This window comes from Actinacidiphila sp. bgisy160 (genome assembly GCF_057707815.1).
In genome coordinates this window covers 111,532-166,354 of record NZ_JBYIQW010000009.1, presented here as the reverse complement: position 1 = coordinate 166,354, position 54,823 = coordinate 111,532, and the positions used below count along the sequence as shown (strand labels likewise).

Below are 54,823 nucleotides of genomic sequence, written 5' to 3'. Positions count from 1 at the left end.
TTTGCCCAGGTAGAGGTGGATCCACTGAACTGGACGACCAGTGACGGGATGTACAGGAGCGATGACGCGAAGATGACGGGAATCACACCCGCCTGGTTCACCTTCAGCGGGATGTAGGTGGAGGTTCCACCGTACGAACGACGCCCGATCATGCGCTTCGCGTACTGCACGGGGATGCGGCGCTGCGCCTGCTCGACGAAGACGACGAGGGCGACCATCGCCAGACCCACCAGGATGACGGCCCCGAACTCGACCCAGCCGTCCGCGATGTTCCCGGACTTCTTGATCGCCCAGAGGGCGCCGGGGAAGCCGGCCGCGATCGACAGGAACATCAGGATCGACATGCCGTTGCCGATGCCGCGGTCGGTGATGAGCTCACCCAGCCACATGATGAGGGCGGTGCCCGCGGTCATCGTGATGACCATCGTGATCGTGGTGAAGATCGACTGGTCCGGGACGATGTTGAAGCGGTCGGGACACTGCTGGAAGAGGCTGCCGGAGCGGGCGGTGGCCACCAGACCGGTGCCCTGCAGGATCGCGAGCGCCACGGTGAGGTAGCGCGTGTACTGCGTGATCTTCGTCTGGCCGGCCTGGCCCTCCTTCTTGAGGGCTTCCAGGCGCGGGATGACCACGGTGAGCAGCTGCAGGATGATGCTCGCGGTGATGTACGGCATGATGCCGAGCGCGAAGATCGTGAGCTGCAGAAGCGCGCCGCCGCTGAAGAGGTTCACCAGGCCGAAGAGGCCCTGATTCCCGCCGACCGCCTTGATGCAGGAGTTGACCACCTGGTAGTCGACCCCAGGGATCGGGATGTGCGCCCCCAGCCGGAACAGCACCATGATGCCCAGCGTGAACAGCAGCTTCTTGCGCAGGTCGGGCGTCCTGAACGCCCGGGCGAACGCGGTGAGCACGGTGCCTCCTGCGCCTCCCGCGTCTTCGGCGGGAGGTGACGGTGTTGAAAGCTACGAATGGTGGAACTGCAAAACGTTTGGGCTTGCCTGACCCGCTTCAGTGCACAGGCCCCGCAAGACTAGCCCGGCCCACCTTACCGGCGGGCATCCGTCCCCGGAATGACCAACCGGGGATGCCCCGCACGAAAGTGCGGAACATCCCCGGATGGATGTGGCATCACTCTCAGACGAGCTCGGTGACCGAGCCGCCCGCAGCGGTGATCTTCTCCTTGGCGGAGCCGGAGACCGCGTCGACGGTCACCTGCAGCGCCACGGAGACCTCGCCGGTGCCCAGCACCTTGACGAGCTGGTTCTTCCGCACGGCACCCTTGGCGACCAGGTCGGCCACCGTGACCTCGCCACCCTCGGGGTAGAGCGCGGCCAGCTTGTCCAGGTTCACGACCTGGAACTCGGTGCGGAACGGGTTCTTGAAGCCCTTCAGCTTCGGAAGACGCATGTGGAGGGGCATCTGCCCACCCTCGAAGCGCTCCGGAACCTGGTAGCGGGCCTTCGTGCCCTTGGTACCACGACCGGCCGTCTTGCCCTTGGAGGCCTCACCGCGACCGACACGGGTCTTGGCGGTCTTGGCGCCCGGGGCCGGACGGAGGTTGTGGACCTTCAGCGGAGACTGCTCTCCCATGTCAGTCGACCTCCTCGACCGTGACGAGGTGGCGGACGGTGTGGACCATGCCGCGGATCTCCGGGCGGTCCTCCTTGACCACGACGTCGTTCAGCCGCTTCAGGCCGAGCGAACGCAGGGTGTCACGGTGGTTCTGCTTGCTGCCGATGTAGGACTTGACCTGCGTGACCTTGAGGCGAGCCATTACGCACCCACCCCTGCACGCGCCCGGAGCAGAGCAGCCGGGGCCACGTCCTCGAGCGGCAGACCACGACGGGCGGCGATCTCCTCGGGGCGCTGCAGGCCCTTCAGCGCCTCCACCGTGGCGTGCACGATGTTGATCGCGTTGTCGGAGCCGAGCGACTTCGACAGCACGTCGTGAATGCCGGCGCACTCCAGGACGGCGCGCACCGGACCACCGGCGATCACACCCGTACCGGGGGAAGCAGGCTTGAGCAGGACGACGCCCGCGGCCTTCTCGCCCTGGATGGGGTGCGGGATGGTGCCCTGGATACGGGGGACCTTGAAGAAGTGCTTCTTGGCCTCCTCAACGCCCTTGGCGATGGCGGCCGGCACCTCCTTGGCCTTGCCGTAGCCGACACCCACGGTGCCGTCACCGTCGCCCACCACGACCAGCGCGGTGAAGCTGAAGCGACGACCACCCTTCACAACCTTGGCGACGCGGTTGATCGCGACAACGCGCTCAACGTACGCGGTCTTCTCGGCGGCAGCTGCGCCGCCGTCACGGCCCTTCCGGTCCCGCCGCTCGCCGCCACCGGCACCGCCACCGCGGCGCTGGGGTCCAGCCATTGGATTTACCTCTCTCTGTTTCCGCTAGCTACGGAACCGGCTCAGAAACCGAGCCCGGCTTCGCGGGCGGCGTCGGCCAGGGCAGCGATGCGACCGGCGTACCGGTTGCCACCGCGGTCGAACACAACGGTCCCGACACCGGCCGCCTTGGCCCGCTCGGCGACCAGCTGGCCGACCTTCTTCGCCTGCTCGGTCTTGTCGCCCTCGGCACCCCGGATCGAGGTGTCCAGGTGCGACGCCGAGGCCAGGGTGTGGCCCTTGAGGTCGTCGATGACCTGCGCCGTGATGCCCCGGTTGGAACGGGTCACGACCAGGCGCGGACGCTCCTCGGTGCCCGAGATCCGCTTGCGGACGCGGATGTGGCGACGCTTCTTGGCAGCGCCCTTGTAAGCGTCGCCCTTGGCGATCTTCACGCCGTATGCCATGGCTTACTTACCAGCCTTTCCGACCTTGCGGCGGATGACTTCGCCCTCGTACTTGACGCCCTTGGCCTTGTACGGGTCGGGCTTCCGCAGCTTGCGGATGTTCGCGGCGACCTCGCCGACCTTCTGCTTGTCGATGCCCTCGACCGAGAACTTGGTGGGGCTCTCGACCTTGAAGGAGATGCCCTCGGGGGCCTCGACGAGGATCGGGTGGCTGTAGCCCAGGGCGAACTCCAGGTTGGAGCCCTTCGCCTGGACGCGGTAGCCGACACCGCTGATCTCGAGCTTCTTCACGTAGCCCGCGGTCACGCCGGTGATCATGTTCGCCACCAGCGTGCGGGACAGGCCGTGCAGGGCCTTGTTCTGACGCTCGTCGTTCGGACGCGACACCTGCAAGGTGCCGTCCTCGCTCTTGACGATGTCGATCGGCGCGGCAACGGTGTGGGTCAGGGAACCCTTGGGGCCCTTCACCGAGACCGTCCGGCCATCGATGGTGACGTCCACGCCGGCGGGAACCGGGATGGGCAGCCGTCCAATACGCGACATGGCTATACCTCCGTTTCCCGACTACCAGACGTAGGCGAGGACTTCCCCACCCACGCCCTTCTTGTTGGCCTGCTTGTCGGTGAGGAGCCCGTGGGAGGTGGAGATGATCGCCACACCCAGGCCGCCGAGCACCTTCGGCAGGTTGGTGGACTTTGCGTAGACCCGCAGACCGGGCTTGCTGATGCGCTTGATGCCGGCGATCGAGCGCTCGCGGTTCGGACCGAACTTCAGGTCGATGGTGAGGTTCTTGCCGACCTCGGCGTCCTCGACCTTCCAGCCCTGGATGTAACCCTCCTGCTGGAGGATCTCCGCGATGTGCGACTTGATCTTGCTGAACGGCATGGTGACCTCGTCGTGGTACGCGGAGTTCGCGTTCCGCAGACGCGTCAGCATGTCTGCGATCGGGTCAGTCATGGTCATGTGATGGCCTTAGGCCTCTCTCGCCGGGGTTTCCTATATGCGCCATCCCTCTCCCCCATGAGGCTGGGGACGGGTGCGGCGCGGGGACCTACGGCGTAGTAAGACGGTCATGGGCGGCGGGCGCCCAACCCTTCTACCTTACGGTACTCAGGGCCGGGCTCCCGCCACTCATCTGCTTACCGAGAGCCCTGGTGGTTACCAGGAACTCTTGGTCACGCCCGGCAGTTCACCGCGGTGCGCCATCTCGCGAAGGCACACGCGGCACAGGCCGAACTTGCGGTACACGGAGTGCGGACGGCCGCAGCGCTGGCAGCGCGTGTAGGAACGCACGCCGAACTTGGGCTTGCGGGCGGCCTTCGCGATAAGAGCCTTCTTCGCCACGGCTCACGCCTCCTTGAACGGGAAGCCGAGGTGACGAAGGAGCGCGCGGCCCTCAGCGTCGTTGGTCGCCGTGGTCACCACGGTGATGTCCATACCCCGGGTGCGGTCGATCTTGTCCTGGTCGATCTCGTGGAACATGACCTGCTCCGTGAGACCGAAGGTGTAGTTGCCTCGGCCGTCGAACTGCTTCGGCGACAGACCGCGGAAGTCGCGGATGCGCGGGAGCGCGAGCGACAGCAGACGGTCCAGGAACTCCCACATGCGGTCACCGCGCAGGGTGACGTGGGCGCCGATCGGCTGACCCTCACGCAGCTTGAACTGCGCGATGGACTTCCGGGCCTTGGTGACGGCCGGCTTCTGGCCGGTGATCGTGGTGAGGTCGCGGATCGCGCCCTCGATCAGCTTGGAGTCGCGGGCGGCGTCGCCCACACCCATGTTGACCACGATCTTGGTGAGACCGGGGATCTGCATGACGTTCTCGTACTGGAACTCGTCACGCATCTTGCCCGCGATCTCCTCGCGGTAGCGCGCCTTCAGACGAGGCGAAGTGGTGGTAGTCATCAGATGTCCTCACCAGTCCGCTTGGCAACGCGGATCTTGTTGCCCTCGTCGTCGAAGCGGTAGCCGACGCGGGTCACGACCTTCTTGCCGTCCTTCTCAACGACCAGCTGGACGTTGGAGACGTGGACGGGCGCCTCGGTCGTGATGATGCCGCCGGTCTTCGAACCGCGAGCGGTCTGGCCGGCCTTGGTGTGCTTCTTGACCCGGTTGACACCCTCGACCAGGACACGGTCCTCGGCGGGGTAGGCCGCGATGACCTTGCCCTGCTTGCCCTTGTCCTTACCGGTGATGACCTGGACCAGGTCGCCCTTCTTGATCTTCATCGGTTACAGCACCTCCGGCGCGAGAGAGATGATCTTCATGAACTTCTTCTCGCGCAACTCCCGGCCCACGGGGCCGAAGATACGGGTGCCGCGGGGGTCACCGTCGTTCTTGAGGATGACGGCCGCGTTCTCGTCGAAGCGGATGTACGAACCGTCGGGACGGCGGCGCTCCTTGACGGTGCGCACGACGACCGCCTTGACGACGTCGCCCTTCTTCACGTTGCCACCGGGGATCGCGTCCTTGACGGTGGCGACGATGACGTCACCGATTCCCGCGTAGCGGCGACCGGAGCCACCGAGCACACGGATGCAAAGGATCTCCTTCGCGCCCGTGTTGTCGGCGACACGCAGTCGCGACTCCTGCTGGATCACGTCTATCTCCTGATCGTCTGCCGGTTCCCGCAGGGTCCTTGCGGATCACCCTGCGAGCCTGGCGGAACCGTCCTGCGGGGAACCCCCCGCAGGAATTACGTGCCGGCCGGGGCCGGACCGCGCGAACGGGTCACGCGGTCCGGCCGGCCGAGCGGTCTTACTTGGCCTTCTCGAGGATCTCGACGACGCGCCAGCGCTTGCTCGCGGACAGCGGCCGGGTCTCCATGAGGAGGACGCGGTCGCCGACGCCCGCGGCGTTCTGCTCGTCGTGCGCCTTGAGCTTGTTGGTACGGCGGATGACCTTGCCGTACAGGGCGTGCTTCACACGGTCCTCGACGGCGACCACGACGGTCTTGTCCATCTTGTCGCTGACCACGAGACCCTCACGGGTCTTGCGGAAGCCGCGCTGCTCGCTGCTCTCAGTCACATTCTTCTCGCTCATCAGGCGTTCTCCACCGTCTCGATGCCGAGCTCACGCTCACGCATGAGGGTGTAGATCCGGGCGATGTCCTTGCGGACAACCTTCAGCCGGGAGTTGTTCTCGAGCTGTCCGGTGGCCGCCTGGAAGCGGAGGTTGAACAGCTCCTCCTTGGCCTCACGCAGCTTGGCGACGAGCTCCTCGTCACCCAGCTGGCGCAGCTCGGTCGCCTTGGTACCGGCCGCCATTACAGCTCACCTGCCTCGCGCCGGACGATCCGGCACTTCATCGGAAGCTTGTGGGCGGCTCGGGTGAGCGCCTCACGCGCAACCTTCTCGTTCGGGAAGGACAGCTCGAACATCACCCGACCGGGCTTGACGTTCGCGACCCACCACTCCGGGGAGCCCTTACCGGAACCCATGCGGGTTTCGGCCGGCTTCTTCGTGAGCGGGCGGTCCGGGTAGATGTTGATCCAGACCTTGCCGCCACGGCGGATGTGACGGGTGATGGCGATACGAGCGGACTCGATCTGCCGGTTCGTCACGTACGCGGGGGTGACGGCCTGGATGCCGTACTCACCGAACGCCAGCTCGGTGCCACCCTTGGCCATGCCATCACGCTTCGGGTGGTGCTGCTTACGGTGCTTGACCCGACGGGGGATCAGCATGGGGGTCAGGCCTCCGTTCCGGTGGTCTCCGCAGCCGGAGCCTCAGCGGTGGTCACCTCGGCCTTGGGGGCCTGGGCGTCACCCTGGGGACGACGGCCACGGCCGCCGCGCTCGCCACCGCGGCGCTGCGGACGGTCATTGCCACCGCCACGGGCCGGGCGGTTGCCGGCGCGGGCGGCGGCGTTCTCGGCGCGGACCTCGGCGATGTTCTTGACGTCGCCCTTGTAGATCCACACCTTCACGCCGATACGGCCGAAGGTCGTACGGGCCTCGAAGAAGCCGTAGTCGACGTTGGCGCGCAGCGTGTGCAGCGGAACGCGGCCCTCGCGGTAGAACTCCGAGCGGGACATCTCGGCGCCGCCGAGACGGCCACCGCACTGGATCTTGATGCCCTTGGCGCCGGCCTTCATCGTGCTCTGCATGCTCTTGCGCATCGCACGACGGAAGGAGACGCGGGAGGACAGCTGCTCGGCGACGGCCTGGGCCACCAGCTGAGCGTCCGTCTCCGGGTTCTTGACCTCGAGGATGTTCAGCTGGACCTGCTTGCCGGTCAGCTTCTCCAGGTCGCCGCGGATACGGTCGGCCTCCGCGCCGCGGCGGCCGATGACGATGCCCGGCCGGGCGGTGTGGATGTCGACGCGGACGCGGTCGCGGGTGCGCTCGATCTCCACCTTGGAGATGCCGGCCCGCTCCATGCCCTGCGTCATCATCCGGCGGATGGCGACGTCTTCCTTGACGTAGTCCTTGTACAGCTTGTCGGCGTACCAACGGGACTTGAAGTCCGTGGTGATGCCGAGCCGGAACCCGTGCGGGTTAACCTTCTGGCCCATTACCGGGTCCCTTCCTTGCTGCTGACGACCACGGTGATGTGGCTGGTCCGCTTGCGGATCCGGTAGGCGCGGCCCTGGGCGCGCGGACGGAACCGCTTCAGGGTCGGGCCCTCGTCGACGTACGCCTCACTGATGTACAGCGACTCGGCGTCGGTGTGGTCGTAGTTGTGCGCGGCGTTGGCAATGGCGCTGTCGAGCACCTTGCCCACCGGCACGCTCGCGGCCTGCGGGGCGAAACGCAGGACCGCCTGAGCCTCCGTGGCGCTCATGCCACGGATGAGGTCCACCACGCGGCGGGCCTTCATGGGCGTGACGCGGATGTACCGCGCCTGGGCCCTGGCTTCCATGGTTGTCCCTTCGGTGTCTGTCTGTGTCGTCACTGTTCCGCTCCGCAGGTCAGCGACGACGCGACTTGCGGTCGTCCTTCTCGTGGCCGCGGAAGGTGCGGGTCGGCGCGAACTCGCCGAGCTTGTGGCCGACCATCGACTCGGTGACAAACACCGGGACGTGCTTACGGCCGTCGTGCACCGCGATCGTGTGGCCCAGCATCGCCGGGATGATCATCGAGCGGCGGGACCAGGTCTTGATGACGTTGTGGGTACCGGCCTCGTTCTGAGCGTCCACCTTCTTGATCAGGTGGTCGTCGACGAAGGGCCCCTTCTTGAGACTGCGCGGCATCTAAACCCGCTCCTAGCGCTTCTTGTTCGTCTTGCGGCGGCGGACGATGTACTTGCTGCTGGCCTTCTTCGGCGAGCGAGTACGACCCTCCTTCTGACCCCACGGGCTGACCGGGTGGCGACCACCGGAGGTCTTGCCCTCACCACCACCGTGCGGGTGGTCGACAGGGTTCATGGCCACACCGCGGACGGTCGGGCGGACGCCCTTCCAGCGCATACGGCCGGCCTTGCCCCAGTTGATGTTCGACTGCTCGGCGTTGCCGACCTCGCCGATGGTGGCGCGGCAGCGGACGTCGACCATGCGGACTTCACCGGACGGCATGCGAAGGGTGGCCATGGAGCCCTCCTTCGCCAGCAGCTGCACCGAAGAGCCCGCGGAGCGGGAGATCTTCGCGCCGCCGCCGGGACGCAGCTCGATGGCGTGAACGGTGGTACCGACGGGGATGTAGCGCAGCGGCAGGTTGTTGCCGGGCTTGATGTCCGCGCCGGGGCCGTTCTCGATCCGGTCGCCCTGGTTCAGCTTGGCCGGGGCCAGGATGTAGCGCTTCTCGCCGTCCGCGTAGTGCAGGAGCGCGATGCGCGCGGTGCGGTTGGGGTCGTACTCGATGTGCGCGACCTTGGCCGGCACGCCGTCCTTGTCGTGACGACGGAAGTCGATCACGCGGTAGGCGCGCTTGTGGCCACCACCCTGGTGGCGAACGGTCACACGACCGGCGTTGTTACGGCCGCCCTTGCTGTGCAGCGGGCGGACCAGCGACTTCTCCGGCGTGGACCGCGTGATCTCGACGAAGTCGGCGACGCTGGAGCCACGACGGCCCGGGGTCGTCGGCTTGTACTTGCGGATACCCATTTCTCAGTCCTCGGAAGATTCCGGACTTCTGAACGTTCCGGCCTCCGTTAGGAGACCGGGCCGCCGAAGATGTCGATGCGGTCGCCCTCGGCGAGGGTCACGATGGCGCGCTTGGTGTCCTTGCGCTTGCCGAAACCGGTCTTGGTGCGCTTGCGCTTACCCTGACGGTTGATCGTGTTGACCCCGGTGACCTTGACCGAGAAGACCGCTTCGACGGCCTGCTTGATCTGGGTCTTGTTGGCACGCGGGTCGACGACGAACGTGTACTTGTTCTCGTCCAGCAGCGCGTAGCTCTTCTCGGAGACCACCGGCTTGACCAGGATGTCACGGTGGTCCGTGAAGGTCCGGCTGGTGATCGCGGTCTGCTCGGCCATCAGGCGTCGCTCCCTTCGGTCTCGGCGGCGCCGTTACCGATGAAGCGGTCGAAGGCGGCCTTGGTGAAGACCACGTCGTCGGAGACGAGCACGTCGTACGTGTTCAGCTGGCCGGCCTCCAGGATGTGCACCTGGGGCAGGTTGCGGGCGGAGAGCCACGCGGCCTCTTCGGCGCGGTCGGCGACGAGCAGCACGTTCTTGCGGTCGCTGATCTTGCCCAGCAGCGTCTTGGCGGCCTTCGTCGACGGGGACTCGCCCTCGACGACGCCGGTCACGACGTGGATGCGGTTGTGACGCGCCCGGTCGGTGAGGGCACCGCGCAGGGCGGCGGCCTTCATCTTCTTCGGGGTCCGCTGCGAGTAGTCACGCGGCACGGGACCGTGCACGACGCCGCCACCGGCGAACTGCGGGGCGCGGGTCGAACCCTGACGGGCGCGGCCGGTGCCCTTCTGGCGGTACGGCTTCTTGCCACCACCGCGGACCTCGCCACGCGTCTTGACCTTGTGCGTGCCCTGACGGGCGGCGGCCAGCTGCGCCACGACGACCTGGTGGATCAGCGGGATGCTGACCTTCGCGTCGAAGATCTCGCCCGGGAGCTCTACGGTCCCGGTCTTGTCGCCGGCGGGCGACAGAATGTCAATGGTGCTCATATCCTCAGGCCCCCTTGGCCGCGGTGCGGACCAGGACGAGGCCGCCGTTCGGGCCGGGAACCGCGCCCTTGATGAGCAGCAGGCCCTTCTCCGCGTCAACAGCGTGGACGGTCAGGTTCTGGGTGGTGACCCGCTCGTTGCCCATGCGGCCCGCCATGCGCAGACCCTTGAACACACGGCCCGGGGTGGCGCAGCCACCGATGGAGCCGGGAGAGCGGTGCTTGCGCTGGGTGCCGTGACCGGCGCCGAGGCCCTTGAAGTTGTGACGCTTCATGACACCGGCGAAGCCCTTGCCCTTGCTCTTGCCGGTGACGTCCACCTTCACGCCGGCCTCGAACACCTCGGCGGTGATCTCCTGGCCGAGGGTGTACTCGGCGGCGTCCGCGGTGCGGAGCTCCACCAGGTGGCGGCGGGGGGTCACGTCGGCCTTGGCGAAGTGGCCCTTGAGGGGCTTGTTCACCTTGCGCGGGTCGATCTCGCCGAAGGCGATCTGGACCGACTCGTAGCCGTCGACGTCGTTCGTGCGGACCTGGGTCACGACGTTCGGGCCGGCCTTGACCACGGTCACGGGGACGACACGGTTGTTCTCGTCCCAGACCTGGGTCATGCCGAGCTTCTCGCCCAGGATGCCCTTGATCTGCTTAGCCATCTGTTCCGCGCCTCTCAGAGCTTGATCTCGATGTCGACGCCGGCCGGAAGGTCCAGGCGCATCAACGAGTCAACGGTCTTGGGCGTCGGGTCGAGGATGTCGATCAGGCGCTTGTGCGTGCGCATCTCGAAGTGCTCGCGCGAGTCCTTGTACTTGTGCGGCGACTTGATGACGCAGTACACGTTCTTCTCAGTGGGCAGCGGCACCGGGCCCGCGACCTGCGCACCAGTACGCGTCACCGTCTCGACGATCTTCTTCGCCGAGGAGTCGATGACCTCGTGGTCGTAGGCCTTGAGCCGGATGCGGATCTTCTGTCCCGCCATGGCTACTTCGTAGTCCTGTCTGCTAGTGAACGCTCTGGAACTCGGTGGTTCGACCGTCTTCTCCGACCCACGCGGTCGGGCGTGTCGCTTCCCTTCCCTTAAATCTCCGCATGGCGGAGACCCTCAGGGAGGGGATACGTGGGAGAAGGCACCCACCGAGCGCCTGGCGAGCACCCCGCTGACGCTTCCCGGAAGATTCCCGTACGTCCGTCCCGAGCGGGACGACGAGTACTGTGGGACTCGCTTCCGGTCCTCCCGACGGGAGGCGCGCAGCATCGGCACTCGACCGAGCAACCCGGCTAGTCTGCCATACCGGACGCGTCGGACGCCAATCGGGGCGCAGTACCTTACCCGCCGCCCCCGCTTCCCCAAACCCGGGTCACAGTCCGGATGTGTACACCAGCAACGGCGGGGTGCCGGGCGGGGCGTCGACGGGCACGCCGGGAGTGGCGTTGGCCAGCAGCCAGGAGGCGAGGAAGGGCGTGGAGACGTCCCCGTTCGTGTCCTTGTAGAGCGCCGCCACCCCCGTGACGTGCGGGGCGGCCATCGAGGTGCCGCTCATGCGGACCAGCCCCCCGCCCATGGCCGCCGAGGTGATCCCGGTGCCGGGGGCGCTGATGTCCACGCAGCCGCCCCAGTTGCTGAAGGACGCCTTGTGGTCCGACTCGTCGGTCGCGGCGACGGTGAACGCGCCCGGCGCCCCGGCCGGGGAGACACCGCAGGCGTCCTCGTCGGAGTTGCCGGCGGCGACCACCGGGAAGACCCCCGCGGCCGCCAGGCCCTCCACCGCGCGGTCGGCCGTCTCGCTGTGCGCGCCACCGGTCGACAGGTTGGCGACCGCCGGCTTCACCGCATGGGCGGCCACCCAGTTCATCCCGGCGACGACCGTGGCCACCGAGCCGCGGCCGTCACAGCCCAGCACCCGTACCGAGACCAGCTTCGTCGCCCGGGCGACCCCGGTGCCGGCGCCGCCGACCGTCCCGGCGACGTGCGTGCCGTGCCCGTTGCAGTCGGCGCCGTCCCGGCCGTCCCCCACCGCGTCGAACCCTGGCACCGCCCGCCCGCCGAACTCGGCGTGCCCGAAGTCGATGCCGGTGTCGATGATGTACGAGGTGACCGCGGCGCCCGTCGCCCGGACACTGAAGACACCGCCCTCGCGGGCCCGGCTGCCGATCCGGGCCAGGCCCCAGGACACCTCGGCGGCGGCCGCGGTCACCTGCGTCGCCGGATTCGGCGCCGCGACCTCGGTGTCCTGTTCCACGGCCTCCACCCCCGGCACCGCGCGCAGCCGGGAGACCTGGCCGTCGGTCAGCCGCGCGGCGAAGCCCACCAGCGCGCTGGTGAACGTGAACATCGCCCTCGCCTCGACGCTGCGCAGCACCGTGCCCGGATCGGTACCCGGCCGCAGCATCACCACATACTGCCCGCGGATGCCGCCCTGAGCCGCCATCCGCAGCGGGGCCCCCGGCGGCTCCGGCGTCGCGGCGGCCCCGCCGAGTGCGGGCAGGACGGCCGTCAGGACGGCGGCGACGACCACTGCCCGGCGCTGGGACAGGCGCATGGCGGGCTCCTCGGGGGACTCGTACGGGTGTGCACCGAACGTCACCAGTCGTAACATCGAGTGCTCATGGCCTGCTCGCGCAGTGCGCCGATCGGGCGAGGGGCTGCGGCGGCCGGGAAGGTGACGCCCCGATGACGTACACGCGTCGCCCAGGTGGCGCACGCCGCGCCGGAGCGCGGCAACCTCCCGGGCGGAACCGCCCTCTAGCCTGACGTGAAGATCGCTCCCACCCGTCGGCGCTTCCTGGCCGGCCTCGCCGCCGGCACCGCCGCGGTCGCCGTGGCCGGCTGCTCCCGGTCCGGGGTCGCGGCCACCGGTCCGGCGCCCGCCCCTCTCGCGTTCCGTGCGGCGGCCGGCGGGGCACGGCTGCTCCAGGTCCTGGCGCACCCCGACGACGAGCTGTACTTCATGAACCCGGACACCGTGCAGGCCGTCGAGGCGGGCGTCCCCGTGGTGTCGGTGTACGTCACCGCGGGCGAGGCGCACGGCGTCAACCGTCCACCGGGACAACCGCGTCCGGCCCCCGACAAGGCCGCCTACTCCGCCGCCCGCCACCAGGGACTGCGGCAGGCCTACGCGGCGATGCTGGGCACCGACATCTTCACCCCCTGGCGGCGCGGCACCACGCGGCTGGCCCACGGCATGACCTCCGAGGTCGACACGCTGCGGGTGGGCGACCGCGAGGCGGTGCTGGTCTTCCTCAACCTCGCCATGCACGGCAGCACCAACAGGGTCGGCCTGCCGCAGCTGTGGCAACTGCCCGGCATGACGATGCCGACCTTCACCTCGGCGGGCTCACCGAACACCGCCAGGGGCACGTACACCCACGACGTCCTGGTGGACGTGCTCACCGGCCTGCTGGAGCGCCACCGGCCGACCGTCGTCCACACCCTCGACCCCGACCCGGACATGGAGGCCAACGGGGCCACCTGGCGACGGGACATCGAGCAGCTCGGCTACAGCGACCACTGGGACCACACCGCGACCGCGCTGTTCACCTGGAAGGCGATCGCCCGCCACGCCGACACCGTCGCCCGCAGCGAGGGCGTCGTGCCCGCCTTCCTGACGACGGCCTACCGGGGCTACTACAACCACCACTGGCCCTACAACCTCCCGCCGGCACTGCTGCGCCGGAAGGCCGGCTACCTCGCCCCGTACGGCGGCGCCCCCGACTGGCCGTGCGGCGACCCCTCCGGCTGCGGCGACTACGCGGTGGGCGTGGGCAGGCCGCTGACCAACCGCAAGGGCTGGGTGCGCAGCACCCACTACCGCCACCCCGGCGCCCGCCTCGTGCCCGGGACCGACGCGCAGGGGCGACTGGTCGCCCACGGTGTGCTCGGCACCCGCGCGGTGCGCTGGCGCGAGACCGCCCCCGGCAGCGGGCGCTGGGGCCCGCCACGCGACCTGGGCGGCGGCCCGCTCGCCCCCGCGCTGAGCGTCGTGACCGACCCGGCCGGCGGCGGCCCGCTGCTGTTCGCCCTGCGGTTCGCCTCGCTGGACAGCGACCGGACGGCCAACACCCGGGACGTGGTGCTGCTGGAGGAGGGCCGTGACTGGCAGGGGCTCGGCTCGCCCGAGGACGACCCGGACCGGGGCCGCAGGATCGGCGTCCCCGTCGCGGTGACCGCCCCGGACGGCCGGGTGCACCTGTTCGTACGCAACGCCGCCAAGGGCCTGAGCACTCGCGTACGGGAGCCGGACGGCAGCTGGATCGGCTGGCAGGACCTGGGCGGCGGCCAGGTGCAGGACGGGCTGAGCGCGGTCGTGGACCGCGACGGGAGGGTGCACGTGTTCGCCGCCGGGCGCACCGCCGTGCACCACTGGTCCCAGGACGCGCCCGGCCGTCCGCCGGTCTGCCGCTTGCTGACCGCACTGCCCGTCCCCGCCGATCCCCCGGCCGCCACTGCCGAGCCCGACGGCTCCCTGTCGCTGGTCTACCGCCTGCCGGCGAGCGACGAACTGCTCGTCCACCGGCTCGGCTTCGTCCGGGCGGCGCTCGCGCCTGGCCGGCCGAGGCTCTTCGACGGTTACGGCCCCCTCGCCCAGGCCCACGGGCTGCTCGCCGGCCGCGGCGCCGACGGGTCCGTCCACGTCGCCGGCCTCGCGCACCCGGCCGGCGCGCTGCGCCGGGGCGCCCCCGCGTACGGCTTCCCGGCCCTGCACGGCCGCCCCGGCGCCCGGCCGGCCGTCGTGGGCTTCGGGACGGACGCCACGCCCTGGATCTGGCGGCCGGAGCTGCGCACCCCGGTCTAGCCGCCCCGGGCCGAAACGGCGAGGGCCCCGGCCCACCGCGTGAACGGTGGGCCGGGGCCCTCGTGCAACTCGCCTACGGCAAGCGGCGGATCGCCGGGATCCTTACTTCAGGATCTTGGTGACCTGGCCGGCGCCGACGGTCCGGCCACCCTCGCGGATGGCGAACTTCAGGCCCTCCTCCATGGCGATCGGCTGGATCAGCGCGACCGTCATGGCGGTGTTGTCGCCCGGCATGACCATCTCGGTGCCCTCGGGGAGGGTCACGACGCCGGTCACGTCCGTGGTACGGAAGTAGAACTGCGGGCGGTAGTTGTTGAAGAACGGGGTGTGACGGCCACCCTCGTCCTTCGACAGGATGTAGGCCTGGGCCTCGAACTCGGTGTGCGGGGTGACCGAGCCCGGCTTGATGATGACCTGGCCGCGCTCGACGTCCTCGCGCTTGATGCCGCGGAGCAGCAGACCGACGTTCTCACCGGCCTGGCCCTCGTCGAGCAGCTTGCGGAACATCTCGATGCCGGTGACCGTGGTGGTGGTCTTCTCCGGCTTGATGCCGATGATGTCGACGGTCTCGTTGACCTTGAGGACACCGCGCTCGATACGACCGGTGACGACGGTGCCACGACCGGTGATCGTGAAAACGTCCTCGATCGGCATCAGGAACGGCTTGTCGACGTCGCGCTCGGGGGTGGGGACGGACTCGTCCACGGCCTTCATCAGGCCGAGGAGCTTCTCGCCCCACTCCTTGTCACCCTCCAGCGCCTTCAGCGCGGAGACGCGGACGACCGGCAGGTCGTCGCCCGGGAACTCGTACTCGGAGAGCAGTTCACGGACCTCGAGCTCGACGAGCTCCAGGATCTCCTCGTCGTCCACCATGTCGGCCTTGTTCAGGGCGACGACGATGTACGGAACGCCGACCTGGCGGGCCAGGAGCACGTGCTCCTTGGTCTGCGGCATCGGGCCGTCGGTGGCCGCGACCACCAGGATCGCGCCGTCCATCTGCGCGGCACCGGTGATCATGTTCTTGATGTAGTCCGCGTGACCCGGGCAGTCGACGTGCGCGTAGTGACGCGCGTCCGTCTGGTACTCGACGTGCGCGATGGAGATGGTGATACCGCGCTGCCGCTCCTCCGGCGCCTTGTCGATCTGGTCGAACGGCGTGAAGGGGTTCAGCTCCGGGTACGCGTCGTGCAGCACCTTGGTGATCGCAGCGGTAAGAGTGGTCTTACCGTGGTCGATGTGACCGATGGTGCCGATGTTGACGTGCGGCTTAGTCCGCTCGAACTTCGCCTTCGCCACTGGGGTCCTCCTGTGGAGTTGCTGTACGCCTTACTTCATCGGCGCCAGGGTGATCTTTGCTGGGTTGCGGGCGGCCGGGGCATCCGGCGCTCCCCTTGCGGTTCGCGGCGGAATGCCCCTAAGCCTCCCGGTCAAGCCTAGTGCGAGTGCACCTACTGGGTTACTCGCCCTTGGCCTTCGCGATGATCTCCTCGGCGACGTTCTTGGGAACCTCGGCGTAGGAGTCGAACTGCATCGAGTAGCTCGCGCGACCCGACGTCTTGCTGCGGAGGTCGCCGACGTAGCCGAACATCTCCGACAGGGGCACCAGGGCCTTGACGACCCGGGCGCCAGCGCGCTCCTCCATGGCCTGGATCTGGCCACGGCGGGAGTTGATGTCACCGATGACGTCGCCCATGGACTCCTCGGGCGTGGTGACCTCGACGGCCATCATCGGCTCGAGCAGCACGGGGCCGGCCTTGCGGGCGGCCTCCTTGAAGGCCTGCGAACCGGCGATCTTGAACGCCAGCTCGGAGGAGTCGACCTCGTGGTAGGCACCGTCGAGAAGGATGACGCGGACGCCCACCATCTCGTAGCCCGCCAGGATGCCGAACTTCATGGCCTCCTGGGCACCGGCGTCCACCGACGGGATGTACTCGCGGGGGATGCGGCCACCGGTGACCTGGTTGACGAACTCGTAGGAGGCGTCGCCACCCTCGAGAGGCTCGATGGAGATCTGGACCTTCGCGAACTGGCCCGTACCACCGGTCTGCTTCTTGTGGGTGTAGTCGACCTTCTCGACCGTCTTGCGGATGGTCTCGCGGTACGCCACCTGCGGCTTGCCGACGTTGGCCTCGACCTTGAACTCACGGCGCATGCGGTCGACCAGCACCTCGAGGTGCAGCTCGCCCATACCGCCGATGATGGTCTGGCCGGTCTCCTCGTCCGAGTGGACCTGGAAGGAGGGGTCCTCCTCCGCGAGACGCTGGATGGCGACACCCAGCTTCTCCTGGTCGCCCTTGGACTTGGGCTCGATCGCGACCTGGATGACCGGCGCCGGGAAGTCCATGGACTCCAGGATCACCGGGTTCTTCTCGTCGCTCAGCGTCTCACCGGTGGTGGTCTGCTTCAGGCCCATGACGGCGACGATGTCGCCGGCGCCCACCGAGTCGATCTCCTCACGCTTGTTCGCGTGCATGCGGTAGATCTTGCCGATGCGCTCCTTGCGGCCCTTGACGGAGTTCAGCACGGCGGTGCCGGACTCCAGGCGGCCGGAGTACACGCGGACGAAGGTGAGCTTGCCGAGGTGCGGGTCGCTCATGATCTTGAACGCCAGCGCCGACAGCGGCTCGTCGTCGGAGGGCTTGCGCCTGATGATCTCCTCGGCGTCGCCGACCGCGTGGCCCTCGATGGCCTCGACGTCCAGCGGGGAGGGGAGGTAGCGCACGACGGCGTCGAGCAGGGGCTGCACGCCCTTGTTCTTGAACGCGGTGCCGCAGAAGACCGGGGTGACGGTGACGCCGTCGCCCTTGCCGGAGTTGATGGTGACGCGGCGGATGGCCGCGTACAGCTGCTCCTCGGTGGGCTCGGTGCCCTCGAGGTACAGCTCCATCATCTCCTCGTCGTTCTCCGCGACGGCCTCGAGCAGCTTGCCGCGCCACTCGTCGGCGGCCTCGGTGTGCGTGGCCGGGATGTCGACGACGTCGTACATCTCGCCCTTGGTGGCCTCGGCGGACCACACGAGGGCCTTCATGCGGACGAGGTCGATGACGCCCTTGAAGTCGGCCTCGGCACCGATCGGCAGCTGCATGACGATCGGGGTCGCGCCCAGGCGGTCCACGATCATGTCGACGCAGCGGTGGAACTCGGCACCGGTGCGGTCCAGCTTGTTGACGAAGCAGATGCGCGGGACGCCGTAGCGGTCCGCCTGACGCCACACGGTCTCGGACTGCGGCTCGACGCCGGCGACGCCGTCGAACACCGTCACGGCACCGTCGAGCACGCGCAGCGAACGCTCCACCTCGACGGTGAAGTCGACGTGACCCGGCGTGTCGATGATGTTGATGGTGTGGTCGACGTTCTCCAGCGGCCAGTGACAGGTGGTCGCGGCGGACGTGATCGTGATGCCGCGCTCCTGCTCCTGCTCCATCCAGTCCATCGTGGCAGCGCCGTCGTGGACCTCACCGATCTTGTACGAGACACCGGTGTAGAACAGGATCCGCTCGGTGGTCGTCGTCTTGCCCGCGTCGATGTGGGCCATGATCCCGATGTTGCGGACCCTGGCCAGGTCAAGTGAAGTGGTAGCCATAAGGCTTCAGTCTTCTCTCGGTTCTCGATGGGGTAGCGACTACCAGCGGTAGTGCGCGAAGGCCTTGTTGGACTCGGCCATCTTGTGGGTGTCCTCGCGGCGCTTGACCGCGGCGCCCAGACCGTTGCTGGCGTCCATCAGCTCGTTCATCAGACGCTCGGTCATGGTCTTCTCGCGGCGGGCACGGGAGTAACCCACGAGCCAGCGCAGCGCCAGGGTGTTGGCACGGCCGGGGCGGACCTCGACCGGGACCTGGTAGGTCGCACCGCCGACGCGGCGGGACTTGACCTCGAGGGAGGGCTTGACGTTCTCCAGGGCACGCTTGAGCGTGATGACCGGGTCCTGGCCGGTCTTCTCGCGCAGGCCCTCGAGGGCGCCGTACACGATGCGCTCGGCGGTGGAGCGCTTGCCGTGCAGGAGGATCTTGTTGACGAGCGAGGTCACCAGAGGAGAACCGTAAACCGGGTCGACGATGACCGGGCGCTTCGGGGCGGGGCCCTTACGAGGCATTCTTACTTCTCCTTCTTGGCGCCGTAGCGGCTGCGGGCCTGCTTGCGGTTCTTGACACCCTGGGTGTCGAGCGAGCCGCGGATGATCTTGTAGCGAACACCCGGCAGGTCCTTCACACGGCCACCACGCACGAGCACGATGGAGTGCTCCTGCAGGTTGTGACCCTCACCCGGAATGTAAGCGGTGACCTCGATGCCGCTGGTCAGACGCACACGCGCGACCTTACGCAGGGCCGAGTTCGGCTTCTTCGGGGTGGTCGTGTAGACACGCGTGCAGACGCCGCGGCGCTGAGGGGAACCCTTCAGTGCGGGCGTCTTGTTCTTCTCGACCTTGTCCTGCCGGCCCTTTCGGACCAGCTGCTGGATCGTAGGCACCGTTTCTCCGGTTTCTGTGTGCCGACTCGATACTTCTAACCTGGGGTTTCAGCGGCTCACTCCGACCCACGCGGTCGGGTGTGTCGCGCACCTCATACGATTTCCGTCGAAGCGAAAGTGCGTATTTGTCGGTGTATCGGCCTCGGTGTCCCGCGCGGACAAGTGCACGCACGAGAACCCGGGCACACCCCAGGCACAAGGTCAGAGCGTACCCAGCGCCCAGCCTTCGGTCAAAACATATGGTCTCGGCCGATGCCGCACCCTCCCGCCGGACCCCTCCGTGGGCTCGCGGGAACGCACTCAGCCGTGACTGACCGCCACTACCACCATAACGACGATCGCCGTGATCGCGACCGTGAACGCGGTCAGAAGGTAGCCCATCACCAGACCGCACACGGCGAGGACGTCGCCCCGCTCGCCCGTGCGCCGGATCTCCCGGCGCGCCATGTGCCCCAGCACCACGGCCGGTATCCCGGGGATCACCAGCCCGAACACGCCCACCGCACCGCAGACCAGCGAGGCGACCGCCTTGGCGTTGACCGGCGGCGGCGGCGTGGGGAGCCGACGGGGACGCGGGATGTCCGCGGTGAGTCCGTACAGCTCCTGGTACGTCACAGCCTGGTAGGCCAGCCCGACCCGGTCCTCGAACTCCGACTGGGTCAACCGGCCTTCGGTGAACGCCGCCTTGAGCACGTCCACCGTACGCTCGCGATCATCGTTCGCAGCCCGCATCGCTCCATTATGCCCGGAAAACCACGTTCCGCGGGCGGCTCGTCACACGGCCGGCGCGACCGCGCCGCCTCCTCCCCCGGCCGGACCGCCCAGAGGGCCCCACAGGCCCGTCCAGACCCCGTGGAAAGCCGCTGGGCGGCCACCCCGGAAGGGGTGGCCGCCCAGCGGCTTCAAGCGCACGACTCAGCCGTTGTACGGGCCGTAGTCGTAGTCCTCCAGCGGGACGGCCTGGCCGGAGCCGGTGCCGAACGGGCTGTAGTCGATGTCGTCGTAGCCGACGGCCGAGTACATCGCGGCCTTGGCCTCCTCGGTCGGCTCGACCCGGATGTTGCGGTAGCGGGACAGGCCCGTACCGGCCGGGATGAGCTTACCGATGATGACGTTCTCCTTGAGGCCCAGCAGCGAGTCGGACTTGGCGTGGATCGCCGCGTCGGTCAGGACCCGGGTCGTCTCCTGGAAGGAGGCGGCCGACAGCCAGGACTCGGTGGCCAGCGAGGCCTTGGTGATACCCATCAGCTGCGGACGGCCGGAGGCCGGGTGGCCACCCTCCGCCACGACCCGACGGTTCTCGGTCTCGAAGCGGCCGCGCTCGACCAGCTCGCCCGGCAGCAGCTCCGCGTCACCGGACTCGATGATCGTCACCCGGCGGAGCATCTGCCGGATGATGATCTCGATGTGCTTGTCGTGGATCGACACACCCTGCGAGTTGTAGACCTTCTGCACTTCCCCGACCAGGTGGACCTGGACGGCCCGCTGACCCAGGATGCGCAGCACGTCGTGCGGGTTGGTGGCACCCACGGTCAGCTTCTCGCCGACCTCGACGTGGTCGCCCTCGCCCACCAGCAGACGGGCACGCTTGGAGATCGGGTAGGCGATCTCCTCGGCACCGTCGTCCGGGGTGATGACGATCTTCTTGGTCTTCTCGGTCTCCTCGATCCGGATGCGGCCGGCCGCCTCCGAGATCGGGGCGACACCCTTGGGGGTACGCGCCTCGAAGAGCTCGACGACACGCGGCAGACCCTGGGTGATGTCGTCACCGGCCACACCACCGGTGTGGAAGGTACGCATCGTCAGCTGGGTACCGGGCTCACCGATGGACTGGGCGGCGATGATGCCGACCGCCTCACCGATGTCCACCAGCTTGCCGGTCGCGAGCGAACGGCCGTAGCACATCGCGCAGGTGCCCACCGCGGACTCGCAGGTCAGGACCGAACGGGTCTTGACCTCCGCGACGCCGTTGTGGATGAGCTGCTCGATGAGCACGTCGCCCAGGTCGGTGCCGGCGGTGGCCAGCACCTTGCCGTCCACCACGACGTCCTCGGCGAGGCAGCGCGCGTACACGCTGGTCTCGACGTCGTCCGTCTTGCGCAGCGAACCGTCCTCGGAGCGCTCGGCGATCGCCAGCTTGAGGCCGCGCTCGGTGCCGCAGTCCTCCTCGCGGATGATGACGTCCTGCGAGACGTCCACCAGACGACGCGTCAGGTAACCGGAGTCGGCGGTACGCAGGGCGGTGTCCGCGAGACCCTTACGGGCACCGTGGGTGGAGATGAAGTACTCCAGCACGGTGAGACCCTCACGGAACGACGCCTTGATGGGCCGCGGGATGGTCTCGTTCTTCGCGTTGGACACCAGGCCACGCATACCCGCGATCTGGCGCATCTGCATCATGTTTCCGCGGGCGCCCGAGTCGACCATCATGAAGATCGGGTTGGTCTTCGGGAAGTTCGCGTTCATCGCCTCGGCGACCTCGTTGGTCGCCTTGGTCCAGATCGCGATCAGCTCCTGCGTGCGCTCGTCCTTGGTGATCAGACCGCGCTCGTACTGCTTCTGGACCTTCTCGTCCTGTGCCTCGTAGCCCGCGATGATGGCCTTCTTGGCCTCGGGCACGACGACGTCGGAGATGGCCACGGTGACACCGGAACGGGTCGCCCAGTGGAAGCCCGCCGCCTTCAGGTTGTCGAGCGTCGCCGCCACGATGACCTTCGGGTAGCGCTCGGCGAGGTCGTTGACGATCTCGGAGAGCTGCTTCTTGCCCACCGGGTAGTCCACGAACGGGTAGTCCTCGGGCAGCAGCTCGTTGAAGAGCGCGCGGCCCAGGGTCGTGTTCAGCCGGAAGGAGTCGCCGAGCTGCCAGGGCTCCTCGCCCTCCACGTCCGCCGGCGGGGTCCAGCCGCGGGGCGGGACGGTGCCGATCGGGAAGCGGATGTCGATCCTGGACTGCAGCGACAGCTCACGCGCGTCGAAGGCCATGATCGCCTCGGCGGTCGAGCCGAACGCCCGGCCCTCGCCGCGGAGCTCGCGCTCCTCCGCGTCCGTGGTGAGGAAGAACAGACCCAGGACCATGTCCTGCGTCGGCATCGTCACCGGACGGCCGTCGGCGGGCTTGAGGATGTTGTTCGAGGACAGCATCAGGATGCGGGCCTCGGCCTGTGCCTCCGCGGACAGCGGCAGGTGCACGGCCATCTGGTCGCCGTCGAAGTCCGCGTTGAACGCGGTGCAGACGAGCGGGTGGATCTGGATGGCCTTGCCCTCGACCAGCTGCGGCTCGAAGGCCTGGATGCCGAGGCGGTGCAGGGTCGGCGCACGGTTCAGCAGCACCGGGTGCTCGGCGATGACCTCTTCGAGCACGTCGTACACGACCGTGCGGCCGCGCTCGACCATGCGCTTGGCCGACTTGATGTTCTGCGCGTGGTTGAGGTCCACCAGGCGCTTCATCACGAACGGCTTGAAGAGCTCCAGCGCCATGGCCTTGGGCAGACCACACTGGTGCAGCTTGAGCTGCGGGCCGACGACGATGACCGAACGGGCCGAGTAGTCGACGCGCTTGCCGAGCAGGTTCTGACGGAACCGGCCCTGCTTGCCCTTGAGCATGTCGGACAGCGACTTCAGCGGACGGTTGCCGGGGCCCGTGACCGGGCGGCCGCGGCGGCCGTTGTCGAAGAGCGCGTCCACGGCCTCCTGAAGCATGCGCTTCTCGTTGTTCACGATGATCTCGGGGGCACCGAGGTCGAGGAGGCGCTTGAGGCGGTTGTTGCGGTTGATGACGCGGCGGTACAGGTCGTTCAGGTCGGAGGTCGCGAAGCGGCCACCGTCCAGCTGCACCATCGGACGCAGGTCCGGCGGGATCACCGGGACGCAGTCCAGCACCATGCCCTGCGGCTTGTTGGTGGTCTGCAGGAAGGCGGAGACGACCTTGAGGCGCTTGAGCGCCCGGGTCTTCTTCTGGCCCTTGCCGGTACGGATGATCTCGCGGAGCTTGGCGGCCTCCTCGTCCAGGTCGAAGGACTCCAGGCGCTTCTGCAGCGCCGCGGCACCCATCGAACCCTGGAAGTAGGTCCCGAAGCGCTCCCGCAGCTCGCGGTAGAGCAGCTCGTCCCCCTCCAGGTCCTGGACCTTGAGGTTCTTGAAGCGGGACCACACCTCGTCGAGCCGGTCGAGCTCGCGCTGGGCACGGTCGCGCAGCTGCTTCATCTCACGCTCAGCACCCTCGCGCACCTTGCGGCGCACGTCGGACTTGGCGCCCTCGGCCTCCAGCTCGCCCAGGTCGGCCTCGAGCTTCTTCTGCCGGGACTCGATGTCGGAGTCACGGCGCTGCTCGATCTGCTGACGCTCGACGGAGACCTGGGCCTCCAGCGAGGGCAGGTCGCGCGTGCGGCGCTCGTCGTCCACCCACGTGATCATGTAGGCGGCGAAGTAGATGACCTTCTCGAGGTCCTTCGGGGCGAGGTCGAGCAGGTAGCCCAGCCGCGACGGAACGCCCTTGAAGTACCAGATGTGGGTCACGGGAGCGGCCAGCTCGATGTGGCCCATCCGCTCACGACGCACCTTGGCGCGAGTGACCTCGACGCCGCAGCGCTCGCAGATGATGCCCTTGAAGCGGACACGCTTGTACTTGCCGCAGTAGCACTCCCAGTCCCGGGTGGGGCCGAAGATCTTCTCGCAGAAGAGTCCGTCCTTCTCGGGCTTGAGGGTGCGGTAGTTGATGGTCTCCGGCTTCTTCACTTCGCCGTGCGACCACTGCCGGATGTCGTCCGCGGTCGCCAGGCCGATCCGCAGCTCGTCGAAGAAGTTGACGTCGAGCACTTTGTCGTCAATCCCTCTTTCGGGGTCGAAAGTCAAACATGTCTGAACGGTCCGGGGGAGGGCGGGGAGCCGATCTCAGCGGATCGGCTCCCCGGCCGGCCCGTCAGACCTCTTCGACGCTGCTCGGCTCGCGCCGGGACAGGTCGATTCCGAGCTCTTCCGCGGCGCGGAAGACGTCCTCGTCGGTGTCGCGCATCTCGATGGACATGCCGTCCGAGGACAGCACCTCCACGTTGAGGCAGAGCGACTGCATTTCCTTGATGAGCACCTTGAAGGACTCGGGGATGCCGGGCTCGGGGATGTTCTCGCCCTTGACGATGGCCTCGTAGACCTTCACACGGCCCAGGACGTCGTCGGACTTGATGGTGAGCAGTTCCTGCAGCGCGTAGGCCGCGCCGTACGCCTCAAGGGCCCACACCTCCATCTCACCGAAACGCTGACCACCGAACTGCGCCTTACCACCCAGCGGCTGCTGGGTGATCATCGAGTACGGACCGGTGGAGCGGGCGTGCAGCTTGTCGTCCACCAGGTGGTGCAGCTTGAGGATGTACATGTAGCCGACCGAGATCGGGTCCGGGAACGGCTCGCCGGAGCGGCCGTCGAACAGCCGGGCCTTGCCGGAGGGCAGCACCAGGCGCTGGCCGTCGCGGTTCGGGATCGTGGCCTCGAAGAGACCGGCGATCTCGTCCTCGCGGGCACCGTCGAACACCGGGGTGGCGACGTTGGTGCCGGGCTCGACGCGGTCGGCGCCGATCGCCGTGAGGCGGCGCGCCCACTCGTCGCCGAGGCCGGCGACGTCCCAGCCCTGGGCGGCCAGCCAGCCGAGGTGGATCTCCAGGACCTGTCCCGGGTTCATTCGGGACGGGACACCCAGCGGGTTGAGGATGATGTCGACCGCGGTGCCGTCCTCGAGGAACGGCATGTCCTCGATCGGCAGGATCTTGGAGATGACGCCCTTGTTGCCGTGACGGCCGGCGAGCTTGTCACCGTCGGTGATCTTGCGCTTCTGCGCCACGTAGACGCGGACCAGCTGGTTCACGCCCGGCGGCAGCTCGTCGCCCTCCTCGCGGTCGAAGACGCGCACGCCGATGACCTTGCCGGTCTCGCCGTGCGGCACCTTCAGCGAGGTGTCACGGACCTCACGGGCCTTCTCACCGAAGATCGCGCGCAGCAGGCGCTCCTCCGGGGTCAGCTCGGTCTCGCCCTTCGGGGTGACCTTGCCGACCAGGATGTCGCCTGCGACGACCTCGGCGCCGATGCGGATGATGCCGCGCTCGTCGAGGTCGGCCAGGACCTCCTCGGAGACGTTCGGGATGTCCCGGGTGATCTCCTCGGGGCCGAGCTTGGTGTCACGGGCGTCGACCTCGTGCTCCTCGATGTGGATCGAGGAGAGGACGTCGTCCTGCACCAGACGCTGGCTGAGGATGATCGCGTCCTCGTAGTTGTGGCCCTCCCACGGCATGAACGCCACCAGGAGGTTCTTGCCCAGCGCCATCTCACCGCGCTCGGTGGACGGGCCGTCGGCGAGCACCTGGCCGGCGATCACGCGGGCGCCCTCGTCCACGACGACCTTCTGGTTGAAGGACGTGCCCTGGTTCGAGCGGGAGAACTTGGCGACCCGGTAGGTGTTGTAGGTGCCGTCGTCGTTGGCGACGGTGATGTAGTCCGCGGAGACCTCCTGGACCACACCGTCCTTGTCGGCCTTGATGACGTCACCGGCGTCGACCGCGCAGCGGTACTCCATGCCGGTGCCGACCAGCGGGGCCTGCGCCTTGAGCAGCGGCACCGCCTGGCGCATCATGTTCGATCCCATGAGCGCGCGGTTGGCGTCGTCGTGCTCGAGGAACGGGATCATGGCGGTCGCGACCGACACCATCTGGCGCGGCGAGACGTCCATGTAGTCCACGTCCTCGCCGGGGACGTAGTCGATCTCGCCACCACGGCGGCGCACCAGGACGCGCGACTCCGCGAAGCGGTTGTCGTCGGTCAGCGGCGCGTTCGCCTGGGCGATGACGAAGCGGTCCTCCTCGTCGGCCGTGAGGAAGTTGACCTCGTCGGTGACGACACCGTTCTCGTCGACCTTGCGGTACGGGGTCTCCACGAAGCCGAACGCGTTCACCCGGCCGTAGGAGGCCAGCGAGCCGATCAGACCGATGTTCGGGCCTTCGGGGGTCTCGATCGGGCACATGCGTCCGTAGTGGGACGGGTGCACGTCACGGACCTCGAAGCCGGCCCGCTCACGGGACAGACCACCGGGGCCCAGCGCGGACAGACGGCGCTTGTGGGTCAGGCCCGACAGCGGGTTCGTCTGGTCCATGAACTGGGACAGCTGGCTGGTGCCGAAGAACTCCTTGATGGAGGCGACGACCGGCCGGATGTTGATCAGGGTCTGCGGCGTGATCGCCTCGACGTCCTGGGTGGTCATCCGCTCGCGGACGACGCGCTCCATACGGGCCAGACCTGTGCGGACCTGGTTCTGGATGAGCTCGCCGACGTTGCGCAGACGACGGTTGCCGAAGTGGTCGATGTCGTCGACCTCGACGACCACGGACGCGCCGTTGTCACCGGTGGTCTCGGTCTCGCCCGCGTGCAGCTTGACCAGGTACTTGATCGTCGCGATGACGTCCTCGACGGTCAGCACGCCGGCGTCGAGCGGGGCGTCCGCGCCCAGCTTCTTGTTGATCTTGTAGCGGCCGACCTTGGCCAGGTCGTAGCGCTTGGGGTTGAAGTAGAGGTTCTCCAGCAGCGTCTGCGCGGCCTCACGGGTCGGCGGCTCGCCCGGACGCAGCTTGCGGTAGATGTCGAGCAGCGCGTCGTCCTGGCCCTGGGTGTGGTCCTTCTCCAGGGTGGCGCGCATCGACTCGTACTCGCCGAACTCCTCGAGGATCTGCTCGGTGGTCCAGCCGAGCGCCTTCAGGAGGACGGTGACGGACTGCTTGCGCTTGCGGTCGATGCGGACACCGACCATGTCGCGCTTGTCGATCTCCATCTCCAGCCAGGCACCACGGGAGGGGATGACCTTGGCGGAGTAGATGTCCTTGTCGGACGTCTTGTCGATCTGGCTGTCGAAGTAGACACCCGGCGAGCGCACCAGCTGGGACACCACGACACGCTCGGTGCCGTTGATGACGAAGGTGCCCTTGTTGGTCATGAGCGGGAAGTCGCCCATGAAGACCGTCTGGGACTTGATCTCGCCGGTCTCGTTGTTGGTGAACTCGGCCGTGACGAAGAGCGGGGCCGCGTACGTGAAGTCGCGCTCCTTGCACTCGTCGATCGAGTTCTTCGGAGGCTCGAAACGGTGGTCGCGGAAGGTCAGCGACATCGACCCGGAGAAGTCCTCGATCGGGGAGATCTCCTCGAAGATCTCCTCCAGACCGGACTTGGTGGGGACGTCCTGACCACTGTCCAGGGCCGCCTCGACGCGAGCCTTCCAGGCGGCGTTGCCGAGAAGCCAGTCAAAGCTCTCGGTCTGCAGCGCGAGGAGGTTCGGGACCTCGAGGGGCTCCTTGATCTTCGCGAAAGAGATGCGCAGCGGGGCGGTGCTTGCGCCGTTGTTCGAATTGGCAGTCGAGGCGTTGCGCGAGGCGGCCAAGAGGGGGTCCTTCCGAGGGCTCGGACTCACTACGCGCGTACCGGTTCCGCCCCCGGGCGCAGACAAGGATGCCCTGGTCAGGGCGGCTCCTCATGTGTGCTCAGGCTTGGGGTTGCCCCTGGTGACGGGCCAGGCGGCAGCTAACAGGCAGCGCAAAGGGTCAGTGTAGCCGCTTGGCACACTGATGTCCAGTGCAGAGTTTCGGAGACCGGCGCTGCACCAATCTCGTCCTCCGGAGGGGTCGGTAGGAGCCCCTTGTTGTGAGCCGTCATGCCCTCGTTCACGCTTGCCACGCTAGGCATTCCCGCATCGCCTTCGTTCCATGCCTCGGTCCATGGCCGATGTGACGACGCGTCCTGAGAATCGCGCGCTGCGTGCGGTTCGTCAAGGCCTCCGCCCCGCGGAGATCGTCACAGCTGAAGGAAGGCGACGGTCCCGGAACGGTGATGATCACCCTACCCGGGCCGGTCGCCGGACCGGGTGACGCACCACGCAAACGACCGAGGGCGGCCACCCGAAAGGGTGGCCGCCCCGCGGCTGATCAGCCCCCGGAAGGGGCAGAGATCACTTGACCTCGACGGACGCGCCCGCGGCCTTGAGGGACTCGGCGGCCTTGTCCGCGGCCTCCTTGTTGACCTTCTCGAGGACCGGCTTCGGGGTGCCGTCGACGAGGTCCTTGGCCTCCTTCAGGCCCAGGGAGGTCAGCTCGCGCACGACCTTGATGACCTGGATCTTCTTGTCGCCGGCGCCGGTGAGGATGACGTCGAACTCGTCCTTCTCCTCGACAGCCTCGGCGGGGGCGCCGGGGACACCGGCGGCGGCCATGGCGACCGGGGCGGCGGCGGTGACGTCGAACTTGTCCTCGAAGGCCTTCACGAACTCGGAGAGCTCGATGAGGGTCATCTCCTCGAACTGCGCGAGCAGGTCTTCCTGGCTGAGCTTCGCCATGATGGCGGTCCTTCCACTAATTCGGCAGGTGCCGGATGTACATGTCGGCGGGCGTACGGGCCCGCTAGAGCACGGGAGTGGTTACTCCGCGTCCTCGGCGGGAGCCGGCGTACCGGCACCGCCCTGCTCGGCCTTCGCACGAAGCGCTTCCACGGTGCGGACGAGCTTCGAGGGCAGGGCCTGGAAGACAGCAGCGGCCTGGCCCTGCTTGGCCTTCATGGCACCCGCCAGCTTGGCGAGCAGCACCTCGCGGGACTCGAGGTCCGCGAGCTTCTTGATCTCATCGGCGGACAGCGGCTTGCCGTCAAGCACACCGCCCTTGATGATGAGGTTCGGGTTCTCCTTGGCGAAGTCACGGAGACCCTTCGCCGACTCCACCGGGTCACCGGTGACGAAGGCGACCGCCGTCGGACCCGCGAACAGGTCGTCCAGTGCGGTGATCCCGGCCTCGTTGGCCGCGATCTTGGTCAGCGTGTTCTTCACCACGGCGTACTGGGCGTTCTCACCGAGCGAACGGCGCAGCGTCTTGAGCTGCGCCACGGTGAGACCGCGGTACTCGGTCAGCACGGCGGCGTTGGAGCTGCGGAACTTGTCCGTCAGCTCGGCAACCGAACCGGCCTTGTCGGGCCTCGCCATAGAGCCTCGGCCTCCTTCCGGGTGATTCGGACCGCACGGGAAGGGGCCGGGCAAAACAAACGCCCCGGCGCAGGCGCACGGGGCGTGACTCGACCGGATACGCGAGGAGCGAATCCAGGAGTGCATCCACTGTCACCTGCGCGGGCCGTCCGCATCAGCGGATCCTTCGGCTGCCGCGCCCTCACGGACGCGCCAGCAACCAGCGGTCTTTGGCTTCCGTTGAAGGGTACGCGAACGGATCCCTGCCCGGCAAATCCGGCGTCGGCGCCGGTCAGCCCGTGAGGCCGGTGCCCCCGGTGAGCCCGGACGCCTTCATGTCCTTCAGCATCCCGAAGAGGTCGACGGTGTCCTTCGCCGACGGGGCCTCGACCGTGGCGGCGGTGCCGTAGTCGGAGTAGCGAGCCGTCATCCGCACCGTGCCCTCGGGCATCCTCATCCCCACGACCATCTTCACCGGGTAGTGGTCCCCGTTGACCCAGATCTCGGTGTCGTACCCCTTGATGCCCGCCTTCTCGGCGTTGGCGATCACGGCCGCGCGCTGCTTCGCGGAGAGCAGGTCGGCGGCCTTGTTGGCGTCGACCATCTCCGCGAACGTCAGCGTGCCCTTGTAGTGGTCCGTCTCGGCGCCGCCGACCTTCTCCGCCCCGACGTGCTTCAGGTTGGGCGACTGGAGCAGTAGGGCGAGCTGCTCGGACGGGTCCTGGTTCAGGTTCCCCAGGCTGCCGCTCAGCTGCTTCCGAAGCGCCTCGCTGCCGCTCGCCTCGGCCGCGGCCTTGAAGTCCAGCTTCATCCAGCGCTTGCCGCCCATCTCGGCGGCCTGCATCGCCCCCAAGTCCATGTACATGACGTCGTGGACCATGATCATCCGCATCTCGGACGGGGCGTCCGGGCCGGCGGCCGCGAGGGCGGAGCCCTTCACGGTGAAGTCCATGACCGCCGGATCCCACCCCTGCACGCCGGTCACCTCCACTGTGCCGCCGCCCTCCACGCCGGGCGGCGTGCTGACCGTCATGCGGACCTTGGCGGACTTGGCCTCCGACGTCTTCCTGAAGGCTGCCTGGATGATCTCGGCGATCTTGCCCTGGGACTGAACCGCGGAGTGGGGCGCGTCGGCCTTCTTCCGCTTCTTGCCGCCCCCGTCACCGTCGTCGCAGCCCGCGAGGCCGACCACGACGGCCAAGGCCGCCAGACCGACGCCCACACGCTTCGCCGCGGACACGCTCATGAATCCCCACCCCATGCTGTTCGTCGTCTGTGACTGCGCGATGCAACCGCTTGTCACGTTAACGCACCGCGCCGACACGGTCGTACGGAAAAAACCGGCCCCGCGCCTCCGGAGAGGCGCGGGGCCGGTTTCACAGCTGCACGGGCCGAGGGGCCCGCCCCGGTCAGACGGCGGCCGGGTCCTCCTCGACGAGGAGGTTGCGGGTGCGGTTGGGGTCGACCGGGATGCCGGGGCCCATCGTGGTGCTGATGGCGGCCTTCTTGATGTAGCGACCCTTGGCGGCGGACGGCTTCAGACGGAGGATCTCGTCCAGGGCGGCGCCGTAGTTCTCGACCAGCTGCTGCTCACCGAACGAGGTCTTGCCGATGATGAAGTGCAGGTTCGAGTGCTTGTCGACGCGGAACTCGATCTTGCCGCCCTTGATGTCGGTGACGGCCTTGGCCACGTCGGGGGTGACGGTGCCGGTCTTCGGGTTCGGCATCAGACCACGGGGGCCGAGGACGCGGCCGAGGCGGCCGACCTTGCCCATGAGGTCCGGGGTGGCGACGACGGCGTCGAAGTCCAGACGGCCCTTCGCCACCTCGTCGATCAGCTCGTCGGCGCCGACGATGTCGGCCCCCGCGGCACGCGCGGCCTCGGCACGGTCACCGGTCGCGAAGACCAGGACCCGGGCGGTCTTACCGGTGCCGTGCGGAAGGTTCACGGTGCCACGGACCATCTGGTCGGCCTTGCGCGGGTCGACGCCCAGACGGAAGGCCACCTCGACGGTGCCGTCGAACTTGCTGGTGGAGGTGTCCTTGGCGAGACGGACGGCCTCGAGGGGCGCGTACAGACGCTCCCGGTCGATCTTGGCGTCCGCAGCGCGGAGAGACTTGCTGCGCTTGCTCACTACTGCTCCTGTGTGTCTTGAGGAGTCGTGGTGCGGGCCGAGCAGGCCCTGCCACGGAACTGCTGGTGGAGTGGTCAGCCCTCGACCGTGATGCCCATGGAACGCGCGGTGCCGGCGATGATCTTCTCGGCGGCGTCCAGGTCGTTCGCGTTGAGGTCGGGCAGCTTGGTCGTGGCGATCTCGCGGACCTGGTCACGCGTAAGCTTCGCGACCTTGGTCTTGTGCGGCTCGCCGGAGCCCTTCTCCACACCCGCGGCCTTGAGGATCATGCGGGAGGCCGGCGGGGTCTTGGTGATGAAGGTGAAGGAACGGTCCTCGTAGACCGTGATCTCCACCGGGATCACCCAGCCACGCTGCGACTCGGTGGCCGCGTTGTAGGCCTTGCAGAACTCCATGATGTTGACGCCGTGCTGACCCAGCGCCGGGCCCACCGGCGGGGCCGGGTTGGCCGCACCAGCGTTGATCTGGAGCTTGATAAGCCCCGTGACCTTCTTCTTCTTGGGAGGCATGTGCTCTCTCCGGGTCCTAGTGAGAGTTTTCCTGCCTGCGAGCAGGCATACCGCACCACGATAGCGGGTATCGTGCCGAGCCCCGAAACCGAGCAGGTCAGAGAAGGCCCGGCAGCACACCGGGACACTCCCGGGGACCGCCCGGGCGGCCTGCCGGCGCCCCGGCCGCAGCCACCGGCCCCTGGCCCCGGCCCCGCCGTTCGGCATCCCTCCAGGGCCGCCCAGGCCCTCGGCGCCCGCCCCTGGGACGTACACACGAAAGAGGTGTACCTAGCCTCGGACCTGGGCCAGCATGCGGGCTGTGGGCACTGACCCGGGCAAAATGCGTGATCAGTTGTTGTTGTCTGTCAACGCTGGTTCGTCTCAAGCGGCCCGTGGACGGCCCCAAGCTCCGTGCTCAAGTTCCATTGGAAGGAATCCCGCCAGGCAACCTCGCCCGCCGCCCAGCCCACCACGGCTGCAATGACCTTGTCCGCTGAGACTGTCCGTGTCTGATAGTGCTCGCTGGGACTGCGATCACGATATTCGAGCTGGTATGTGCCGTCAGGCCGGAGCCAGACTTGGGCGTAGCAGTCCGCCTCTGCGGCGCACTGCAACACGAGGTGCCCGTCACGGGGAAGGTTCAGCACCGCTGCTTCAAGTCTGGCGCCGCGTGGGCGGTTCTCCTCGGGGCGGTGGTCAGGGTGCACGACGGCGTCCGAGTCTGCGAGATCTTCCCGGACGGGCTCGCTCGCCGGCAGTCCGCAGGCATCGATCAGTTCGAAGAAGAGGTCTTCCACGAACGGGTCCGCTCTCTTGACCAGGACCATGCGCAGTGCGTCACGGTTCGCCGTGAACCCTGCCTCGGCGGCCCAGTCTGCGATCTGCTCCGTATTCTCGGGCACGTCTGCGAGCAGCCATCGGATGCTTCTGTCCCTGTCGGTCTCTCCCGGTGGCGCGTCATCCTCCGAGGGCGGCGGCCCCGACACCTCGTAGTCGGCGGCCATCACCGGGTCAAGGAAAGCCGACCAAGTCACCCCGGAGGGAGTGAGACCGCGGACGTAGCAGACATCGCTGTCCATGATGCTTGCGATCATGACCGGCGAGCCGGTCGCTGTGACCAGCCGTCGCAGCCATCGGTCGTCGTCGTTCTCCGGCAGATGGTCATTCACTTGCAGCGTCTGCCAGCCCCCGGGGCGGCGCGGCGAGCACTCATGGAAGTAATCAGCACGCTCGTCGATGCACCACTCCGGGTCGTCGAACACAGGCAGGTCCCGCAACGAAGAATCGCTGCGCGCCAGAACAAAATCGCCAGAGTAACCCATGCTTCCTCCCCAGAGACTGCCGCGATGCTAGCGACAGGGACGGACAGCGGCTGGGGTGCCCACGCGGACGGTGTGGAGAGGCTTTGGGCTGGAACTAGCCACGGGGCGAGAGATCGGGGCCCGTGAGCTTGCGGCGACTCGGGCGGTCTGCGGACCTGCCCGACGCGGCAGCACGGGTCGCGGTGGAGAGCCCCCTCCGGCTCCATGCCGTCCCCCACCTGGGCAACCGGCCACTGGCATCGTTGCCGCCATCGCACATCCGCGCGTGGGCTCGGCTACTGGAGGACACGGGCGCTGATGGCTCGTACCGGCGCGTGATCTCCGGCAACGTCTCTGCCGTACCGTCGGCGGCTGCGGACGGTACGGCCACCTGGCACGCAACCCTTGCCGTGCTGGCTCGGTTCGTCCGCCCGAACCGGCCGATCTTCGGCCTGGCGGTCGACGCCGTCTTCCGCAAGGCCCGGAGACGTTCGACGGCCCGGTGACGGCCCTCAGCACGCGAAAGAGCCCCTGCCCAACGGGAAACCGCTGGGCAGGGGCCCTTTCGGATGATCGTTTGACTAGTTCTTCTGGATCTGGTCGAAGCTGAGCTCGACCGGGGTCTCGCGGCCGAAGATCTCCACGAGGCCCTTGACCTTCTTCGAGTCCGGGTTGATCTCGTTGATCGTGGCCTGCAGCGTCGCGAAGGGGCCGTCGGTGACCGTGACCGAGTCGCCGACCTCGAAGTCCAGCACCTGGACCTCGACCTTGCGCTTCGGCACGGCGCCGCCCTCGCCGCCCTCGGCAGCGGCGGCGGCCTGCTCCTCGACCTCCGGGGCCAGCATCTTGGTGACCTCGTCCAGCGTCAGCGGGTACGGGTCGTAGGCGTTGCCGACGAAGCCGGTGACGCCGGGGGTGTTGCGGACGACGCCCCAGGACTCGTTCGTCAGGTCCATGCGGACCAGCACATAGCCGGGCAGCTTGTTCTGACGGACGGTACGGCGGTCGCCGTTCTTGATCTGGACGACCTCTTCCTGGGGCACCTCGGCCTGGTAGATGTAGTCCTCGACGTTGAGCGAGACGGCGCGCTGCTCCAGGTTGGACTTCACGCGGTTCTCGTAGCCGGCGTACGTGTGGATGACGTACCACTCGCCAGGGAGGGCGCGCAGCTCGTCGCGGAACGCGGCGACCGGGTCCACCGGGGCCTGCTCCTCCGCGGCCTCTTCCTCCTCCGCGGCCTCTTCCTCTTCCGTGGCCTCGTCCTCGTCGACGACCTGGACGGCAGCCTGCTCGGCGGGCTCGCCGGCGGCCTCGTCTGCAGCCTCCGCCTGGTCGATGTCGCCGTCGGCTGCCTCGACGATGTCGAGCGCGGTGTCGTCGCCCTCGACGGTCTCGTCGGCGTCGTACAGGTTCGGGTCAGACACGGTCGCTGCTTCTTCCTTCACGATGTGGAACAGGCGGTCGGGCGCCACGGGCACCCTCCGCGGGAGGAATCACCCGAAGACGTACGAGACGCCCTTGTTGAATCCCCAGTCAATCACGGTAACGAGCGCGATGATGACCACAACGAAGACAATCACCACGCTGGTGTAGGTGATGAGCTCGCTGCGCGTGGGCCAGACGACCTTGCGGAGTTCCGCGACGATCTGGCGGTAGAAGAGCGCGAGGCGCGCGAGGGGCCCCTTCTTGCCGCGCTTGCCGCCACGGCGGGGCTTCTTGGAGCCGGAGTCGGTGGAGTCACTGTCGGGACGACCACTCTCAGGCGTCGCGGTGGAGCCCAGGGCTTCCGTCACTCGTCCTCACCTGAATCCGGGTCGTTTGCCGAACAATCCTCAAAGCGTCTGCCTGCTTGTAGCAGGGCCGGAGGGACTCGAACCCCCAACCGCTGGTTTTGGAGACCAGTGCTCTACCAATTGAGCTACGACCCTTTGAATGCCCCCCAACGTACCGCATCCGGGCGGCTGCACGATGTGCGCAGCCAAGATCAGCTCGCGGGGGCCATCGACGGATGAGTGTACGTGTTCGCGGGCCGGGCGTCGAATGCCTACCGTGTCCGGGCGCGGTTCGGCGCGGTTGCGCGCGGTTGCGACCGGAACGTGAACTTGTGTGCTCCGCTGCCGCCGGGTCTGCGACGATGCAGACATGACCGCTGCAACTGAACGACGCGTGTCGGCCCGCATCGGGTCGATCTCCGAGTCCGCGACGCTGGCCGTGGACGCGAAGGCCAAGGCCCTCAAGGCCGCCGGGCGACCGGTCATCGGCTTCGGAGCCGGCGAGCCCGACTTCCCGACGCCGGACTACATCGTCGAGGCGGCCGTGGAGGCGTGCCGCAATCCGAAGTACCACCGCTACACCCCGGCCGGCGGCCTGCCGGAGCTGAAGGCCGCGATCGCCGCCAAGACACTGCGCGACTCCGGGTACGAGGTCGACGCCTCCCAGATCCTGGTCACCAACGGCGGCAAGCAGGCCATCTACGAGGCCTTCGCCGCGATCCTCGACCCGGGTGACGAGGTCATCGTCCCGGCGCCGTACTGGACGACCTACCCCGAGTCGATCCGGCTGGCGGGCGGCGTCCCGGTGGAGGTGGTCGCCGACGAGACCACCGGCTACCGGGTCTCCGTCGAGCAGCTGGAGGCGGCCCGCACGGAGAAGACCAAGGTCGTGCTCTTCGTGTCGCCGTCCAACCCGACCGGCGCCGTATACACCGAGGCCGAGACCGAGGCGATCGGCCGCTGGGCCGTCGAGCACGGCCTGTGGGTGCTGACCGACGAGATCTACGAGCACCTGGTCTACGGGGGCGCCGCCGCGGTCTCGCTGCCGGCGCTCTTCCCCGAGCTGCGCGACAAGTGCGTGGTCGTCAACGGCGTGGCGAAGACCTACGCCATGACCGGCTGGCGCGTGGGGTGGATCATCGGCCCCAAGGACGTCGTCAAGGCCGCCACCAATCTGCAGTCGCACGCCACCTCGAACGTGAGCAACGTCGCCCAGGTCGCCGCCCTGGCCGCCGTCTCCGGCGACCTGGTGGCCGTGGCCGAGATGCGGAAGGCCTTCGACCGCCGCCGCCAGACCATCGTGCGGATGCTCAACGAGATCCCCGGTGTCGTCTGTCCCGAGCCGGAGGGCGCGTTCTACGCGTACCCATCGGTCAAGGCGCTGCTCGGCAAGGAGATCCGGGGCAAGCGGCCGCTGAGCTCCGTGGAGCTCGCGGAGCTGATCCTGGAGGAGGCCGAGGTCGCCGTGGTCCCGGGCGAGGCCTTCGGCACCCCCGGCTACCTGCGCCTTTCGTACGCGCTCGGCGACGAGGACCTCGTCGAGGGCGTCTCCCGGCTGCAGAAGCTGCTGGGCGAGGCCAAGGCCTGAGTCCTGCGGCCCGCGGGCTCCCTGACCAGCAGGTCAGGGAGCCCGCGTGTGTGTGCGGGCAAGCGCTCGTTCGGGGAAAGGGAACGAAAGCGGTACCGGCACCCCCCGCCGGTGCGGCAGGATCTGTGGATGGCACGCGATGTATCCCTCCTCCCCAAGGCGCACCTCCACCTGCACTTCACCGGCTCGATGCGGCCCGCGACCCTGCTGGAGCTCGCCGACAAGTACGGAGTGCACCTCCCCGAGGCGCTGACCTCGGGCGAGCCGCCCAGGCTGCGCGCGACCGACGAGCGCGGCTGGTTCCGCTTCCAGCGCCTGTACGACATCGCGCGTTCCGTGCTCCGCTCCCCCGAGGACATCCGGCGTCTGGTGCGCGAGGCCGCCGAGGAGGACGCCCGCGACGGGTCTGGGTGGCTGGAGATACAGGTCGACCCGACCTCGTACGCGCCGCGCCTGGGCGGGCTGATCCCGGCGATGGAGATCATCCTGGACGCGGTGGAGACCGCCTCCCGGGACACGGGCGTGGGCATGGCCGTCCTCGTCGCCGCCAACCGCACCAAGCACCCGCTGGACGCCCGTACGCTGGCCCGTCTCGCGGTGCGCTACACCGACCGCGGGGTGGTCGGCTTCGGGCTCTCCAACGACGAGCGCCGGGGCCTGGCCAGGGACTTCGACCGGGCCTTCGCCATCGCCCGGGAGGGTGGGCTGCTGGCGGCGCCGCACGGCGGCGAGCTGGCGGGCGCGGGCAGCGTCCGCGACTGCCTGGACGACCTGCACGCCGTCCGGGTCGGGCACGGCGTGCGGGCCGCCGAGGACCCGCGGCTGATGGCCCGCCTCGCCGAGCGCGGCACGACCTGCGAGGTTTGCCCGTCGTCGAACGTCGCCCTCGGCGTCTACGACCGGCCCGAGCAGGTGCCGCTGCGCACCCTGTTCGACGCCGGGGTGCCGATGGCGCTGGGCGCCGACGACCCGCTGCTGTTCGGCTCGCGGCTCGCCGCGCAGTACGAACTGGCCCGGGACGCGCACGACTTCACCGACGAGGAGCTGGCCGAACTGGCCCGCCAGTCGGTGCGCGGCTCCGCGGCGCCGGAGGGCGTGCGCACCAAGCTCCTGGCGGGCATCGACGACTGGCTCAGCGGCTGAGCCCGGCCGGTACGGTGCGGGCGACGGTGGCGGCGAAGTCGTCCAGCGGCTGGTCGTCAGGCCCGTGGGGGGTGGGTACGGGGCGGCGCCTGCCCAGAAGTGCACGCCGTCGTCACCTGACCCGGGTGCGCCCGTTCAGCGCCGACGGCGCTAGAGGCTCACGCCGACCGTCACCGGCTCGTTGACGAGGGTGATCCCGAAGGCCGCGTGGACGCCCTCGACGACCTCGCGGGCCAGCGCGAGCAGGTCGGCGGTGGTGGCGCCGCCCCGGTTGGTGAGGGCGAGGGTGTGCTTGGTGGAGATCCGCGCGGGGCCGGTGCCGTAGCCCCTGGTGAAGCCCGCCTTGTCGATCAGCCAGGCGGCGGAGGTCTTGATGCGGCCGTCGCCCGCGGGGTAGGCGGGGGGCGCGCTGTCCGGGCCGAGCCGGTCGTGGACACGGGCCAGGAAGTCCGCGTAACCGGCTTCGGTGAGGACCGGGTTGGTGAAGAAGGAGCCCGCCGACCAGGTGTCGTGGTCCTCCGGGTCCAGCACCATGCCCTTGCCCGAGCGCAGCTTCAGCACCGTCTCGCGGGCGGTGGCCAGGGGCACCCGGTCACCGGTGCCCACGCCGAGGGCGCGGGCCACCTCGGCGTACTTCAGCGGGCCGGACATCCCGTCGGCATCCTCCAAGGCGAAGCGCACCCGCAGCACGACGTAGCGCGCGGGGTCCGCCTTGAATCGGCTGTGCCGGTAGGAGAAGGCGCACGCGGCGTTGTCCAGGACGACCGTCTCGCCGCCGGCCCGGTCGTACGCGATCACCTCGGTGATCGTGCTGGCGACCTCCTGGCCGTACGCGCCCACGTTCTGGATGGGCGTGGCCCCGGCGGAGCCCGGGATGCCGGCCAGGCACTCGACGCCCGCCAGGCCCGCCTCCACGGTACGGGCGACGGCGTCCGTCCAGACCTCGCCCGCCGCGAGCTCCAGCTCGGTGCCGTTCAGCTCGAAGCCGCCGGTGGCGATGCGCAGCGCGGTGCCCGCGAAGCCCTCGTCGCCGATCACCAGGTTGCTGCCGCCGCCGATGACCAGTAGCGGCGTCCCCGACGCGTCCGCCTCCCGTACGGCCTCGACGACCTCGGCGTCCGTGGTCGCCGTCACCAGGCGGGTGGCGGGGCCGCCGAGGCGGAAGGTGGTGAGGGGCGCGAGCGGGGCGTCGTTGAGTACGTGCACGGCATTCAGGGTACGGGGCGGGCGGCCCCGCCATGGATGCCGCGCGCCCCGTACGGATCAGAGCGCCTCGAGGACCGTCGCGTTGGCCAGTCCGCCCGCCTCGCACATGGTCTGCAGCGCGTAGCGCGCGCCCCGGGCCCGCATGGCGTGGACGAGGGTGGTCATCAGCCGGGTGCCGCTGGCGCCGAGCGGGTGGCCCAGCGCGATGGCGCCGCCGTTGACGTTCACCTTGGCCGGGTCGGCGCCGGTCTCCTGGAGCCAGGCGAGGACGACGCTGGCGAAGGCCTCGTTGACCTCGAACAGGTCGATGTCCGCCAGGTCCAGCCCGGCGCGGCGCAGCACGCGCTCGGTGGCCGGGATGACGCCCGTCAGCATCAGCAGGGGGTCGGAGCCGGTGACCGCGAAGCTGTGCAGCCGGGCGAGCGGACGCAGGCCCAGCCGCTCGGCGGTCTCGCTGCTGGTGATCAGCACAGCGGAGGCGCCGTCGTTGACCGGGCTGCTGTTGCCGGCCGTGACCGACCAGTCGATCTGCGGGAAGCGCTCGGCGTAGCCGGGGTCGGCGAAGGCGGGGCGCAGCCCGGCGAGGATCTGCGAGGTGGTCGTGGGACGGACGGACTCGTCCGTGCCGAGCCCGGCGAGCGGCGCCACCTCGGTGTCGAAGGCCCCGTCCGCCCACGCGGCGGCGGCCTTGCGGTGCGACTGCGCGGCGAAGTCGTCCATTGCCTCGCGGCTCAGCGACCACTTGGCGGCGATCAGCTCCGCGCTGATGCCCTGCGGCACGAGTCCGCCGGGGAAGCGCGCGGCGATTCCGGGGCCGAACGGGTCCGCGCCGGGCGTCACGTTGGACCACATGGGCACCCGGCTCATCGACTCCACGCCGCAGGCCACGACGACGTCGTAGGCGCCGGCGATGACGCCCTGCGCGGCGAAGTGCACGGCCTGCTGGGAGGAACCGCACTGCCGGTCGACCGTGGTGGCCGGGACGGAGTCCGGGAAGCCCGCCGAGAGCCAGGCCCAGCGGGTGGTGTTCATGGCCTGCTCGCCGACCTGGTCGACGGTGCCGCCGATGACGTCGTCGACGAGCGCCGGGTCGATCCCGCTGCGGCCGACGAGCTCCTTGAGGGTGTGGGCGAGCAGCTCCACCGGGTGCGTCCCGGCGAGCGCCCCGCCCGGCTTGCCCTTGCCGATGGGGGTGCGGACGGCTTCGACGATGACGGCGTCGCGCATGACGTTCTCGCCTCCTGCGAATGCGGTGCGGAGTTAGTTTGATTTTCCAACTCTATGCCGACGCCGAGCGTAGGACGCGTGGGTTTGGAATCACAACCCGCCGTGTGAGACTGGGGCGGTGAGCCAGACCACACCCGCGCCCCCGCTGCCGGGGCGCCCCTGCTCGGCGGCCGCGTCGCTGTACGTCGTCGGCGAGAAGTGGGCGCTGCTCGCGGTCCGCGAGATCCTCTACGGCAACCGGCGCTTCGACGCCATCGCCCGCAACACGGGCGCCCCGCGCGACCGCCTCACCGCGCGGCTGCGCGCCCTGGAGGAGGCCGGCATCGTCGAGCGGCGCGCCTACAGCGACCGGCCGCCGCGGTACGAGTACCACCTGACGGAGGCGGGGCGTGATCTCGCGCCGGTCATCAGGGCGCTGGTGGCGTGGGGCGACAAGTGGGCGGTGGAAGAACCGCCGGTCGTCCTGCGGCACCGGGACGACCATCCGGTGGACGCGGTCGAGTACTGCCGTACGTGCGGCGAGGAGGTCCACGACCGCGACCTGACGCTCGACATCCGGAGTGAGGGGTGGACGCCCGCGGGGCGTACGGGGTCCGGCTGACCGCGCCCCTCGGGACCCTGTACCGGGTGGCCGGGGCGACGGCTGCCCGCCGGGTGGGTGCCCCGGCCCGGCGCGCGTCACCACCGGTTCGGTGGTGACGCGCGCCGGATGAGGCGTCAGGATGCCGTGTCGACCAGGGGCTTGGGCGGGACGGGGAGCGTCTCGGGGGCCTTCGCGGCACGGCGGCCCGGGACGAGCAGTGCCGCCAGCGCGCCGGCCGCGACGGCGGCCGCGCCCACCCACAGGGCCGGGGTCAGGCCGTCGACGAACCTCGTCGCGGACTCGTAGCCGCCCTGGGCGGAGAAGACCGCCGCGAGGGTCGCCACGCCGAGGGCCCCGCCGACCTCGCGAAGGGCGTTGTTGGCGCCCGAGGCGATGCCCTGCTCCTCCGGCCGCACGCTGCCCATGACGATGTTGGCGCTCGGGGCGAAGTACATCGCCATACCGACACCACTCACGACCAGCGCCGGCACCTGCGCCGCGTACGACACGCCCGGCTCGAGGATCAGGGCGAACCAGCCGAGGCCCACCGCCTGCAGCGCGAGTCCGGCGGCGACGACCGGCCGGCCGCCGACGCGGTCGGACAGGAAGCCCGCGATGGGCGCGACGATCATCGGCATGCCGGTCCAGGGCAGCATGCGCAGCCCCGCCTCCGTCGGGGAGTAGCCGGCGACGCCCTGGAGGAACTGGCTGAGCAGGAAGATCGAGCCGAACATGCCGAGGAACATCAGCAGGCTGGCCGCGTTGACGGCGGCGAAGGCCCGGCTGCGGAAGAGCCGCATGGGCAGGATCGGGTTGCCGGCGCGGATGCCGTGCCGGACGAAGGCGGCCAGCAGCACACCGCCGCCGATGAGGCCGCCGAGGACCGGGCCACTGGTCCAGCCGTCGGCGTTGCCGCGGACGAGGGCGTAGACGATGCCGAACAGACCCGCGCTGGCGAGCACCGTGCCGGTCACGTCGAGCCGGGGGTCGGGGCCGTGGCTCTCGGCCAACCGCAGCCGGGCGAGCGGCAGGAGGAGCACACCGATCGGAACATTGAGCCAGAAGATCCACTGCCAGGAGATGTGCTCGGTGAGCGAGCCGCCGATGAGCGGCCCGGCCGCGACCGCCAGGCCGTTGACGGCGCCCCAGATGCCGAACACCATGCCGCGCCGCTCGGGCGGGACGGTCGCGGAGAGCAGGGTGAGGGTGAGCGGCATGAGGATCGCGGCACCGACGCCCTGGACGGCGCGGGCGGCGATGAGCTCGCCCATGCCGGGGGCGAGCGCCGCGGCGGCGGAGGCCGCGGAGAAGACGACGAGCCCCACGAGGAACATGCGCCGGCGGCCGAAGCGGTCGCCCAGGGCGGCGCCGAACATCAGCAGGACGGCGAAGGTGAGCGTGTAGGCGCTCACCGTCCACTCCAGATCCTCCAGGGCGCCGCCCAGGTCCGCGCGGATGGAGGGCAGCGCCGTGGTGACGACCAGATTGTCGAGCGCCGCCATGAACCCGGCGACGCTGGTGATGACGAGGGCCCAGACGACGCTGCCGCGCCTGGCCTCCGCCGGTTGCTGTGCCATGAACTCCCCCAGCCGATTAGTAATTGATCAATAACTTTCATGGACACGCCTGGACCCGGGGAACGCCGACGCGACCCGTCAGCCCTTCCCGGGGAAGCGGTCGGCGTAAAGGTCCTCGATCCCCGCCCAGCCGCGCTCGTGTTGTGGGACACCGAGCGCCACCAGCACGTTCACGAGCATCCCCGTGCCGAAGAACTCCGCCGTGTCGCGGTCGCCCACCCCTGTGCGCGCCCTGACGTAGTCCCACAGGCCCAGCCAGCCGCGCCGGCAGGCCTCCCGGATCTCCTCGTCGTCGACGGCGGCCACGTACATCTGCAGCTGCATCCGCAGGACGTCGCCGCCCCCGATGAGCTCCTGGTAGGAGCCGCACATCGCCTCGAACGCCTCCTCCCCCTCCAGCCCCTCGGCCGCCCTCTCGAAATGCGCCTCGATCGTCTCGACGCACCGCGCCGCGGCGGCCAGGAACAGCGCCTTCTTGTTCGGGAAGAGCCGGAAGAGATACGGCTGCGACACGCCCATGCGCTTGGCGATGACCCCGGTGGAGGTGCCGTTGTAGCCACCCGTGCCGAACTCCGTCATCGCCGCGCGGATCGCCGCCTCGCGGCGCTCCTCCGCGCTCATCCGCATGCCGTCGCCTGCCATGGCGAGTAAGTTATCAGTCAATAACAAGCGTGGGCAAGAGGAAGGCGACGGGACGTCCCCGCCGCCCTCTCCCCACCGCTACGCCAGCCGGACCACCGCGCGCGACATGCCCAGCACCTTCTGCCCGGCGCTGACGGCCGTCACATCCACCCGGACGGTGCGCTCGTCGTCGTCCAGCTTGGCCGCGACCTTGGCGCTGACCTCGATCAGCGCGCCCGCCTCGTCGTTCGGCACCACGACCGGCTTGGTGAAGCGGACCCCGTACTCCACGACCGCGCCCGGGTCGCCCGCCCAGTCCGTCACCACGCGGATCGCCGAGGCCATGGTGAACATGCCGTGCGCGATGACGTCCGGCAGACCGACCTGCCTGGCGAACTTCTCGTTCCAGTGGATCGGGTTGAAGTCACCGGAGGCGCCCGCGTACTGCACGAGTGTGGCGCGGTTCACGGGGAAGGACCGCGCCGGCAGTTCGGTGCCGACCTCGACCTCGTCGTAGGAGATCTTCGCCGTCATCGGTCACTCACCCTCCGGCGCGCGCGCCACCAGTTTCATCAGCGCCGTCACCACGTGCTCGCCGCTCTCGTCGTGGACCTCGCCGCGGACGTCGATGACGTCGTTGCCCGCGAGCGACTTGATGGCCTCGATGGTGACCGTCACCGACAGGCGGTCACCGGCCCGCACGGGGCGGGTGTAGCCGAACTTCTGGTCGCCGTGCACCACCCGGCCGTAGTCCAGTCCCAGCTCCGGGTCGAGGACGACCTGCCCCGAGGCCTTGTACGTGATCAGGAACGGGAAGGTCGGCGGCGCGATCACGTCCGGGTGGCCCAGGGCCTTGGCCGCGTCGGGGTCGGTGTAGACCGGGTTCGGGTCACCGACCGCCTCGGCGAACTCGCGGATCTTCTCCCGGCTCACCTCGTAGGGAGCGGTGGGCGGATATGTCCGCCCCACGAAGGACTGGTCCAGCGCCATCGGCACCTCCTGGAGCTGTGGTTTGCGCGTCGGCGGGTCCGCCAACGCCAAGAGGCCGCCCCCGGTGTCAGGGGCGGCCTCTTCGGTCTGGGGCCTGTGTCAGCGCGTCTCGCGGTGCGCGGTGTGCGCGTTGCAGCGCGGGCAGTGCTTCTTCATCTCAAGACGGTCCGGGTCGTTGCGCCGGTTCTTCTTGGTGATGTAGTTCCGCTCCTTGCACTCCACGCAGGCCAGCGTGATCTTCGGGCGGACGTCGGTGGCGGCCACGTGAGTGCTCCTTGACGAACGGCAATAAGGTTTGAACACGGAAAGAGTAGCCGATTGAGGGACCGATCCCACAATCGGCTACGCGGGGTAGCGGCGACCGGACTTGAACCGGTGACACAGCGATTATGAGCCGCTTGCTCTACCGACTGAGCTACGCCGCTTCGATGAACAGATCACCCGCCAGGTGGCGGGTCATCCGATCACCAGAGCCCCAATACGGAATCGAACCGTAGACCTTCTCCTTACCATGGAGACGCTCTGCCGACTGAGCTATTGGGGCGAGCGAGGAAGACATTACACGCTCCGCCGCCGAAGGTGAAATCCGTATCTTGCGGGCAGTCGCCGGACCACCACCCACCCCCGCCGCCCCAGCCGCTCGGTCCCATACGTCACTTGACGTCACCAGTACGACTAATCGCTCTTCCCGGACGGACCGGGCACCGCGCCCTAGGCTCGGAACCGCGTGATCTTGCCTCCGGCCCCGAGGAGCGCGATGACCGACAGCCAGCCGCAGCAGCCCACCGACCCACCGCTCGGCGAAGCCACCCCAGCCCCCGCCCTCCTGCTCTGCGGTGCCCGTCTCGCCGACGGCCGCACCGTCGACGTGCGCCTGGCCGGGGCCCGCATCGAGGCCGTCGGCACCGCCGGCAGCCTCCACGAGGGCACCCGTGTCGACCTCGGCGGGTACCTCCTGCTGCCCGCCCCCGCGGAACCGCACGCCCACCTCGACACCGCCCTGACCGCCGGCTCCGGCGGCCCGCCCTCGTACGACGACGAGGACGTGCAGCGCCGGGTCACCGAGGGCGCACTCCACCAGCTCGGCCACGGCGCGACCGCGGTCCGCACCCACATCCGCATCGGCGACGTACAGGGCCTGCGCGCCCTGGAGGCGGCGCTGCAGGCCCGGCGCGCCCTGCGCGGTCTGGTCGACGTGCAGACCGTGGCCGTCCCCCGGGTGCTCACCGGCCCCGCGGGCACGGACGGCCTCGCCGTGCTCCGCGACGCCCTCAAGATGGGCGCCGACGTGGTGGGCGGCTGCCCCGACCTCGACCCGGACCCGGGCGGATACGCGGAGGCCGTGCTCGCCGTGGCCGCCGAGTTCGGCCTCCCGGTCGACCTGCACACCGACGCCGCCGACCCGGCCCGGCTCTCCCGGCTCGCCGCGATGGCGGGGGGACTGCGGCCCGGCGTCACCCTCGGCCCCTGCGGCGGCCTGGCCCGGCTCCCGGACGACACCACCGTCCGCCTCGCCGGGCAGCTCGCCGCCGCCGGGGTCTCGCTGACCGCCCTCCCGCAGGGCGGCTGCGGCGCCCTGGAGTCGGTGCGCCGGGGCGGCACCGCCCCGGTGCGGACCCTGCGGGCGGCCGGTGTCCGGATCTCCGCGGGCAGCGGCGCGCTGCGCGACCTGACCAACCCCGTCGGCCGCGGCGACCCCCTGGAGGCGGCCTTCCTGCTCGCCTCGCACGGCGAGTGCGCCCCCGGGGATGCCTACGAGGCGGTGAGCCGGGACGCAAGGGCCGTCATGGGGCTGCCCGAGGTACGGGTGGAGGCGGGCTTCCCCGCCGAACTGCTCGCGGTGCGGGCCGACCGGCTGGAGAGCGCGCTGTCGCTGGCGTACAGCCGGATCGTCATCCACCGCGGCCGGGTCGTCTCCCGGACCAGCGCGGTCCGCGAGTACACCGACACCCTGGCCCTCGACCTGCCGCGTCAGTCGAGGAGTCGCCGTGACCCGGCATGAGCGGCACGCCGGGCGTAGCGTCGGTGGCATGCGCACTGTGATCGCTGGTGGACATGGACAGATCGCGCTGCGGCTGGAGCGGCTGCTCGCCGCGCGCGAGGACGAGGTGGCAGGCATCATCCGCAGGCCGGAACAGGCCGACGACCTGCGTGAGGCCGGCGCCGAACCGATCGTTCTGGACCTGGAGTCGGCGTCGCTGGACGAGGTGGCCCAAGTGCTGGCTGGCGCCGACGCGGTCGTCTTCGCGGCGGGCGCGGGGCCGGGCAGCGGCGTCGCCCGCAAGGAGACCGTCGACCGGGATGCCGCCGTGCTGCTGGCCGACGCGGCCGAGCGCGCGGGCGTACGCCGTTACCTGATGGTCTCCGCCATGGGGGCCGACGCCGAACCGCGGCCCGGCACCGACGAGGTCTTCGCCGCCTATCTGCGCGCCAAGGGCGCCGCCGACACCGAAGTGCGCCGCCGTGCCGACCTGGAGTGGACGATCGTGCGCCCCGGCCGGCTCACCGACGACCCGGGCACGGGGCGGGTCCGGCTCGCCGCCTCGACAGGACGCGGTTCGGTGACGCGCGACGACGTCGCGGCGGTCCTGGCGGAGCTGCTGGACACGCCCTCGACGGCGGGGCTCACCCTGGAACTGATCGAGGGTCACACCCCGGTGTCGGTCGCGGTGAAGGACGTCGCCGGCAACTGAACCGCGCTCCCGGGCAAGGGCGAACGCCGTCAGCAGCGGTGGCGGCCGGGCTTGTCCCTCCAGGCCTGGCAGGCCTTGGCGCCAGCTTCCGCGTGCATCTGCCGGATCTCGCTGCACCGTTGGTCGAGGGGCCTGGTGAAGCCGCGTACTGGTGGGCGTCGTCGAAGCCGATCTCCCGGGTGGCCGTGATGTCACAGCAGTCCGGTTCCCAGCCGGGCCCGCACGCGGCGCGTCCGGCTCGCGGGAATCGGCCTGGTGGTGTTCTGCCGGGCGGTGCTCATCACCGTTCTCGGTCTCCCACCACCCACCACCCACCACAGAACACTGGCCCCCGAATTCCGCGGGTGCGGGATGCGGGCACGGGCGGACGGGTAGTGGGGGAACGGCCGAGATGCGATCAGTCCGGCTCTGGGCTGCACTTGACCGTATCGGGACGGGCCAGCGCCATCCCCCTGACGTCACGGAGAGACCATGCCGATGAAGCCCCCGGCACCCCCGTTCACCCGGGAGACAGCGATCGAGAAGGTCCGCCTCGCGGAGGACGCCTGGAACAGCCGCGACCCCGAGAAGGTGTCCCTCGCCTACACGCCGGACAGCCGGTGGCGCAACCGCGGCGAGTTCGTCAACGGGCGGGAGGAGATCGTCGCGCTGCTCACCCGGAAGTGGACGAGGGAACTGGAGTACCGGCTCATCAAGGAGCTCTGGGCCTTCGACGGCAACCGCATCGCGGTGCGCTTCGCCTACGAGTGCCACGACGACTCCGGCAACTGGTACCGCTCCTATGGCAACGAGAACTGGGAGTTCGACGACGAGGGCCTGATGCGCGTACGGCTGGCCAGCATCAACGACGTCCCGATCGCCGAATCGGAGCGCAAGTACCACTGGCCGCTGGGACGGCGGCCCGACGATCACCCGGGTCTGTCCGACCTCGGGTTCTGAACGGCCCGCGCCTGCCGGCGCAGCTCCACCCGCGCCGCGGGCGAGCGGCCCGGGCCGGTGTGCCAGTACGGGTGCCAGAACAGCCGGCAGGAGAGCCACAGCAGGCGTCGTCGCAGGATCGCCGCGTGGGCGGGCTCCGCGGCGAGTTGCGCATAGGTGCGGTGCCATTCGCGCTGCGCCTGCACCAGATCGGGCGGGAACACGGTGTTGGCCATGCACGGAATTCAATCACGTGTTCGATTTTCTGCGCACGCCTCACGCGTCACTCGTAGGGGTGAGCTTGCGGCAGCGCCAGGGGCGTAGGACGTTCTACGACCCCGGGCCCCCCGGGGTCGTGGCAGTGTGCCGCCGGCATGAGGGCCGGCCCAGCTAGAGGTTCAGGACGATGATGGCCCCCAGGCCGCCCAGGCCCAGCGCGACTGCGGCATCGGCCCAGCCGCCCCTGCCCCAGCGGAAGTACCGGTCCAGCGCGAGGCGCCCGGGGCCGATGGCGGCGACACCGAGGGCGGCGACGGTGATCACCAGGTTGTACTCGATGCCGCCCTGCTCGTCCCACAGCCCGCGGGCACCGGTCACCGTGACCATGGCATTGATCATCACGCCGATCAGCGCCGCCGCGGCGAGCGGGGTGAACAGCCCCAGCGCCAGGCCCACGCCGCCCAGGAACTCCGAGGCCCCGCCGATGGCGGCGTACACCTTCCCCGGCGAGTAGCCCAGCGCCTCGAAGCCCTTGCCGGTGCCGGTGAGCCCCTGGCCGCCGAACCACCCGAAGAGCTTCTGGAGCCCGTGCCCCGCCATCAGGACACCGATGGTGAGCCGGATCAGCAGCAGACCGCAATCACCGGCGGTCACCGGCGGCCGCGCCGATACGGCTTCCTCGGTCTGCGGCGGAGGGCGCAATCGCTCAGCTATGTAGTTCATGGGGAACCCTCTTCTGCCCCCGTGCCCCCGACGTACGGCGCCGGCCGACCCCAGGGGACCGGTGGAGCGTGTTGGTGCAGTGACCGCGGATCACACAGGCATCCCTCCTCCCACTCGAGGAGGTACGCGACAGCCGCGTGCCGCGTTCAACCACTTTCCCCTCTTTCGTACACCTCATCCGTAAATGACGGAAATGCCGACCGCTGCCCCCCGGTGGTCAGGTTCCGGCCTCGCGTCGCTCAGAGCCGCAGGCGCGGGGCCTGGTCGTCCGGGGTGTCCGGACTCGCGAAGTGGAAGGGGACCGCGAGGGCGGAGGCCAGAACCCGGCCGGACCGGTCGGCGGCCTCCGCCGAGGGGTGGCGCCGGCCCGCGCCCCGCTCCTCACCCGGGTACCGCACGGCGGTACCCGGGCGGATCGTGGCCAGACGGTGCTCGCCCGCGGGATCCGCGGGGCCCGCCGGACCGCACCCTATGCCGCGGCAACCGACCGCTTCCCCCGAAAGAAGTCGCGCGACCGTGCAACCCCCCGCGCGCATTCGGGAGTACCTACGAACAGACATCCAAGCGGCGGCCACCGCATCCGGTGGCCACCGCGGGCCGGCGCGCGGGCCCACCGCGCCGGCCGTCAAGGACCGCCCGGCGCGGTGCCGGGTGGCAGCTTCAAAGGAGAAATGCTCCGTGGCTCTCAGTATTGCCAGGAAGGCGGGCGTGGCCGCCGCCGCAGCGGTCGCCATCGGCGCCGTGACGTTCGGCGCCTCCGCCATGGCGTCACCCTCTGGCCCGTCGGCTCCGTCCGCCCCGGCCGCGGACCGGGCCGGCGCACCCGCCGCCGTGGCCGCCAAGGCGGTCGCCGCGCCGAAGAAGCAGACGCCCCAGGTCGTCACGCAGCTGATCGGCAAGGGCCGGGTGGACGGTCTCCGCTGGTCGGTGGCGTTGGAGTTCCACCGGACCCTGCCGCAGGGCTACGAACTCCCCACCAGCCCCGTCGGCACCCCCGCCCGCGGCACCGCACTGCTGTGCCAGCGCATGTACATCGGCGGCGTCCGCATCGACCACCAAGGCGGCCCCTGGTCCGACTGCCAGCCCGTCAACGGCACCCAGGACCCCGCAGGCTCCGGCGACATGGGCCTGTGGGGCCTGCACGGCAAGGGAACCACCGGCTCCCGCCTCATGGTCTCCAACCCCGAGGCCGACATCGCCTACGGCATCGTCAACCTCACCGACGGCACCCACCTCAAGGCCACCACCATCACCGTCCCCGGCACCCACTACCGCGCCTGGGCCGTCGCCATACCCAACGGCAAGACCATCACCACCGTCGACCAATACGACTCCCACCACCAGCGCCTCACCCAGGACACCGAGTGGCGCTGACCCCGCAGGAGGGGATTCCTTCCGGGAACCCGCCCCATGGCCGAGTGTCACATCTCGCGTCGCCGACCTGTCCTCATGGACGAAGAGCACACCAACCGCGGAAGGCGGGGGTTCCCCTCATGGGCGTCGAGCGATCGCGGCGACCGGAAGATCACGTCCGTACCGGCCACCCGGCCCGGTACCTGAACCGACCGCGCACACACGCAGGCACGGTGGACAGCCGCTCCGGCACCCACGGAACCATCGACGTCCACCAGGCCGCACCCCGCCGCCGACACGGCGCGAAGCTCGGCATCCCCGCCGTCGTCGTACTGGCCGTCGCCGCCCACCTGGGCCTTGGCGGGCTCCTTCTGACGTCCGGCCCCTGGAAGCACTGGGCACTCGGCGCCGTCCTGGCCGTCGTCGTGTTCAAGGTCGCCTTCCTGCTCCTGCGCCGTGGCAAGGCCCGCAAGGCCCGCAAGGTCACCGAGCGCGTCCCCCACGCGTCCTGATCACGCACAGATCCCGGAGCTCCCCGCCCGCAGCCGGCCACCACCACGTCGACAGTCCCCTCCCCCATACGCGGCCACGGATGCGTCACCGCGATCACGGCCGCCGCGCTTCTCGCGGTGCCCCTGATCACCGGGTGCAGCGGCAACGGCGGCACGGAGAAGTCGGCCACCACCCCGGTTGCGTCCTCATCGACGCCCGTGCCCGGCGCCAATGGCCGTGCCTGACCAACGGCCCCGTTCCTGGGGAACTGCGGGCCGTCCTGGACACCACCGTCACCGACGACCTTGCCGATCGCATGCCGCCGATCCAGGGATGCGCGATGGCGTCTACAACGGGGACGGGCTGCCAAGCTGTCTGGATCGGATGTCCAACCGCAGGACTGCTGATGATTCGCCCCCGGTGCCCCTCGGGCCCACCGAGCGCCGGCCGGCAGGGAACGTCACGACGCGCACTCTCCGGCGGGATCTCCCGGCCTTCGCAGCAGATCCCGCCGAGAGGCGCCTGCGCTGGTTCTCATCCCGGATGCCGGCCCACACGTGGTCCAGAAAGGCTGGTAGACAGCGTGTCCGGATGAGACAACCCGGCACACCGAAATGGCTCTTTCGGGCACAACAAAACAGCCCCTGGTCTGCGTTTCCGCAGCTCAGGGGCTGTGTTTCCACTGTGGCGGCGCCAGGATTCGAACCTGGGTAGGCTAAGCCGACGGATTTACAGTCCGCTCCCATTGGCCACTCGGGCACACCGCCTGGGAAGTGTCTCCGCGGGCCGTTTGTGTGCGGTCCCCGTGGCGACGTCGTAAACAATACCCGATGCGCGGGGGTGCTTCGCCACCCTATTGATCAGCGCTCCGGGCGGGTCCGGTGGCTAGGCTTGCGGGGGCGACCCGGAGGTGGGTCGCGGACCTGACGGATCAGAGCCAAGGAGCCAACAGAAGATGGCCGACTCCAGTTTCGACATCGTCTCGAAGGTCGAGCGGCAGGAGGTCGACAACGCCCTCAACCAGGCCGCCAAGGAGATCTCGCAGCGCTACGACTTCAAGAACGTCGGCGCGTCGATCTCGTGGTCCGGGGACAAGATCCTGATGCAGGCCAACTCCGAGGAGCGGGTCAAGGCCATCCTGGACGTCTTCGAGACCAAGCTGGTCAAGCGGGGGATCTCCCTGAAGTCGCTGGACGCGGGCGAGCCCCAGCTGTCCGGCAAGGAGTACAAGATCTTCGCGACCATCGAGGAAGGCATCTCGCAGGACAACGCCAAGAAGGTCGCCAAGATCATCCGTGATGAGGGGCCCAAGGGCATCAAGGCGCAGGTCCAGGGCGACGAGCTGCGCGTCAGCTCCAAGAGCCGGGACGACCTGCAGGCCGTCATCGCACTGCTGAAGGGCAAGGACCTCGACTTCGCGCTGCAGTTCGTGAACTACCGCTGAGCGAGGTCCAGCCCGAGGTCCCGGCCGGGAGAGGCGGCCGGGGCCTTTGCCACGCGCACTTCGGGGCGCATTCGGAGGGTGCCGCCCGGGAAGCCGCCGCAGGTGCGTAGTGTCTTCCTGTTAGGTCTCCCCGGGACCGTCCCGCCGGTCGACGGCGGACCCGGGGCAGCGTCTCGAGGATGGAGCCGGGCATGCAAAGCCGCACCGCTTTGGTCGAGGACCTGATGAGCCGCTTCCCGCACGTCCCGCGCGAGGCGGTCATCAAGGAGGACCTGCTGCGCGGCGGGATCGCGTTCGACGAGTCCGCGCTGAGCGGCAACGAGGACGGCGACGTCAAACCGAAGTCGTACTTCATCTTCTCCTTCGATCACCGCACCCTCCCCGAACTGGGCGCCGCCGCGCTCAAGCGGCCGCCGGAGGAGATCGTGCTCACCGGCGGGCCGTACGACCTGCGCCGCACGGTGGTGTCGGTGCGGGTGAACCCTGCCTCGCCGTACCGCGTGCGGGCGGGCGGGCGCGGGGTGCTCGGGCTGTACCTCGACGGGGTGCGCATCGCGGACGTCGGCCTGCCGCCGATGCCGGCGTACTACCGGCACACCCTGGAGAACGGGAAGTCGGTGATGGAGGTCGCGCCGACGATCCAGTGGGGCTACCTGATCTACCTGACGGTCTTCCGTGTGTGTCAGTACTTCGGCGCCAAGGAGGAGTGCCAGTACTGCGACATCAACCACAACTGGCGCCAGCACAAGGCGGCAGGCCGCCCCTATACGGGGGTGAAGCCGGTCGAGGAGGTGCTGGAGGCGCTGGAGATCATCGACAAGTACGACGAGGCGAAGACCTCCACCGCGTACACCCTCACCGGCGGGGCGATCACCTCCAAGGTCGCCGGGCGGGACGAGGCGGACTTCTACGGCCACTACGCCAAGGCCATCGAGGAGCGTTTCCCGGGCCGCTGGATCGGCAAGGTCGTCGCGCAGGCGCTGCCCAAGGAGGACGTGCAGCGCTTCAAGGACTACGGCGTGCAGATCTACCACCCCAACTACGAGGTGTGGGACCGCCGTCTGTTCGAGCTGTACTGCCCCGGCAAGGAGCGTTACGTCGGCCGCGACGAGTGGCACCGCCGCATCCTGGACTCGGCGGAGATCTTCGGACCCCGCAACGTGATCCCCAACTTCGTGGCGGGCGTGGAGATGGCCGAGCCGTTCGGCTTCACCACCGTCGGGGAGGCGATCGACTCCACGGCGGAGGGCCTGCGCTTCTTCATGTCGCGGGGCATCACCCCGCGCTTCACCACCTGGTGCCCGGAGCCGACGACCCCCCTGGGCAAGGCGAACCCGGAGGGCGCGCCGCTGGAGTACCACATCCGCCTGCTGGACGTGTACCGCGCGACGCTGGAGGAGTACGGGCTGAGCTCGCCGCCCGGGTACGGCCCGGCCGGCCCCGGCAACGCGGTGTTCTCGGTGAGCTCGTTCATGGACAGCCTGCCGGCGTCGGCGCCCGTCGGAGTGAGCTGAGTGCCGGCCCTGCTGATCGTGCATCACACGCCGTCGCCGAATCTGCAGGCGATGTTCGAGGCGGTGGTCGCGGGCGCGACCACCGACGAGATCGAGGGGGTGGACGTCGTACGGCGGGCCGCCCTCGCGGCGACCGCCTCCGACGTGCTCGCGGCGGACGGCTACCTGCTGGGCACGACGGCGAACCTCGGCTACATGTCGGGGGCGCTCAAGCACTTCTTCGACCAGGTCTACTACCCGTGCCTGGACAGCACGCGCGGGCGCCCGTTCGGCTACTACGTGCACGGCGGCAGCGACGTGACGGGGACGGTACGGGGGATCCGGTCGATCACCACGGGCCTCGGCTGGGAGCAGGCGGCGGCCGAGGTGACGGTCACCGGGGAGCCCTCCAAGGCCGATCTGCAGGCCTGCTGGGAGCTGGGCGCGACCCTGGCCGCCGGGCTGGCGGACTGACCGCAGGGGCCCGGCGCCGACATGCCGGGCCCGTGCCCCCGTCCTACCGTGGAGGTGGAGAGAGGGGGCGGCACCGATGGCACCCCACATCCTGGACGACGCGGCCCTGGACGGCTTGCGCTCCCGCTTCGCGGGCGAGGTCGTCGCACCGGGCGACCCGTCGTACGACGAGAACCGCACGCTGTTCAACGCGATGATCGACCGGAGGCCGTCCGTGATCGCCCTGTGCGAGACGGTGGACGACGTCGCCGCGGCGATCCGGTTCGGCCGCGAGCACGGGCTGGAGGTCGCCGTCCGCGGGGGCGGGCACAGCGTCGCCGGCACGTCCCTGACCGACGGCGGCATCGTCGTCGACCTGCGGCGCATGCACGCGGTGGTCGTGGACCCGGCGGCGCGTACGGCACGGGTCGGCGGCGGCGCCACGATGAGCCACCTGGACCGGGCGACGCAGCCGTACGACCTGGTCACCACCGGGGGCCGGGTGTCGACCACGGGGGTGGGCGGTTTCACCCTCGGCGGCGGATCGGGGTGGCTGGAGCGCAGGTTCGGGCTGGCCTGCGACAATCTGCTGGAGGCCGAACTGGTCACGGCGGACGGCACCTTGGTGCGGGCCGCCGAGGACGAGAACGCGGAGCTGTTCTGGGCGCTGCACGGGGGCGGCGGCAACTTCGGCGTCGCCACCTCGCTCACGCTGAGGCTCTACCCGCTGCCCGCGGTCACCATGGCCCTGCTGCTGTGGCCGCCGGAGGCCGGCCCCGAGGTGCTGCGCGCCTACCGCAGCCTGCTGTCGTCGGCGCCGGACGAGATGGGCGGGGGCCTGATCTTCCTGACCGGGCCGCCGGAGGAGTTCGTGCCGGAGCATCTGGTGGGCGCGCTCACCTGCGCCGTCCTGGTCACGTACGCAGGCACCGGGGAGACGGCGCGCGAGGTGCTGGAGCCGCTGCTGGCACTCGGGCCGCAGGGGCGCCTGGTGACGGAGTTGCCGTACGCGGACCTGCAGTGCATGCTCGACGACCCGCCGGGCTACCGGAACTACTGGTCGGCTGAGTACCTGGACGACTTCCCGGACGAGGCCGTGGACCGCTTCTGCGCGCGCGCCCGGGACATGGTGGTCCCCTCCCCCTCCCAGCACGTGCTGTTCCCCGTGGGCGGCGCCGTGGCGCGCGCCCCCGCCGACTACCCGCTGCCCTGGCGCCGGGCGCCGTGGGTCGTGCACCCGTTCGGCCTGTGGGCGGACCCGGCGGACGACGAGCGGGCCCGGCGGTGGGCCCACGACATCCGCGCCGA

General features: G+C 69.4%; 61 protein-coding genes and 4 tRNA genes (2 of these 65 running past the window's edge). 13 read left to right on the top strand and 52 right to left on the bottom strand.

The window, feature by feature from the left end; all coding sequences use genetic code 11:
• The 23 genes from secY to AC3EUJ_RS11260 form a co-directional block, all read right to left on the bottom strand.
• Nucleotides 1–911: the 5' portion of a preprotein translocase subunit SecY gene (gene secY, locus AC3EUJ_RS11370; RefSeq protein ID WP_431960950.1), read on the bottom strand. The gene continues 403 nt to the left of window position 1, outside the view; only the first 911 of its 1,314 coding nucleotides appear in the window; it begins with the start codon at nucleotides 909–911; its stop codon lies beyond the left edge, outside the window.
• Between the two features lie 223 nt (nucleotides 912–1,134).
• Nucleotides 1,135–1,590 (bottom strand): 50S ribosomal protein L15, encoded by a 456-nt coding sequence (gene rplO / locus AC3EUJ_RS11365; RefSeq protein ID WP_431960949.1) that lies wholly within the window; start codon nucleotides 1,588–1,590, stop codon nucleotides 1,135–1,137.
• Nucleotide 1,591: 1 nt separating this feature from the next.
• Nucleotides 1,592–1,774 carry a 50S ribosomal protein L30 gene (gene rpmD, locus AC3EUJ_RS11360; protein ID WP_018558884.1) on the bottom strand — a complete coding sequence of 61 codons (183 nt, stop codon included), beginning with the start codon at nucleotides 1,772–1,774 and terminating at the stop codon, nucleotides 1,592–1,594.
• Nucleotides 1,774–2,379, bottom strand: coding sequence for a 30S ribosomal protein S5 (gene rpsE, locus AC3EUJ_RS11355; RefSeq protein WP_003998815.1), 606 nt, complete (start codon nucleotides 2,377–2,379; stop codon nucleotides 1,774–1,776). The genes rpmD and rpsE overlap by 1 nt, the downstream gene beginning before the upstream one ends.
• A gap of 41 nt (nucleotides 2,380–2,420) precedes the next feature.
• Nucleotides 2,421–2,804, bottom strand: a complete 384-nt coding sequence (gene rplR, locus AC3EUJ_RS11350) for a 50S ribosomal protein L18 (protein ID WP_319158056.1) — start codon at nucleotides 2,802–2,804, stop codon at nucleotides 2,421–2,423.
• Nucleotides 2,805–2,807: 3 nt separating this feature from the next.
• Entirely contained in the window at nucleotides 2,808–3,347 is a 540-nt protein-coding gene (gene rplF, locus AC3EUJ_RS11345) for a 50S ribosomal protein L6 (protein ID WP_319139016.1), read from the bottom strand.
• 21 nt (nucleotides 3,348–3,368) lie between these two features.
• The gene (gene rpsH, locus AC3EUJ_RS11340) at nucleotides 3,369–3,767 is read right to left on the bottom strand and encodes a 30S ribosomal protein S8 (RefSeq protein WP_018558881.1); all 399 of its coding nucleotides are present in this window, start codon (nucleotides 3,765–3,767) and stop codon (nucleotides 3,369–3,371) included.
• Nucleotides 3,768–3,962: 195 nt separating this feature from the next.
• The gene (locus tag AC3EUJ_RS11335) at nucleotides 3,963–4,148 is read right to left on the bottom strand and encodes a type Z 30S ribosomal protein S14 (RefSeq protein WP_059127180.1); all 186 of its coding nucleotides are present in this window, start codon (nucleotides 4,146–4,148) and stop codon (nucleotides 3,963–3,965) included.
• Nucleotides 4,149–4,151: 3 nt separating this feature from the next.
• Nucleotides 4,152–4,709: a 50S ribosomal protein L5 gene (gene rplE, locus AC3EUJ_RS11330; protein ID WP_431960948.1), complete on the bottom strand. Its 558-nt coding sequence runs from the start codon at nucleotides 4,707–4,709 to the stop codon at nucleotides 4,152–4,154.
• Complete coding sequence (gene rplX / locus AC3EUJ_RS11325; RefSeq protein WP_431944472.1) at nucleotides 4,709–5,032, bottom strand: 50S ribosomal protein L24; 324 nt, start codon at nucleotides 5,030–5,032, stop codon at nucleotides 4,709–4,711. Before rplX ends, rplE begins: the two co-directional genes overlap by 1 nt.
• Before the next feature lie 3 nt (nucleotides 5,033–5,035).
• Complete coding sequence (gene rplN / locus AC3EUJ_RS11320; protein ID WP_055718836.1) at nucleotides 5,036–5,404, bottom strand: 50S ribosomal protein L14; 369 nt, start codon at nucleotides 5,402–5,404, stop codon at nucleotides 5,036–5,038.
• A 157-nt stretch (nucleotides 5,405–5,561) separates the two neighbouring features.
• The gene (gene rpsQ / locus AC3EUJ_RS11315; protein WP_431944475.1) at nucleotides 5,562–5,846 is read right to left on the bottom strand and encodes a 30S ribosomal protein S17; all 285 of its coding nucleotides are present in this window, start codon (nucleotides 5,844–5,846) and stop codon (nucleotides 5,562–5,564) included.
• Nucleotides 5,846–6,070 (bottom strand): 50S ribosomal protein L29, encoded by a 225-nt coding sequence (gene rpmC, locus AC3EUJ_RS11310; RefSeq protein WP_431960947.1) that lies wholly within the window; start codon nucleotides 6,068–6,070, stop codon nucleotides 5,846–5,848. The genes rpsQ and rpmC overlap by 1 nt, the downstream gene beginning before the upstream one ends.
• Entirely contained in the window at nucleotides 6,070–6,489 is a 420-nt protein-coding gene (rplP, locus tag AC3EUJ_RS11305; protein ID WP_018558876.1) for a 50S ribosomal protein L16, read from the bottom strand. The genes rpmC and rplP overlap by 1 nt, the downstream gene beginning before the upstream one ends.
• 5 nt (nucleotides 6,490–6,494) lie before the next feature.
• Nucleotides 6,495–7,319 (bottom strand): 30S ribosomal protein S3, encoded by an 825-nt coding sequence (rpsC, locus tag AC3EUJ_RS11300; protein ID WP_431960945.1) that lies wholly within the window; start codon nucleotides 7,317–7,319, stop codon nucleotides 6,495–6,497.
• Nucleotides 7,319–7,666: a 50S ribosomal protein L22 gene (gene rplV / locus AC3EUJ_RS11295; RefSeq protein WP_361800744.1), complete on the bottom strand. Its 348-nt coding sequence runs from the start codon at nucleotides 7,664–7,666 to the stop codon at nucleotides 7,319–7,321. The genes rpsC and rplV overlap by 1 nt, the downstream gene beginning before the upstream one ends.
• Nucleotides 7,667–7,715: 49 nt before the next feature.
• Nucleotides 7,716–7,997 carry a 30S ribosomal protein S19 gene (gene rpsS / locus AC3EUJ_RS11290; RefSeq protein WP_431944481.1) on the bottom strand — a complete coding sequence of 94 codons (282 nt, stop codon included), beginning with the start codon at nucleotides 7,995–7,997 and terminating at the stop codon, nucleotides 7,716–7,718.
• A gap of 12 nt (nucleotides 7,998–8,009) precedes the next feature.
• Complete coding sequence (rplB, locus tag AC3EUJ_RS11285) at nucleotides 8,010–8,846, bottom strand: 50S ribosomal protein L2 (protein WP_319139010.1); 837 nt, start codon at nucleotides 8,844–8,846, stop codon at nucleotides 8,010–8,012.
• A gap of 47 nt (nucleotides 8,847–8,893) precedes the next feature.
• On the bottom strand, nucleotides 8,894–9,220 hold the full coding sequence (gene rplW / locus AC3EUJ_RS11280; protein WP_319139009.1) for a 50S ribosomal protein L23: 327 nt from the start codon (nucleotides 9,218–9,220) through the stop codon (nucleotides 8,894–8,896).
• Nucleotides 9,220–9,870, bottom strand: coding sequence for a 50S ribosomal protein L4 (gene rplD / locus AC3EUJ_RS11275; RefSeq protein WP_431960944.1), 651 nt, complete (start codon nucleotides 9,868–9,870; stop codon nucleotides 9,220–9,222). Before rplD ends, rplW begins: the two co-directional genes overlap by 1 nt.
• 4 nt (nucleotides 9,871–9,874) lie before the next feature.
• Nucleotides 9,875–10,519, bottom strand: coding sequence for a 50S ribosomal protein L3 (rplC, locus tag AC3EUJ_RS11270; protein WP_018558869.1), 645 nt, complete (start codon nucleotides 10,517–10,519; stop codon nucleotides 9,875–9,877).
• A 14-nt stretch (nucleotides 10,520–10,533) separates the two neighbouring features.
• Entirely contained in the window at nucleotides 10,534–10,842 is a 309-nt protein-coding gene (gene rpsJ, locus AC3EUJ_RS11265) for a 30S ribosomal protein S10 (RefSeq protein ID WP_014144312.1), read from the bottom strand.
• A 379-nt stretch (nucleotides 10,843–11,221) separates the two neighbouring features.
• A complete protein-coding gene (locus AC3EUJ_RS11260; protein ID WP_431960943.1) occupies nucleotides 11,222–12,448 on the bottom strand; it encodes a S8 family peptidase in 1,227 nt (408 codons plus the stop codon).
• A 168-nt stretch (nucleotides 12,449–12,616) separates the two neighbouring features.
• Between AC3EUJ_RS11260 and AC3EUJ_RS11255 the strand changes: the two genes are divergently transcribed.
• Complete coding sequence (locus tag AC3EUJ_RS11255) at nucleotides 12,617–14,656, top strand: PIG-L family deacetylase (protein WP_431960941.1); 2,040 nt, start codon at nucleotides 12,617–12,619, stop codon at nucleotides 14,654–14,656.
• Between the two features lie 102 nt (nucleotides 14,657–14,758).
• On the opposite strand, the gene tuf is transcribed toward AC3EUJ_RS11255, so the two are convergent.
• The 16 genes from tuf to AC3EUJ_RS11175 all read right to left on the bottom strand — a co-directional run bounded on the left by tuf (nucleotide 14,759) and on the right by AC3EUJ_RS11175 (nucleotide 34,948).
• On the bottom strand, nucleotides 14,759–15,952 hold the full coding sequence (gene tuf / locus AC3EUJ_RS11250) for an elongation factor Tu (protein ID WP_319158063.1): 1,194 nt from the start codon (nucleotides 15,950–15,952) through the stop codon (nucleotides 14,759–14,761).
• A 160-nt stretch (nucleotides 15,953–16,112) separates the two neighbouring features.
• A complete protein-coding gene (gene fusA, locus AC3EUJ_RS11245; RefSeq protein WP_431960940.1) occupies nucleotides 16,113–18,239 on the bottom strand; it encodes an elongation factor G in 2,127 nt (708 codons plus the stop codon).
• Nucleotides 18,240–18,278: 39 nt separating this feature from the next.
• Nucleotides 18,279–18,749, bottom strand: coding sequence for a 30S ribosomal protein S7 (rpsG, locus tag AC3EUJ_RS11240; RefSeq protein ID WP_431944495.1), 471 nt, complete (start codon nucleotides 18,747–18,749; stop codon nucleotides 18,279–18,281).
• 2 nt (nucleotides 18,750–18,751) lie between these two features.
• Entirely contained in the window at nucleotides 18,752–19,123 is a 372-nt protein-coding gene (gene rpsL, locus AC3EUJ_RS11235) for a 30S ribosomal protein S12 (protein ID WP_014144289.1), read from the bottom strand.
• 300 nt (nucleotides 19,124–19,423) lie between these two features.
• On the bottom strand, nucleotides 19,424–19,855 hold the full coding sequence (locus AC3EUJ_RS11230; protein ID WP_431960939.1) for a DUF1707 and DUF4190 domain-containing protein: 432 nt from the start codon (nucleotides 19,853–19,855) through the stop codon (nucleotides 19,424–19,426).
• A 183-nt stretch (nucleotides 19,856–20,038) separates the two neighbouring features.
• Nucleotides 20,039–23,938 (bottom strand): DNA-directed RNA polymerase subunit beta', encoded by a 3,900-nt coding sequence (locus tag AC3EUJ_RS11225; protein WP_431960937.1) that lies wholly within the window; start codon nucleotides 23,936–23,938, stop codon nucleotides 20,039–20,041.
• A 103-nt stretch (nucleotides 23,939–24,041) separates the two neighbouring features.
• Nucleotides 24,042–27,530: a DNA-directed RNA polymerase subunit beta gene (rpoB, locus tag AC3EUJ_RS11220; protein WP_431960936.1), complete on the bottom strand. Its 3,489-nt coding sequence runs from the start codon at nucleotides 27,528–27,530 to the stop codon at nucleotides 24,042–24,044.
• 564 nt (nucleotides 27,531–28,094) lie between these two features.
• Nucleotides 28,095–28,478, bottom strand: coding sequence for a 50S ribosomal protein L7/L12 (rplL, locus tag AC3EUJ_RS11215; protein WP_431960935.1), 384 nt, complete (start codon nucleotides 28,476–28,478; stop codon nucleotides 28,095–28,097).
• Between the two features lie 81 nt (nucleotides 28,479–28,559).
• On the bottom strand, nucleotides 28,560–29,114 hold the full coding sequence (gene rplJ / locus AC3EUJ_RS11210; protein WP_089226434.1) for a 50S ribosomal protein L10: 555 nt from the start codon (nucleotides 29,112–29,114) through the stop codon (nucleotides 28,560–28,562).
• Nucleotides 29,115–29,385: 271 nt separating this feature from the next.
• Nucleotides 29,386–30,339 (bottom strand): SCO4651 family lipoprotein, encoded by a 954-nt coding sequence (locus tag AC3EUJ_RS11205; RefSeq protein WP_431960934.1) that lies wholly within the window; start codon nucleotides 30,337–30,339, stop codon nucleotides 29,386–29,388.
• Nucleotides 30,340–30,502: 163 nt separating this feature from the next.
• Entirely contained in the window at nucleotides 30,503–31,228 is a 726-nt protein-coding gene (gene rplA, locus AC3EUJ_RS11200) for a 50S ribosomal protein L1 (protein WP_431960933.1), read from the bottom strand.
• A 74-nt stretch (nucleotides 31,229–31,302) separates the two neighbouring features.
• Nucleotides 31,303–31,737, bottom strand: coding sequence for a 50S ribosomal protein L11 (gene rplK, locus AC3EUJ_RS11195; RefSeq protein WP_319135229.1), 435 nt, complete (start codon nucleotides 31,735–31,737; stop codon nucleotides 31,303–31,305).
• Between the two features lie 347 nt (nucleotides 31,738–32,084).
• Nucleotides 32,085–32,981: a hypothetical protein gene (locus AC3EUJ_RS11190; protein WP_431960932.1), complete on the bottom strand. Its 897-nt coding sequence runs from the start codon at nucleotides 32,979–32,981 to the stop codon at nucleotides 32,085–32,087.
• A 620-nt stretch (nucleotides 32,982–33,601) separates the two neighbouring features.
• Entirely contained in the window at nucleotides 33,602–34,444 is an 843-nt protein-coding gene (gene nusG / locus AC3EUJ_RS11185) for a transcription termination/antitermination protein NusG (protein ID WP_431960931.1), read from the bottom strand.
• Nucleotides 34,445–34,513: 69 nt separating this feature from the next.
• Nucleotides 34,514–34,813, bottom strand: a complete 300-nt coding sequence (gene secE / locus AC3EUJ_RS11180) for a preprotein translocase subunit SecE (RefSeq protein WP_431960930.1) — start codon at nucleotides 34,811–34,813, stop codon at nucleotides 34,514–34,516.
• Nucleotides 34,814–34,875: 62 nt separating this feature from the next.
• Nucleotides 34,876–34,948, bottom strand: a tRNA-Trp gene (locus AC3EUJ_RS11175).
• A gap of 214 nt (nucleotides 34,949–35,162) precedes the next feature.
• Between AC3EUJ_RS11175 and AC3EUJ_RS11170 the strand changes: the two genes are divergently transcribed.
• Both AC3EUJ_RS11170 and AC3EUJ_RS11165 read left to right on the top strand, forming a co-directional pair.
• Nucleotides 35,163–36,380, top strand: a complete 1,218-nt coding sequence (locus AC3EUJ_RS11170) for a pyridoxal phosphate-dependent aminotransferase (protein WP_431960929.1) — start codon at nucleotides 35,163–35,165, stop codon at nucleotides 36,378–36,380.
• A gap of 129 nt (nucleotides 36,381–36,509) precedes the next feature.
• Nucleotides 36,510–37,523 (top strand): adenosine deaminase, encoded by a 1,014-nt coding sequence (locus AC3EUJ_RS11165; protein WP_431960927.1) that lies wholly within the window; start codon nucleotides 36,510–36,512, stop codon nucleotides 37,521–37,523.
• A 150-nt stretch (nucleotides 37,524–37,673) separates the two neighbouring features.
• Here the strand turns inward: AC3EUJ_RS11165 and AC3EUJ_RS11160 are convergent, their stop codons facing one another.
• Together AC3EUJ_RS11160 and AC3EUJ_RS11155 are read right to left on the bottom strand one after the other, a co-directional pair.
• Nucleotides 37,674–38,729 (bottom strand): UDP-N-acetylmuramate dehydrogenase, encoded by a 1,056-nt coding sequence (locus AC3EUJ_RS11160; protein ID WP_431960926.1) that lies wholly within the window; start codon nucleotides 38,727–38,729, stop codon nucleotides 37,674–37,676.
• A gap of 57 nt (nucleotides 38,730–38,786) precedes the next feature.
• Entirely contained in the window at nucleotides 38,787–39,956 is a 1,170-nt protein-coding gene (locus tag AC3EUJ_RS11155; protein WP_431960925.1) for a thiolase family protein, read from the bottom strand.
• 118 nt (nucleotides 39,957–40,074) lie between these two features.
• On the opposite strand from AC3EUJ_RS11155, the gene AC3EUJ_RS11150 reads away from it, so the two are divergent.
• On the top strand, nucleotides 40,075–40,557 hold the full coding sequence (locus AC3EUJ_RS11150) for a winged helix-turn-helix transcriptional regulator (RefSeq protein ID WP_431960924.1): 483 nt from the start codon (nucleotides 40,075–40,077) through the stop codon (nucleotides 40,555–40,557).
• Nucleotides 40,558–40,673: 116 nt separating this feature from the next.
• On the opposite strand, the gene AC3EUJ_RS11145 is transcribed toward AC3EUJ_RS11150, so the two are convergent.
• From AC3EUJ_RS11145 to AC3EUJ_RS11115, 7 genes are all read right to left on the bottom strand, one after another.
• Complete coding sequence (locus AC3EUJ_RS11145) at nucleotides 40,674–42,116, bottom strand: MFS transporter (protein WP_431960923.1); 1,443 nt, start codon at nucleotides 42,114–42,116, stop codon at nucleotides 40,674–40,676.
• A 78-nt stretch (nucleotides 42,117–42,194) separates the two neighbouring features.
• A complete protein-coding gene (locus AC3EUJ_RS11140) occupies nucleotides 42,195–42,758 on the bottom strand; it encodes a TetR/AcrR family transcriptional regulator (RefSeq protein ID WP_431960922.1) in 564 nt (187 codons plus the stop codon).
• A gap of 78 nt (nucleotides 42,759–42,836) precedes the next feature.
• Entirely contained in the window at nucleotides 42,837–43,271 is a 435-nt protein-coding gene (locus AC3EUJ_RS11135) for a MaoC family dehydratase (RefSeq protein ID WP_431960921.1), read from the bottom strand.
• Between the two features lie 3 nt (nucleotides 43,272–43,274).
• On the bottom strand, nucleotides 43,275–43,727 hold the full coding sequence (locus AC3EUJ_RS11130) for an FAS1-like dehydratase domain-containing protein (RefSeq protein ID WP_431960919.1): 453 nt from the start codon (nucleotides 43,725–43,727) through the stop codon (nucleotides 43,275–43,277).
• A 99-nt stretch (nucleotides 43,728–43,826) separates the two neighbouring features.
• A complete protein-coding gene (gene rpmG / locus AC3EUJ_RS11125; protein WP_004571794.1) occupies nucleotides 43,827–43,991 on the bottom strand; it encodes a 50S ribosomal protein L33 in 165 nt (54 codons plus the stop codon).
• 88 nt (nucleotides 43,992–44,079) lie between these two features.
• Nucleotides 44,080–44,152: transfer RNA gene (locus AC3EUJ_RS11120), tRNA-Met, on the bottom strand.
• A gap of 46 nt (nucleotides 44,153–44,198) precedes the next feature.
• Nucleotides 44,199–44,271 (bottom strand) — tRNA-Thr (locus tag AC3EUJ_RS11115).
• Between the two features lie 213 nt (nucleotides 44,272–44,484).
• Between AC3EUJ_RS11115 and AC3EUJ_RS11110 the strand changes: the two genes are divergently transcribed.
• From AC3EUJ_RS11110 to AC3EUJ_RS11100, 3 genes are all read left to right on the top strand, one after another.
• The gene (locus tag AC3EUJ_RS11110) at nucleotides 44,485–45,729 is read left to right on the top strand and encodes an amidohydrolase family protein (RefSeq protein WP_431960918.1); all 1,245 of its coding nucleotides are present in this window, start codon (nucleotides 44,485–44,487) and stop codon (nucleotides 45,727–45,729) included.
• Nucleotides 45,730–45,757: 28 nt separating this feature from the next.
• Nucleotides 45,758–46,420: an SDR family oxidoreductase gene (locus tag AC3EUJ_RS11105; protein WP_431960916.1), complete on the top strand. Its 663-nt coding sequence runs from the start codon at nucleotides 45,758–45,760 to the stop codon at nucleotides 46,418–46,420.
• Between the two features lie 471 nt (nucleotides 46,421–46,891).
• Entirely contained in the window at nucleotides 46,892–47,359 is a 468-nt protein-coding gene (locus AC3EUJ_RS11100) for a nuclear transport factor 2 family protein (protein ID WP_431960915.1), read from the top strand.
• Here the strand turns inward: AC3EUJ_RS11100 and AC3EUJ_RS11095 are convergent.
• The 3 genes from AC3EUJ_RS11095 to AC3EUJ_RS11085 form a co-directional block, all read right to left on the bottom strand.
• Nucleotides 47,329–47,574 carry a hypothetical protein gene (locus AC3EUJ_RS11095; protein ID WP_431960914.1) on the bottom strand — a complete coding sequence of 82 codons (246 nt, stop codon included), beginning with the start codon at nucleotides 47,572–47,574 and terminating at the stop codon, nucleotides 47,329–47,331. The genes AC3EUJ_RS11100 and AC3EUJ_RS11095 overlap by 31 nt on opposite strands.
• A 154-nt stretch (nucleotides 47,575–47,728) precedes the next feature.
• Nucleotides 47,729–48,280: a DoxX family protein gene (locus tag AC3EUJ_RS11090; protein ID WP_431960913.1), complete on the bottom strand. Its 552-nt coding sequence runs from the start codon at nucleotides 48,278–48,280 to the stop codon at nucleotides 47,729–47,731.
• A gap of 239 nt (nucleotides 48,281–48,519) precedes the next feature.
• Complete coding sequence (locus tag AC3EUJ_RS11085) at nucleotides 48,520–48,678, bottom strand: hypothetical protein (RefSeq protein WP_431960912.1); 159 nt, start codon at nucleotides 48,676–48,678, stop codon at nucleotides 48,520–48,522.
• 280 nt (nucleotides 48,679–48,958) lie between these two features.
• On the opposite strand from AC3EUJ_RS11085, the gene AC3EUJ_RS11080 reads away from it, so the two are divergent.
• Both AC3EUJ_RS11080 and AC3EUJ_RS11075 read left to right on the top strand, forming a co-directional pair.
• Entirely contained in the window at nucleotides 48,959–49,654 is a 696-nt protein-coding gene (locus tag AC3EUJ_RS11080) for a hypothetical protein (RefSeq protein ID WP_431960911.1), read from the top strand.
• 212 nt (nucleotides 49,655–49,866) lie between these two features.
• On the top strand, nucleotides 49,867–50,145 hold the full coding sequence (locus AC3EUJ_RS11075) for a hypothetical protein (RefSeq protein WP_431960910.1): 279 nt from the start codon (nucleotides 49,867–49,869) through the stop codon (nucleotides 50,143–50,145).
• A 665-nt stretch (nucleotides 50,146–50,810) separates the two neighbouring features.
• Here AC3EUJ_RS11075 and AC3EUJ_RS11070 read toward each other — a convergent pair.
• Nucleotides 50,811–50,892: transfer RNA gene (locus AC3EUJ_RS11070), tRNA-Tyr, on the bottom strand.
• Between the two features lie 188 nt (nucleotides 50,893–51,080).
• Between AC3EUJ_RS11070 and AC3EUJ_RS11065 the strand changes: the two genes are divergently transcribed.
• The 4 genes from AC3EUJ_RS11065 to AC3EUJ_RS11050 form a co-directional block, all read left to right on the top strand.
• Nucleotides 51,081–51,569, top strand: coding sequence for a YajQ family cyclic di-GMP-binding protein (locus AC3EUJ_RS11065; RefSeq protein WP_431960909.1), 489 nt, complete (start codon nucleotides 51,081–51,083; stop codon nucleotides 51,567–51,569).
• A 191-nt stretch (nucleotides 51,570–51,760) separates the two neighbouring features.
• The gene (locus AC3EUJ_RS11060) at nucleotides 51,761–53,083 is read left to right on the top strand and encodes a radical SAM protein (RefSeq protein ID WP_431960908.1); all 1,323 of its coding nucleotides are present in this window, start codon (nucleotides 51,761–51,763) and stop codon (nucleotides 53,081–53,083) included.
• Nucleotides 53,084–53,536 carry a flavodoxin family protein gene (locus AC3EUJ_RS11055; protein WP_431960907.1) on the top strand — a complete coding sequence of 151 codons (453 nt, stop codon included), beginning with the start codon at nucleotides 53,084–53,086 and terminating at the stop codon, nucleotides 53,534–53,536.
• 76 nt (nucleotides 53,537–53,612) lie between these two features.
• Nucleotides 53,613–54,823, top strand: partial view of an FAD-binding oxidoreductase gene (locus tag AC3EUJ_RS11050; protein ID WP_431960906.1) — the 5' portion only. 172 nt of this gene lie beyond the right edge of the window; 1,211 of the gene's 1,383 nt are visible here — the first part of the coding sequence; its start codon is at nucleotides 53,613–53,615; the stop codon falls past the right edge of the window.

Coding starts and splice junctions, on each gene's coding strand:
- AC3EUJ_RS11135 (WP_431960921.1), bottom strand. CDS start 43,271: ATGACGGCGAAGATCTCCTACGACGAGGTCGAGGTCGGCACCGAACTG.
- rpsC (WP_431960945.1), bottom strand. CDS start 7,319: ATGGGCCAGAAGGTTAACCCGCACGGGTTCCGGCTCGGCATCACCACG.
- AC3EUJ_RS11205 (WP_431960934.1), bottom strand. CDS start 30,339: ATGAGCGTGTCCGCGGCGAAGCGTGTGGGCGTCGGTCTGGCGGCCTTG.
- AC3EUJ_RS11065 (WP_431960909.1), top strand. CDS start 51,081: ATGGCCGACTCCAGTTTCGACATCGTCTCGAAGGTCGAGCGGCAGGAG.
- rplW (WP_319139009.1), bottom strand. CDS start 9,220: ATGGCCGAGCAGACCGCGATCACCAGCCGGACCTTCACGGACCACCGT.
- rpsE (WP_003998815.1), bottom strand. CDS start 2,379: ATGGCTGGACCCCAGCGCCGCGGTGGCGGTGCCGGTGGCGGCGAGCGG.
- rpmC (WP_431960947.1), bottom strand. CDS start 6,070: ATGGCGGCCGGTACCAAGGCGACCGAGCTGCGCCAGCTGGGTGACGAG.
- rpsJ (WP_014144312.1), bottom strand. CDS start 10,842: ATGGCGGGACAGAAGATCCGCATCCGGCTCAAGGCCTACGACCACGAG.
- AC3EUJ_RS11130 (WP_431960919.1), bottom strand. CDS start 43,727: ATGGCGCTGGACCAGTCCTTCGTGGGGCGGACATATCCGCCCACCGCT.
- rplX (WP_431944472.1), bottom strand. CDS start 5,032: ATGAAGATCAAGAAGGGCGACCTGGTCCAGGTCATCACCGGTAAGGAC.
- rplD (WP_431960944.1), bottom strand. CDS start 9,870: ATGAGCACCATTGACATTCTGTCGCCCGCCGGCGACAAGACCGGGACC.
- rpsH (WP_018558881.1), bottom strand. CDS start 3,767: ATGACCATGACTGACCCGATCGCAGACATGCTGACGCGTCTGCGGAAC.
- AC3EUJ_RS11060 (WP_431960908.1), top strand. CDS start 51,761: ATGCAAAGCCGCACCGCTTTGGTCGAGGACCTGATGAGCCGCTTCCCG.
- AC3EUJ_RS11095 (WP_431960914.1), bottom strand. CDS start 47,574: ATGGCCAACACCGTGTTCCCGCCCGATCTGGTGCAGGCGCAGCGCGAA.
- rplL (WP_431960935.1), bottom strand. CDS start 28,478: ATGGCGAAGCTCAGCCAGGAAGACCTGCTCGCGCAGTTCGAGGAGATG.
- rpsQ (WP_431944475.1), bottom strand. CDS start 5,846: ATGAGCGAGAAGAATGTGACTGAGAGCAGCGAGCAGCGCGGCTTCCGC.
- rplV (WP_361800744.1), bottom strand. CDS start 7,666: ATGGAAGCCAGGGCCCAGGCGCGGTACATCCGCGTCACGCCCATGAAG.
- rpmD (WP_018558884.1), bottom strand. CDS start 1,774: ATGGCTCGCCTCAAGGTCACGCAGGTCAAGTCCTACATCGGCAGCAAG.
- rpsS (WP_431944481.1), bottom strand. CDS start 7,997: ATGCCGCGCAGTCTCAAGAAGGGGCCCTTCGTCGACGACCACCTGATC.
- rplP (WP_018558876.1), bottom strand. CDS start 6,489: ATGCTGATCCCCCGTCGGGTCAAGCACCGTAAGCAGCACCACCCGAAG.
- rplR (WP_319158056.1), bottom strand. CDS start 2,804: ATGGCATACGGCGTGAAGATCGCCAAGGGCGACGCTTACAAGGGCGCT.
- rplF (WP_319139016.1), bottom strand. CDS start 3,347: ATGTCGCGTATTGGACGGCTGCCCATCCCGGTTCCCGCCGGCGTGGAC.
- fusA (WP_431960940.1), bottom strand. CDS start 18,239: ATGGCTACCACTTCACTTGACCTGGCCAGGGTCCGCAACATCGGGATC.
- AC3EUJ_RS11170 (WP_431960929.1), top strand. CDS start 35,163: ATGACCGCTGCAACTGAACGACGCGTGTCGGCCCGCATCGGGTCGATC.
- rplE (WP_431960948.1), bottom strand. CDS start 4,709: ATGACTACCACCACTTCGCCTCGTCTGAAGGCGCGCTACCGCGAGGAG.
- rplK (WP_319135229.1), bottom strand. CDS start 31,737: ATGCCTCCCAAGAAGAAGAAGGTCACGGGGCTTATCAAGCTCCAGATC.
- rplJ (WP_089226434.1), bottom strand. CDS start 29,114: ATGGCGAGGCCCGACAAGGCCGGTTCGGTTGCCGAGCTGACGGACAAG.
- AC3EUJ_RS11165 (WP_431960927.1), top strand. CDS start 36,510: ATGGCACGCGATGTATCCCTCCTCCCCAAGGCGCACCTCCACCTGCAC.
- rplC (WP_018558869.1), bottom strand. CDS start 10,519: ATGGCTAAGCAGATCAAGGGCATCCTGGGCGAGAAGCTCGGCATGACC.
- AC3EUJ_RS11155 (WP_431960925.1), bottom strand. CDS start 39,956: ATGCGCGACGCCGTCATCGTCGAAGCCGTCCGCACCCCCATCGGCAAG.
- rplB (WP_319139010.1), bottom strand. CDS start 8,846: ATGGGTATCCGCAAGTACAAGCCGACGACCCCGGGCCGTCGTGGCTCC.
- AC3EUJ_RS11230 (WP_431960939.1), bottom strand. CDS start 19,855: ATGCGGGCTGCGAACGATGATCGCGAGCGTACGGTGGACGTGCTCAAG.
- AC3EUJ_RS11100 (WP_431960915.1), top strand. CDS start 46,892: ATGCCGATGAAGCCCCCGGCACCCCCGTTCACCCGGGAGACAGCGATC.
- AC3EUJ_RS11140 (WP_431960922.1), bottom strand. CDS start 42,758: ATGGCAGGCGACGGCATGCGGATGAGCGCGGAGGAGCGCCGCGAGGCG.
- AC3EUJ_RS11110 (WP_431960918.1), top strand. CDS start 44,485: ATGACCGACAGCCAGCCGCAGCAGCCCACCGACCCACCGCTCGGCGAA.
- rplO (WP_431960949.1), bottom strand. CDS start 1,590: ATGGGAGAGCAGTCTCCGCTGAAGGTCCACAACCTCCGTCCGGCCCCG.
- AC3EUJ_RS11145 (WP_431960923.1), bottom strand. CDS start 42,116: ATGGCACAGCAACCGGCGGAGGCCAGGCGCGGCAGCGTCGTCTGGGCC.
- AC3EUJ_RS11090 (WP_431960913.1), bottom strand. CDS start 48,280: ATGAACTACATAGCTGAGCGATTGCGCCCTCCGCCGCAGACCGAGGAA.
- AC3EUJ_RS11105 (WP_431960916.1), top strand. CDS start 45,758: ATGCGCACTGTGATCGCTGGTGGACATGGACAGATCGCGCTGCGGCTG.
- rpsG (WP_431944495.1), bottom strand. CDS start 18,749: ATGCCTCGTAAGGGCCCCGCCCCGAAGCGCCCGGTCATCGTCGACCCG.